Source organism: Rhodoferax sp. (genome assembly GCF_010365055.1).
Taxonomy (GTDB): Bacteria; Pseudomonadota; Gammaproteobacteria; order Burkholderiales; family Burkholderiaceae_C; genus Rhodoferax.
In genome coordinates this window covers 1-57,671 of record NZ_JAAFHA010000001.1, presented here as the reverse complement: position 1 = coordinate 57,671, position 57,671 = coordinate 1, and the positions used below count along the sequence as shown (strand labels likewise).

Annotated in this window: 50 protein-coding genes, 1 tRNA gene and 1 pseudogene (1 of these 52 running past the window's edge); 35 read left to right on the top strand and 17 right to left on the bottom strand. The window is 58.9% G+C overall.

What is annotated here, in order from left to right:
- From grpE to GZ093_RS00250, 3 genes are all read right to left on the bottom strand, one after another.
- Positions 1–71 carry the start of a nucleotide exchange factor GrpE gene (gene grpE, locus GZ093_RS00260; RefSeq protein WP_296480404.1) on the bottom strand. It extends 493 nt beyond the left edge of the window, so only the first 71 of its 564 coding nucleotides appear in the window; its start codon is at positions 69–71; its stop codon lies off the left edge, out of view.
- A gap of 166 nt (positions 72–237) precedes the next feature.
- Positions 238–591, bottom strand: coding sequence for an FKBP-type peptidyl-prolyl cis-trans isomerase (locus GZ093_RS00255; RefSeq protein WP_296480401.1), 354 nt, complete (start codon positions 589–591; stop codon positions 238–240).
- 99 nt (positions 592–690) lie between these two features.
- A complete protein-coding gene (locus tag GZ093_RS00250) occupies positions 691–1,002 on the bottom strand; it encodes a transcriptional regulator (protein WP_296480398.1) in 312 nt (103 codons plus the stop codon).
- Positions 1,003–1,274: 272 nt separating this feature from the next.
- On the opposite strand from GZ093_RS00250, the gene GZ093_RS00245 reads away from it, so the two are divergent.
- From GZ093_RS00245 to rimO, 3 genes are all read left to right on the top strand, one after another.
- Positions 1,275–1,562: a late competence development ComFB family protein gene (locus GZ093_RS00245; RefSeq protein ID WP_296480395.1), complete on the top strand. Its 288-nt coding sequence runs from the start codon at positions 1,275–1,277 to the stop codon at positions 1,560–1,562.
- A 277-nt stretch (positions 1,563–1,839) separates the two neighbouring features.
- Entirely contained in the window at positions 1,840–2,373 is a 534-nt protein-coding gene (phaR, locus tag GZ093_RS00240) for a polyhydroxyalkanoate synthesis repressor PhaR (protein WP_296480390.1), read from the top strand.
- A 34-nt stretch (positions 2,374–2,407) separates the two neighbouring features.
- The gene (gene rimO / locus GZ093_RS00235) at positions 2,408–3,802 is read left to right on the top strand and encodes a 30S ribosomal protein S12 methylthiotransferase RimO (protein WP_296480387.1); all 1,395 of its coding nucleotides are present in this window, start codon (positions 2,408–2,410) and stop codon (positions 3,800–3,802) included.
- A gap of 113 nt (positions 3,803–3,915) precedes the next feature.
- On the opposite strand, the gene GZ093_RS00230 is transcribed toward rimO, so the two are convergent.
- Positions 3,916–4,000, bottom strand: a tRNA-Leu gene (locus tag GZ093_RS00230).
- 50 nt (positions 4,001–4,050) lie between these two features.
- Here GZ093_RS00230 and rnr point away from each other — a divergent pair.
- Positions 4,051–6,303 (top strand): ribonuclease R, encoded by a 2,253-nt coding sequence (rnr, locus tag GZ093_RS00225; RefSeq protein ID WP_296480385.1) that lies wholly within the window; start codon positions 4,051–4,053, stop codon positions 6,301–6,303.
- Positions 6,304–6,339: 36 nt separating this feature from the next.
- Positions 6,340–7,095 (top strand): SDR family oxidoreductase, encoded by a 756-nt coding sequence (locus GZ093_RS00220; protein WP_296480382.1) that lies wholly within the window; start codon positions 6,340–6,342, stop codon positions 7,093–7,095.
- A 59-nt stretch (positions 7,096–7,154) separates the two neighbouring features.
- Here the strand turns inward: GZ093_RS00220 and GZ093_RS00215 are convergent, their stop codons facing one another.
- The 6 genes from GZ093_RS00215 to GZ093_RS00190 form a co-directional block, all read right to left on the bottom strand.
- The gene (locus tag GZ093_RS00215) at positions 7,155–8,816 is read right to left on the bottom strand and encodes an ATP-binding protein (protein ID WP_296480379.1); all 1,662 of its coding nucleotides are present in this window, start codon (positions 8,814–8,816) and stop codon (positions 7,155–7,157) included.
- A complete protein-coding gene (locus GZ093_RS00210; protein ID WP_296480376.1) occupies positions 8,813–10,114 on the bottom strand; it encodes an HD-GYP domain-containing protein in 1,302 nt (433 codons plus the stop codon). Before GZ093_RS00210 ends, GZ093_RS00215 begins: the two co-directional genes overlap by 4 nt.
- Positions 10,115–10,233: 119 nt before the next feature.
- The gene (locus GZ093_RS00205; protein WP_296480373.1) at positions 10,234–11,583 is read right to left on the bottom strand and encodes an HD domain-containing phosphohydrolase; all 1,350 of its coding nucleotides are present in this window, start codon (positions 11,581–11,583) and stop codon (positions 10,234–10,236) included.
- Positions 11,580–13,049 carry an ATP-binding protein gene (locus tag GZ093_RS00200; RefSeq protein WP_296480371.1) on the bottom strand — a complete coding sequence of 490 codons (1,470 nt, stop codon included), beginning with the start codon at positions 13,047–13,049 and terminating at the stop codon, positions 11,580–11,582. Before GZ093_RS00200 ends, GZ093_RS00205 begins: the two co-directional genes overlap by 4 nt.
- 12 nt (positions 13,050–13,061) lie before the next feature.
- Positions 13,062–13,904, bottom strand: a complete 843-nt coding sequence (locus GZ093_RS00195) for an HDOD domain-containing protein (RefSeq protein ID WP_296480369.1) — start codon at positions 13,902–13,904, stop codon at positions 13,062–13,064.
- Positions 13,905–14,016: 112 nt separating this feature from the next.
- Positions 14,017–17,553 carry an EAL domain-containing protein gene (locus GZ093_RS00190; RefSeq protein ID WP_296480367.1) on the bottom strand — a complete coding sequence of 1,179 codons (3,537 nt, stop codon included), beginning with the start codon at positions 17,551–17,553 and terminating at the stop codon, positions 14,017–14,019.
- A 256-nt stretch (positions 17,554–17,809) separates the two neighbouring features.
- Here GZ093_RS00190 and GZ093_RS00185 point away from each other — a divergent pair.
- Positions 17,810–18,013, top strand: a pseudogene (locus tag GZ093_RS00185) (DUF4372 domain-containing protein); the annotation flags it as partial.
- Between the two features lie 259 nt (positions 18,014–18,272).
- Here GZ093_RS00185 and GZ093_RS00180 read toward each other — a convergent pair.
- From GZ093_RS00180 to GZ093_RS00160, 5 genes are all read right to left on the bottom strand, one after another.
- Entirely contained in the window at positions 18,273–19,736 is a 1,464-nt protein-coding gene (locus GZ093_RS00180) for an NAD(P)H-hydrate dehydratase (RefSeq protein ID WP_296480364.1), read from the bottom strand.
- Positions 19,737–19,741: 5 nt separating this feature from the next.
- Positions 19,742–20,629, bottom strand: a complete 888-nt coding sequence (locus GZ093_RS00175) for an MBL fold metallo-hydrolase (RefSeq protein ID WP_296480362.1) — start codon at positions 20,627–20,629, stop codon at positions 19,742–19,744.
- Positions 20,630–20,638: 9 nt separating this feature from the next.
- Complete coding sequence (locus tag GZ093_RS00170; RefSeq protein ID WP_296480360.1) at positions 20,639–21,481, bottom strand: HDOD domain-containing protein; 843 nt, start codon at positions 21,479–21,481, stop codon at positions 20,639–20,641.
- A 60-nt stretch (positions 21,482–21,541) separates the two neighbouring features.
- Complete coding sequence (locus tag GZ093_RS00165) at positions 21,542–22,768, bottom strand: FAD-dependent oxidoreductase (RefSeq protein WP_296480358.1); 1,227 nt, start codon at positions 22,766–22,768, stop codon at positions 21,542–21,544.
- A 119-nt stretch (positions 22,769–22,887) separates the two neighbouring features.
- Positions 22,888–24,210 (bottom strand): amidase, encoded by a 1,323-nt coding sequence (locus GZ093_RS00160; RefSeq protein ID WP_296480355.1) that lies wholly within the window; start codon positions 24,208–24,210, stop codon positions 22,888–22,890.
- A 172-nt stretch (positions 24,211–24,382) separates the two neighbouring features.
- On the opposite strand from GZ093_RS00160, the gene rpsB reads away from it, so the two are divergent.
- From rpsB to GZ093_RS00060, 20 genes are all read left to right on the top strand, one after another.
- Positions 24,383–25,138: a 30S ribosomal protein S2 gene (gene rpsB / locus GZ093_RS00155; protein WP_296480353.1), complete on the top strand. Its 756-nt coding sequence runs from the start codon at positions 24,383–24,385 to the stop codon at positions 25,136–25,138.
- Between the two features lie 85 nt (positions 25,139–25,223).
- Positions 25,224–26,147: a translation elongation factor Ts gene (tsf, locus tag GZ093_RS00150; RefSeq protein WP_296480351.1), complete on the top strand. Its 924-nt coding sequence runs from the start codon at positions 25,224–25,226 to the stop codon at positions 26,145–26,147.
- Between the two features lie 112 nt (positions 26,148–26,259).
- Positions 26,260–26,982 carry a UMP kinase gene (pyrH, locus tag GZ093_RS00145; RefSeq protein WP_296480348.1) on the top strand — a complete coding sequence of 241 codons (723 nt, stop codon included), beginning with the start codon at positions 26,260–26,262 and terminating at the stop codon, positions 26,980–26,982.
- Positions 26,983–27,042: 60 nt separating this feature from the next.
- Positions 27,043–27,603 (top strand): ribosome recycling factor, encoded by a 561-nt coding sequence (frr, locus tag GZ093_RS00140; protein WP_296480346.1) that lies wholly within the window; start codon positions 27,043–27,045, stop codon positions 27,601–27,603.
- A gap of 109 nt (positions 27,604–27,712) precedes the next feature.
- Positions 27,713–28,567: a phosphatidate cytidylyltransferase gene (locus tag GZ093_RS00135; protein ID WP_296480343.1), complete on the top strand. Its 855-nt coding sequence runs from the start codon at positions 27,713–27,715 to the stop codon at positions 28,565–28,567.
- Positions 28,567–29,778 carry a 1-deoxy-D-xylulose-5-phosphate reductoisomerase gene (gene dxr, locus GZ093_RS00130; protein WP_296480340.1) on the top strand — a complete coding sequence of 404 codons (1,212 nt, stop codon included), beginning with the start codon at positions 28,567–28,569 and terminating at the stop codon, positions 29,776–29,778. The genes GZ093_RS00135 and dxr overlap by 1 nt, the downstream gene beginning before the upstream one ends.
- 21 nt (positions 29,779–29,799) lie before the next feature.
- A complete protein-coding gene (gene rseP, locus GZ093_RS00125) occupies positions 29,800–31,161 on the top strand; it encodes an RIP metalloprotease RseP (protein ID WP_296480338.1) in 1,362 nt (453 codons plus the stop codon).
- A 48-nt stretch (positions 31,162–31,209) separates the two neighbouring features.
- Positions 31,210–33,501 carry an outer membrane protein assembly factor BamA gene (gene bamA, locus GZ093_RS00120; protein ID WP_296480335.1) on the top strand — a complete coding sequence of 764 codons (2,292 nt, stop codon included), beginning with the start codon at positions 31,210–31,212 and terminating at the stop codon, positions 33,499–33,501.
- The gene (locus tag GZ093_RS00115; protein ID WP_296480332.1) at positions 33,501–34,025 is read left to right on the top strand and encodes an OmpH family outer membrane protein; all 525 of its coding nucleotides are present in this window, start codon (positions 33,501–33,503) and stop codon (positions 34,023–34,025) included. The genes bamA and GZ093_RS00115 overlap by 1 nt, the downstream gene beginning before the upstream one ends.
- A gap of 22 nt (positions 34,026–34,047) precedes the next feature.
- On the top strand, positions 34,048–35,070 hold the full coding sequence (gene lpxD, locus GZ093_RS00110; protein ID WP_296480329.1) for a UDP-3-O-(3-hydroxymyristoyl)glucosamine N-acyltransferase: 1,023 nt from the start codon (positions 34,048–34,050) through the stop codon (positions 35,068–35,070).
- A 4-nt stretch (positions 35,071–35,074) separates the two neighbouring features.
- Positions 35,075–35,515, top strand: coding sequence for a 3-hydroxyacyl-ACP dehydratase FabZ (fabZ, locus tag GZ093_RS00105; protein WP_296480326.1), 441 nt, complete (start codon positions 35,075–35,077; stop codon positions 35,513–35,515).
- 10 nt (positions 35,516–35,525) lie between these two features.
- Positions 35,526–36,320 carry an acyl-ACP--UDP-N-acetylglucosamine O-acyltransferase gene (gene lpxA, locus GZ093_RS00100; RefSeq protein ID WP_296480324.1) on the top strand — a complete coding sequence of 265 codons (795 nt, stop codon included), beginning with the start codon at positions 35,526–35,528 and terminating at the stop codon, positions 36,318–36,320.
- A 35-nt stretch (positions 36,321–36,355) separates the two neighbouring features.
- A complete protein-coding gene (gene lpxB / locus GZ093_RS00095) occupies positions 36,356–37,513 on the top strand; it encodes a lipid-A-disaccharide synthase (RefSeq protein WP_296480322.1) in 1,158 nt (385 codons plus the stop codon).
- Positions 37,485–38,144, top strand: coding sequence for a ribonuclease HII (gene rnhB, locus GZ093_RS00090; protein WP_296480320.1), 660 nt, complete (start codon positions 37,485–37,487; stop codon positions 38,142–38,144). The genes lpxB and rnhB overlap by 29 nt, the downstream gene beginning before the upstream one ends.
- A complete protein-coding gene (locus GZ093_RS00085) occupies positions 38,141–38,929 on the top strand; it encodes an RNA methyltransferase (RefSeq protein ID WP_296480317.1) in 789 nt (262 codons plus the stop codon). The genes rnhB and GZ093_RS00085 overlap by 4 nt, the downstream gene beginning before the upstream one ends.
- Before the next feature lie 156 nt (positions 38,930–39,085).
- Positions 39,086–40,273, top strand: coding sequence for a glutamine-hydrolyzing carbamoyl-phosphate synthase small subunit (gene carA / locus GZ093_RS00080; RefSeq protein WP_296480314.1), 1,188 nt, complete (start codon positions 39,086–39,088; stop codon positions 40,271–40,273).
- The gene (leuE, locus tag GZ093_RS00075) at positions 40,270–40,935 is read left to right on the top strand and encodes a leucine efflux protein LeuE (protein ID WP_296480310.1); all 666 of its coding nucleotides are present in this window, start codon (positions 40,270–40,272) and stop codon (positions 40,933–40,935) included. Before carA ends, leuE begins: the two co-directional genes overlap by 4 nt.
- 83 nt (positions 40,936–41,018) lie before the next feature.
- Positions 41,019–44,339: a carbamoyl-phosphate synthase large subunit gene (carB, locus tag GZ093_RS00070; protein ID WP_296480308.1), complete on the top strand. Its 3,321-nt coding sequence runs from the start codon at positions 41,019–41,021 to the stop codon at positions 44,337–44,339.
- Positions 44,340–44,408: 69 nt separating this feature from the next.
- A complete protein-coding gene (greA, locus tag GZ093_RS00065; protein ID WP_296480305.1) occupies positions 44,409–44,885 on the top strand; it encodes a transcription elongation factor GreA in 477 nt (158 codons plus the stop codon).
- Between the two features lies 1 nt (position 44,886).
- Positions 44,887–45,300, top strand: a complete 414-nt coding sequence (locus tag GZ093_RS00060; RefSeq protein ID WP_296480591.1) for a DUF4149 domain-containing protein — start codon at positions 44,887–44,889, stop codon at positions 45,298–45,300.
- A gap of 62 nt (positions 45,301–45,362) precedes the next feature.
- Here the strand turns inward: GZ093_RS00060 and GZ093_RS00055 are convergent, their stop codons facing one another.
- The gene (locus GZ093_RS00055) at positions 45,363–45,836 is read right to left on the bottom strand and encodes a YhbY family RNA-binding protein (protein WP_296480589.1); all 474 of its coding nucleotides are present in this window, start codon (positions 45,834–45,836) and stop codon (positions 45,363–45,365) included.
- Positions 45,837–45,864: 28 nt separating this feature from the next.
- On the opposite strand from GZ093_RS00055, the gene GZ093_RS00050 reads away from it, so the two are divergent.
- The 6 genes from GZ093_RS00050 (at position 45,865) to GZ093_RS00025 (ending at position 51,882) form a co-directional block, all read left to right on the top strand.
- Positions 45,865–46,539 (top strand): RlmE family RNA methyltransferase, encoded by a 675-nt coding sequence (locus tag GZ093_RS00050; protein ID WP_296480301.1) that lies wholly within the window; start codon positions 45,865–45,867, stop codon positions 46,537–46,539.
- Positions 46,540–46,657: 118 nt separating this feature from the next.
- Entirely contained in the window at positions 46,658–48,580 is a 1,923-nt protein-coding gene (gene ftsH / locus GZ093_RS00045) for an ATP-dependent zinc metalloprotease FtsH (RefSeq protein WP_296480297.1), read from the top strand.
- A gap of 110 nt (positions 48,581–48,690) precedes the next feature.
- Positions 48,691–49,569 (top strand): dihydropteroate synthase, encoded by an 879-nt coding sequence (gene folP / locus GZ093_RS00040; RefSeq protein WP_296480586.1) that lies wholly within the window; start codon positions 48,691–48,693, stop codon positions 49,567–49,569.
- Positions 49,570–49,616: 47 nt separating this feature from the next.
- Positions 49,617–50,948: a phosphoglucosamine mutase gene (gene glmM / locus GZ093_RS00035; protein WP_296480295.1), complete on the top strand. Its 1,332-nt coding sequence runs from the start codon at positions 49,617–49,619 to the stop codon at positions 50,946–50,948.
- A gap of 2 nt (positions 50,949–50,950) precedes the next feature.
- Complete coding sequence (locus GZ093_RS00030) at positions 50,951–51,466, top strand: N-acetyltransferase (protein WP_296480294.1); 516 nt, start codon at positions 50,951–50,953, stop codon at positions 51,464–51,466.
- 83 nt (positions 51,467–51,549) lie between these two features.
- On the top strand, positions 51,550–51,882 hold the full coding sequence (locus tag GZ093_RS00025; protein ID WP_296480291.1) for a hypothetical protein: 333 nt from the start codon (positions 51,550–51,552) through the stop codon (positions 51,880–51,882).
- A gap of 1 nt (position 51,883) precedes the next feature.
- Here GZ093_RS00025 and GZ093_RS00020 read toward each other — a convergent pair whose 3' ends face one another.
- On the bottom strand, positions 51,884–54,508 hold the full coding sequence (locus GZ093_RS00020; protein WP_296480288.1) for an EAL domain-containing protein: 2,625 nt from the start codon (positions 54,506–54,508) through the stop codon (positions 51,884–51,886).
- Positions 54,509–54,711: 203 nt separating this feature from the next.
- On the opposite strand from GZ093_RS00020, the gene ppk1 reads away from it, so the two are divergent.
- The 3 genes from ppk1 to GZ093_RS00005 all read left to right on the top strand — a co-directional run bounded on the left by ppk1 (position 54,712) and on the right by GZ093_RS00005 (position 57,633).
- Positions 54,712–56,784: a polyphosphate kinase 1 gene (ppk1, locus tag GZ093_RS00015; RefSeq protein ID WP_296480286.1), complete on the top strand. Its 2,073-nt coding sequence runs from the start codon at positions 54,712–54,714 to the stop codon at positions 56,782–56,784.
- A 1-nt stretch (position 56,785) separates the two neighbouring features.
- Complete coding sequence (locus GZ093_RS00010; protein ID WP_296480284.1) at positions 56,786–57,247, top strand: histidine phosphatase family protein; 462 nt, start codon at positions 56,786–56,788, stop codon at positions 57,245–57,247.
- Between the two features lie 71 nt (positions 57,248–57,318).
- Positions 57,319–57,633 (top strand): hypothetical protein, encoded by a 315-nt coding sequence (locus GZ093_RS00005; RefSeq protein ID WP_296480281.1) that lies wholly within the window; start codon positions 57,319–57,321, stop codon positions 57,631–57,633.
- Positions 57,634–57,671: the final 38 nt, after the last annotated feature.

The window sequence follows — 57,671 nt, the reverse complement described above, 5'->3', positions numbered from 1 at the left end:
GCGACCATTTCTTCAGTGCTCCGGTAATCGGAAGCGGGTGGGGTGTTTGGGTTTGGATTGGTTTCAGACATACGGATAAGGCAAATGTGAAATGCTAAACCCCTGACGTGGGGCCGAACACGAACAATTCAAGAGCGCATTAGTGCACGACGCGCCGACGGCAAGCTCGCTCGGGCGTAGATCCGGCAACTGGCGGCCGGTTCGGGCCGCGGGGTCAGCGCTTGGTGGCGCAGCAGGTCAGCCCGACAGGCCGAGCAGTTCGACGTCGAACTTCAAGGTGGCGTTGGGCGGAATGACACCACCGGCACCGCGTGCGCCGTAGCCCAGCGCCGCCGGGATGATCAGGGTGCGTGCGCCGCCCACCTGCATGCCGGCCACGCCTTCGTCCCAACCGCGAATGACCATACCGGCGCCGAGCGAAAACACAAACGGGTCGTTGCGGTCTTTGCTGGAGTCGAACTTGGCACCTTGGACGCCGTCGTTATAAAGCCAACCCGTGTAGTGAACGGTGACGCTTTGGCCCTTGGTTGCCTGCGCGCCAGAGCCGATCACAGTGTCTTCGTATTGAAGCCCGGAGGAGGTTGTTGTCATGATGGAGTCCTTGTTAGATGCAAAAAAGATAGCTGTATGCGCCCGTGCGACGGGGGCTACAGCCATTAATCTCTAAATAAATTTAGCAGATCAGAATATTCAAATGTCTTTCTTGGCTTGGGTGGCCGCCCATTTGGTGGCAAAGGCCGGCAGGTCGGCCAGGCGCTTGAGTAGATCGGCTCCCAGGGCTGTGACGACGTAGCCGTCATTGCCATGATCGAGCAGCCCGGCCGCGCGCATATTCTTGATACGGGTGTTCAGTGTGTTGGGGGTAATGGTGCCGACGCTGTCTTGCAGCAATCGAAAAGTCTGCGCATGACCATCCCGCAAGGCCCACAGAACCCGAATGGCATAACGCGACTCGAGAAGTTCAAGCAGTTGACCGATTGCGGCATTTTCTTTGGTACTCATGAGACAGCTCTCCTGTTGGCATTAATTAATTGACGGGCGTCTTAAACTGGCGAAAGTCATCGTCATTTGATGGCCTTGGTTACCCGGCGCGAGTCGAAACTATAGCGCAGATTGAAGTCTGCTACATGTTTCATAGCTGTCATCCGCTTTGGTGCCCCGGTCACAGCGCGTTTCCTCCTCATTTTCCCGTGGCTTTTTCTTGTCAGGGGCAAGGGGAACTGCTAAGGTGATTCTGTTGAACGGTTGATGTCTGGCATTTTTTGGGAGGATTTATGGTTATCAATTTTGAACAGGTGCACAACTATTACGAACGGCTGGTGTTTGAGGCAGTCGCCCAGCAGGCCGAGGCGCACCCGGATTTCACGTCCGACATGCTGGCTGATGTGGCCTGTGTCGCATTGAACCGTTTGCCCGCGCGTTATGTCAGGCACGATGTGGACATGATGTTCTATCTGACTGAGCATGAACGCCATGCCATCGAACAATCCATGGCCGAAGGGCTGAATTTTGCTTTTGGATTTGTGGGCGATCGGGTTGCCAAGCGCCAGGCGTTGGGTTGACCCTTCTGTTGCTTGACGTGTGACGGGCTCAAGGTTGTAGGTCTGGATTCTTTGACGCTTTCCGGGTATGGGGCGCCTGTTGGACCGTGTTGTTTCCGGAGAGGGTAAAATCCGCGCTATTGTTTTGATTGCTTCCGGCCCCATTGCGCCAGGTAAACGCCCTTGACTGCACTTGGCCTCAGGGGAAACCGCGGGGTTTGGGTGTTGGCCTGATCCCTGAAATGTGCTGCAGCGCAATAAAGCTATTTCAGCTTAGATCTGAGCCAAAGGGAACCACATGCCATCCAAAAAAGCCGCTGAGACCAATGTCGCCCAGCGCATTATTAAGAAATACCCGAACCGGCGCCTCTACGACACCGACACGTCAAGTTACATCACCCTGGCCCAAGTCAAACGCCTGGTGATGGAGAGTGAGCCCTTTGTCGTGATCGATGTGAAAACCGGCGAAGACCTGACGCGCAGCATTCTGCTGCAAATCATTCTGGAAGAGGAGTCCAATGACTCTCCCATGTTCACCGCGCCGGTGCTGGCCAGTGTGATCCGTTTTTATGGCCATGCGATGCAGGGTTTTATGGGCGGCTACCTGGAAAAAAACATGCAGCAGCTGATGGACGTCCAGGCCAAATTTGCAGAGCAAAGCAAAGGGTTGTCACCAGAAATGTGGACACAATTCATGGCCTTGCAGTCGCCGGTGCTGCAGGGCATGTTGGGCGGAAAACTGGAGCAATCCAAGAACCTGTTCGAACAAATGCAGGAACAGATGCAAAAGCAGACCGGCCAGATGCTGGGCGCTTTTGGTATAAAACGCTGAGCTACCTGCGATTGTTGGGACTAACTATTTATTTATGAGCGAAGTTATTACAAAAAGCAATACGGCACCCAAAGTCGGTTTCGTCAGCCTGGGTTGCGCCAAGGCGCTGACCGATTCCGAACTGATCCTCACGCAGTTGAGTGCCGAGGGTTATCAAACCTCCAAGACATTTCAGGGGGCCGATCTGGTGATCGTCAACACCTGTGGTTTCATCGACGATGCGGTCAAGGAGAGCCTGGACACCATTGGTGAGGCACTCGCCGCAAACGGCCGGGTGATTGTCACCGGTTGCCTGGGCGCCAAATCCACTGAGGGCGGTGGCAACCTGGTGCGCCAAATGCACCCCAGCGTGCTGGCCGTGACCGGCCCCCAGGCCACGCAGGAGGTGATGGACGCCGTGCACGCCAACCTGCCCAAGCCGCACGACCCGTTTGTTGACCTGGTGCCCAATGCGTTTGGGGTGGCGGGCATCAAGCTCACACCGCGCCATTACGCCTACATCAAGATCAGTGAAGGCTGCAACCACCGCTGCACGTTTTGCATCATTCCGTCCATGCGTGGTGATCTGGTGTCGCGCCCGATTGGTGACGTGCTGAAAGAAGCACGCGCCCTGTTTGAAGGCGGTGTGAAAGAGTTGCTGGTGATCAGTCAGGACACGTCGGCGTATGGCGTGGATGTCAAATACCGTACCGGCTTCTGGGACGGCAAACCGATCAAGACCCGTCTGCTGGAACTCGCTACCGCGCTGGGCGAGATGGCGCAGCCGTATGGTGCCTGGGTACGTTTGCACTATGTCTACCCGTACCCGAGCGTCGATGATCTGTTGCCCTTGATGGCCACAGGCAAAGTGTTGCCCTACCTGGATGTGCCGCTGCAACACAGCCATCCGGATGTGCTCAAGCGCATGAAACGCCCGGCCAGCGGTGAGAAAAATCTGGAACGCATCCAGCGCTGGCGTGAACTCTGTCCCGACATTGTGGTTCGCAGTACCTTCATCGTGGGCTTTCCCGGTGAAACGGAAGAAGAATTCTCGCATCTGCTCGATTTCATGCGTGAGGCGCAAATTGACCGGGCCGGTTGTTTCGCCTACAGCCCGGTGCAGGGCGCTGTTGCCAATGAGCTTGGCGGTATGTTGCCGATTGAACTGCGTGAAGAGCGGCGCGCACGCTTCATGGCAGTGGCGGAGGCGGTGTCAAGCGCCAAACTGCGGCAGCGCATTGGCAGCACGATGCAGATTCTCATCGATTCGGCGCCGGGTTTGGGCAAAAAAGGCGGCGTGGGTCGCTCCTATGCCGATGCGCCTGAGATTGATGGTGTGGTGAAACTGCTGCCACCGGAGAAAATCAGCAAGACTTTGCGAGTTGGTGAATTTACCAAAGCGCGCATTGTCGGCGCCCAGGGGCACGATCTCGTGGCCCAGCCGTTTTAAGATTCAACGCTTGGAACATTTCAGGACAAACCAGGCGCCACTGCCCACGTGGCGGCTTTTGGTCAAAAAAAAACCAGAAACCTTGTTAAAAGATTTCTGGATTTCATTAATATTGGTGCCCGGAAGAGGACTCGAACCTCCACACCTTTCGGCACACGGACCTGAACCGTGCGCGTCTACCAATTCCGCCATCCGGGCATTTCAGGAAAGAGAGTTATTGTATCAAGAATATTAGCCAACCCAGCGGCTTGCTGGACGAAATTGAAGGAACTGTGCTGGGTCACCGTGACGGTCATGGGTTTGTGACCCGTGCTGACGGCCAACCCGACATCTATCTGCCCCCCAACGAGATGCGTGCCGTGTTGCACAAGGACCGGGTCAAGGTGCGCATTGTGCGCAGTGACCGCAAGGGTCGCCCCGAAGGTCGCGTGCTTGAGATCATCGAGAGAACCAGTAAGACGATCATCGGGCGCTTGCTGCAGGAAAGCGGCATCTGGATTGTGGTGCCGGAAGACAAATGCTACGGGCAGGATGTCTTGATTCCAAAAGCGGCGACTGGCCTGGCCAAGACCGGCCAAGTGGTGGTGGTTGAGTTGACTGAGCCACCGTCCTTGTACGGCCAGCCGGTCGGACGCATCAAGGAGGTGCTCGGTGAGGTCGATGACCCTGGCATGGAGATAGAAATTGCGGTGCGCAAATACAGTGTGCCGCATGAATTCTCCGACGCCTGTATTGCGTTGGCGCGCACCCTGCCGGACCAGGTGCGTCCGCAGGACAAGAAGCACCGGGTGGATCTGACCGACGTGCCCTTGGTCACGATCGACGGCGAAGATGCGCGTGATTTTGACGATGCGGTCTACTGCGAGCCGGTGAAAATCGGCAAAGGCAAAACAGCTGTAGAGGGCTGGCGTTTGCTCGTCGCCATTGCGGACGTGAGTCATTACGTGGAGAACGGCTCGGCCATTGATATTGACGCCTATGAACGCGCCACCAGCGTGTATTTCCCGCGTCGTGTGATCCCGATGCTGCCGGAGAAATTGTCCAACGGACTGTGTTCGCTCAACCCGGAGGTCGAACGCCTGTGCATGGTGTGTGACATGATGGTCAGCGCGGACGGCGAGGTCACGGCTTACCAGTTTTACCCGGCGGTGATGTGGAGCCACGCCCGCTTTACCTACACCGAGGTGGCCGCGATCCTGGCCAACACGCGCGGGCCCGAGGCCCTCAAGCGCCAGGAGCGGGTGCCCGATCTGATCAATCTGCACGACGTTTATCGGGCTTTGCTGCAGGCGCGCGCACGCCGCGGCGCGGTCGATTTTGAAACGGTTGAGACGCAGATCGTGTGCGACGAGAGCGGACGCATTGAGAAAATCATCCCGCGCACACGCAACGATGCCCACAAGATTGTCGAAGAAGCGATGCTGGCCGCTAACGTTTGCAGCGCTGATTTCATAGCGCAGAGCAAGCATGCAGGCTTGTTTCGGGTGCATGAAGGCCCGACCCCCGAGAAAAAAGAAATTCTGCGCAACTACCTCAAAGTCACGGGCGTGGGTTTGTCCATCAGTGACAATCCCTCGCCGGGCGAGTTCCAGGCCATTGCCAACGCCACCAAAGACCGGCCCGACGCCCAGCAGATTCACTCCATGTTGCTGCGCTCGATGCAGCAGGCGATTTACACGCCGGTCAACGAGGGGCATTTCGGCTTGGCCTTTGATGCCTACACCCATTTCACCAGCCCGATCCGACGTTACCCTGATTTGCTGGTGCACCGGGTCATCAAGGCGATCTTGGCCAAGACCAAATACCAGTTGCCGGTGCTGCCGCTGCCGGGTGAGGCGCACGCCAAGCTGTCACGGCGGCTCGAAAAAGGCCTCGCCGCCCGCGTGGCCGAGCCGGGGCAAAAGCCGAAAAAATTGAGTATTGATACCCAGGCTTGGCAAGCCGCTGGCCTGCATTGCAGCGCCAACGAGCGCCGCGCCGACGAGGCCAGCCGCGACGTCGAAGCCTGGCTCAAGTGCAAGTACATGCGCGAGCACCTGGGCGAGGAATACTGGGGGGTGGTCAGTTCCGTGACCAGTTTCGGTATTTTTGTCACACTGGACGCCATGTATGTCGAAGGACTGGTGCACATCACCGAACTCGGGGGCGACTACTTCAAGTTCGATGAGATGCGCCAGGAGTTGCGCGGCGAGCGCACCGGTATGCGCTACGCCATTGGCACCCGGCTGCAGGTGCAGGTCAGCCGGGTCGACCTGGATGGGCGCCGCATTGATTTCCGGCTGATTCACGAGGGGGAAGGCACGGTTTCACGGGGCGGCAAAGACAAAGAGTTGTCGCGCGCCGCTGGCAGCCGTGACGCGACCGCTGGCGAGTCAGCAAGCGCAACAGGCAAGCGCTCCTCGCGGAAAATATCAGAGCCCGATGCGCGCTCGCCAAAAACCGCCAGCAAAAGCAAGAGCACGAGCAAGGACCCAGGCCGCAAGCCACGTCGACGCTCCTGATCTGCGTTCACTTTTTTTTTCACACAAGCAACCGATATGACTTCAAATTCAAAAATAGCCATCGTCACCGGCGCAGGCAGCGGCATTGGCAAAGCAGTGGTGCTGGCGCTTCTCAAGGACGGACACCGTGTGGTGCTGGCAGGACGGCGCCCCGAGCCACTGGCCGACGTGATTGCATTGGGTGCGGCGCCACAGCGCTCGCTGGCGGTTCCGACCGATGTCTCGGACGCTGATTCTGTGAAGGCGCTGTTTGACGCCGCAGTGAGCGCATTCGGGCGGGTCGATGTGCTGTTCAACAATGCCGGCGTCAATGCACCCGGTATTGCCCTGGAAGACCTGACACTGGCGCAGTGGAAAAATGTGGTCGATATCAACCTCACCGGCATGTTTTTGTGCATTCAGCAGGCGTTTCGCGTGATGAAAGCACAGACGCCACGCGGCGGGCGCATCATCAACAACGGGTCGATTTCTGCCACGACGCCGCGCCCCAATTCAATTGCCTACACCGCGACCAAGCACGCCGTCACCGGCCTGACCAAGGCGGCGTCACTCGATGGCCGGAAATACGACATTGCCGTCGGTCAGATTGACATTGGCAACGCCGCCACCGAGATGGCGCAGCGCATGGCGACCGGCATTGTGCAGGCCAATGGTGAGATGGCGATTGAACCCTTGATGGATGTGGCCATCGTCGGCCAGTCGGTGCTGTACATGGCCAATTTGCCGCTGGAAGCCAATGTGATGTTCCACACCGTGATGGCGACCAAAATGCCGTTTGCCGGGCGCGGCTAGGTTTTATATAGGAAATCGGTCTCTAGCCCGCATGTGGACTGTGTCAGTAGCTACTGTTTTTATAGTATTCTAGTTTTCTTTGGCAGGATCACCCGGAACACCGTCCCCAGTCCCAATTCGCTCTTGACTTCAATGCGTCCGTCGTGTTTTTTGACAATACCGTAAGCCAGTGAAAGCCCCAGCCCGGTGCCTTGGCCGACCGGTTTGGTCGTGAAAAACGGCTCAAAAATCCGGGACAGATGCTCCGGCTTGATGCCGCGGCCGCTGTCTTGCACTTCCACCCACACACAGGCGTCGTCGTGCCCGGTGCGGACGGCAATGGTGCCACGCCCTTCAATGGCGTGCGAGGCGTTGATCAACAGGTTCATGAACACCTGGTTAAGCTGAAAAGCAAAGCATTCGACTTGCGGAATACCTGCAAACTCCTTGATCACCTCGGCCTTGTACTTGAGCTCATTCCAGACCACGCGCAAGGTGCTCTCCAGCCCGGCCTCCAGGTCGGCCCACTGGCGCTCCGATTCATCCACATGAGAAAAATCTTTCAAGTCCTGCACGATGCGCGTGACGCGCTTGAGCCCGTCCAGCGATTCGACGAGCAAGTTGGCCACGTCTTCGCGCAGGAACTCGGCATCAATGTCCGCTTTTACCTGGCTTATCTCTTGCATTGCTGCCCCAGGGAGGGCTCCCTCGGCCTTCTCGTAGACCGACAGCAGCCTGAGCATGTCGGTGACATAGCGCTGTAAGGAGCCCAGATTGGAGTTGACAAAGCCCACCGGATTGTTGATTTCATGCGCTACCCCGGCCGCCAGTTGACCGATAGACGCCATGCGCTCCGATTGCAGCAGCTGGTTTTGCGCCTCTTCCAGTCGCTTGATCAAAATGGCCTGGCGCTCCTTTTCTTGCTGCAGCGTCTCATTGACGGTATTCAAGTCGGCTGTTCGGGATTGCACTCTTTGTTCCAGCAGGTCGCGCGATTCACGCAAGGCGGCTTCGGCCAGCGTGCGCTGGGTGATGTCCTGAAAACCAAACACGCGCCCTATGATCTGCTCACCCAGGTACTGTGGACGCGAGCTGACCTCGAACACGCGACCGTCCTGGTGGTGCAGCAGGTCTTCGGTCTCACGCTGGTCCACGATTGCACTCAATCGGGTGTGAAGCAACTCGGACTCGATCACACGCCCGGCCACAAAACCGAGAATGCGCGCATCGTCATGCGAGTCGAGCAGATCGTCAGAAACCTCCCACATCCTGCCAAACAGCCGGTTCATGCTCTCGATCTGTCCCTGCCAGCCAATGACCAGGATGCCATTGCCGGTGGACTCCAGCGTGGCACGCAACTGCGACAAGGTGTGCGCCAGCGCGTCCTGCGCCTTGCGCTCATCTCTTGTCTGCACGGCCTGCACCAGCAACAGGGGTGCCCCCTGATAGTTGAGCAGCCGAATTGACTTGCTGACCGGAAGCAGCTCGCCATCCGCGCGGCGATACAGCCCCTCCTGACTCTGTACTTCAAGATACTGGCCAGCTCGAACATCTTCCCAATAAAACACATCCTGTAGCGCACTCTCGACCTCGGTGATCGCCAAGCCCTGCAACTGTGCCAGCGAGTAGTTCAGTGTCTTGACCACCGACGCGTTGGCCATCATGATCTGCAGTGTGACCGGGTTGACCAAAAGCGCCATCTCGGGGCTGTTGTCAAGCATCAGTCTGGCCAGCGAATTCATGGCGTGCCCGCCTGTGGCCGTGTGGACGATGCATCAAAGTAGTAGCTGACCCGTTTGCGCGGGCTCAAGTAGTTGTACACCTCTTGCGGCACTTGGGCCGGCCGGATGGCTTTCGCAATGTTGACCTCGGTCTCACGCTCCATGTCAAGCAAAATCGCGTCATCCTTGGCTACCTCGGCGTCATACACCATCAGCGTGGGCTTCATGGGGCGTGCCGTGTTCACGGTTACCACCATGCCAATGGCGCCGTTGGACAGCTGCACGATCGTACCTGGCGGATACACACCCAGACAGCGAATGAAAACCTGCAGCAGCTTGGGGTCGAACTTGCTGCGTAATTTGGCAAACATGAGGGACAGTGCTTCATGCGGCGTCAGCGCGTCGGCGATGGCCGACGGGTTGCACAACTCATCGTAGTAATTGGCAATGACCACAATGCGCGACAGCAAGCTGGTCGATTCGCCTTTGAGTTTGGCCGGATAGCCGGCGCCGTCAAACAACTCGTGATGCTCCCGGATGGTCGCCAGCGCCGCCGGTGCCAGACCCATGCGCTGACCCATCTCCACGCCAAACTGGCAGTGCATTTCATAGAAACTACGCTCGGCTTGCGTCAGCGCTTCGGTTTTTCGCAGAATCTTGTCAGGCACTTCTTTGCGCCCAATATCATGCAGCAGCGCCCCGACGCCGAGCACGCCCACGACCGCCACCGGCAGTTTGATATCGCGCGCCATCATGATCGACAGCATGGTGACGTTGAGCGAATGCAGGTACAGCTCGTCGCCCCCCAACTTGTCGCCCATGACCTGAATCGCGAGTTCAGGAGCACTGAGGATCGAATCGGTCATCTGACCGATGAGCAAGGTGGCCTGCTGCGCGGCCTCAAGCGGTCGGCTGTACAGGTTCTTCTCGATGTCGCGAATGGTCCTGGCCGTGTCGATGAAAGCTTTTTCTATGCGCTCGGTGTCCTGCCTTCGCAGCCGCATCTGCGCCATCATGGCCCGCTTGGCCAGCATGATCGGGGATAGCTCTGGCGCAGTGCTGGCGGGGGTTAGCGCAGGGGCGTTGAGGTCGGGCGCGAGCGGCTCGACCATCTGGGCAGGGGCACTGCCCTCGCTCAGCTCCGAGCTAAAGCGCACCGTTTTCAGACCCAGGCTGCGGATCAGCGTGATTTGTTCTTCGGACTTGATCTTGAAATGGCTAAACGCGAACGGATGCTCAAACCACTTCAAGTCGAGATGGACGTACAGCCCCACGCGAAGCTGGTCCACGGAGATATTGCGGTTGGCCGTGGCGTTCAAACCAGGCTCCTGATCGCTTTGTCACAACCCAAGCCACGGGTAAAAACCAGGCATTGACGGGCTGGTCCAAAAATCTGACGCTTGTTTGTGTACCGGATGTTCATTCAGAAAATTCCTGCTCAGGATGCTCTGTCCACGCGAATGTAGGCGGTCAGTTCCATGCCGCCTGACTTTTCAAAAGTGATGATCTTGCCGATCATGCGTTGATCGAACACATGCTCTGCCGACAACATCAACAAGCCGCTCGGTGCGATGAGATCGCGTGCCAGCACCATGCCTGCTTTCAGGTTACACGCTTTGACCATCATTTCAGCAAAGTTTTCCTTGCCAGCGGCTTGCCGTGACACGCCACTGAGCACTTCCAGGAAGGCGCTCACCACCTCCGGGTCATAGCGCTGCCCGCTGCTACGGACAATCAGAATTTTGGCTTCTTCCGGTTTCAGACGGCTGTGCGTCAGCGTGCCGATTTGCATGTTGTCGTAGTCACTGGCCAGCGACAAAATCCGGGTTCCAATGGGTATGTTTGGCCCGACGAGCCGGGTCGGGAAGCCGGTGCCATCAAAGCGTTCAAACTGTGCTGTGATGATGTCGGAGGCAGCGCGCAATTCGGTCAGCGGCAGCAGCAACTGCTCGGCTTGCACCGTGTGCTTGCGGTAGGCGTCCAACTGTTCTGGTTTCATCATTGCCACCGGCGTGTTGAGCAGTTCGTCGGCAAACCCCACTTTTCCAATTTCGTGCAGCAAGCCAGCGACAAAAATGTCTTGCACCAGCTTGCCATCGAGTTGGAGTTTGGTGGCCATGCGCCGCGCCAGATCAGCCACCCGACGCGAGTGCCCGGCCAGGTTACCGCCACGCATTTCCATCAAGGTGGAGAACACTTTGATCGACGTGACGAAACTGCTTTTCAGTCTTTCATTGGCGCTTTGCAGTGACTCGTTGGCGACCCTGAGTTCAGTGGTGCGCGCTTCAACCTTGGCTTCCAGGCTCGCGTTGATGGTCTTGAGTTCTTCGTTCTGGCGGGTGGTCAGCGCTTCCAGGCGCTTCTTCTCGTGCTCCAGTGCTTGACGTTCCAGCGCCTGGCGCACGATCAGTACGATGTCGTTGTCGTCCCACGGTTTGGTGATGTAGCGGTAAATCTCACCCCGATTGATGGCCTCGATGATGGCGTCGATGTCGGAATGACCAGTCAGCAGCAGGCGTACCGTGTCGGGCCAGCGTACGCGCACCCGTGCCAAAAATTGGGCACCATCCATCTCTGGCATGCGCATGTCAGAGATGACCAGGTCAACGGTCTGCGTCTCCAGCAGCGCCAGGGCGGCCTGGCCCCCTTCGGCGGACAATACCTGCCATCCTTTGCCACGAAACAGCCGTTTGAGCGCCGACAGAATGTTGGGCTCATCGTCGACGCACAAAATTGTGGGCAGCAGCGCTGCACGGGCGCCGGGTGCCGTGGTGCTGTTGTCCGTCATGTTGCGTTGGCTCCATTGGCTGCTGGCGTGGCGGGCTGCTTGAGTGGTAGCGTGACGCGAATGGTGCTGCCTTTGCCCATTTCAGTTTGAACTTCGATGCTGCCATGATGTTTTTGCACAACGCCATATGACAACGATAACCCCAGGCCGGTGCCTTTGCCGACCGGTTTGGTGGTGTAGAACGGGTCAAAGATGCGCGGCAAAACATCCTTCTGGATGCCACTGCCGTCATCAATCACCTCCAGCCAGACCTTGTCATCGGCCACACCGGTGCGCACTGTGATCTTGCCGCGCTCAGTGCCCATGGCTTGCGCCGCATTAAGCACCAGATTCATTACCACCTGGTTGATCTGCGAGGGCATGCATTGCACCTCGGGCAGGTCGGCATAGTCTTTGACCAAATCGGCCTTGTACTTGATCTCGTTATTGATCACATTGAGCGTTGAGTCAATACCCTGGTTCATGTCGGAAAATTGCCAATCGGGGTTGCTGTCCACGTGCGAAAAATCTTTCAGGTCCTGCACGATTTTTCGCACCCGCACGATGCCTTCTTTGGACTCCTGCATTAATACCGGAATATCTTCTTTCAGAAACGCCAGTTCAATTTCTTCGCGCTTGGCCTGAAGCTCTTGCAGGGTTTGTGGTGTGTGGCATGAAGCTTCTGCTTTTTCATAAGCGTCCAGCATGGCGAACAGTTGTGTCAGGTAGTTCTCCAGCGTGCCAAAGTTGGAAAAAATGTAGCCAATCGGGTTATTGATTTCACGCGCAATACCAGCGGCCAGTTGGCCAATGGAGGCCAGCTTTTCAGATTGAATCAGATGTTCCTTGACGGCTGACAACTTGACATTGAGGGCGTTGAGTTCGTCATTGCGGTCCAGCAGTCCGCGTTCTGCAGTTTCGCGACGTTTGACATCATCGCGCAGGGTGCGATTAACCTGCGCCAACTGCGCGGTGCGCTGCTCGACCATCTGTTCGACTTCGAGCTGCGCCTTCATCAACGCGGCTTCCGCCACTTTTCGCTCGGTAATGTCTTGCAAGGTTTCAATTGCGCCCACCAGTTCGCCCTGCTGGTTTCGAATCGGCGCCGCGGTGAAGAACAACCATCGCCCGGTGCTGCTCAAGCTGGAAAAAAAGGCCTCGGCCTCGTAGGCATCGACGACTGCCAGTGAACCGCGATAGGTACTCTGGTACAGATCGTCGACGGCCTTTTGCATGACGCCATCGACGATCAGGTCGGCCATCATGGGCCGGTCATGCCCATGAAAAACACGACCAATGCCTTTGCGTCCTACCACTTGGTCCGCGGTGACCCCCAGGGTCATGGCGCAGGCGTGATTGAAATGGGTGACTACATGGTTCGAGTCGATCACGAAGGTCGGGACCGGACTGGCATTAAAAAAAATGGCTTGATCGACGTCGGCAAGGCCTTTTGCTGCCGTCGCATTTGCTGGGATTGGACTATTCATCAGCTTGAGTCCTCAGCCGTTTAAAAGCAGACTGGTGGCGTTGAATTGTTGCTCGACGCTTGCAAACACCTGCAGCAGGGTCGCTTCATCCAGACCCAATTGTTCCCACAGACCCAGCGGCACAGGTGCAACCAGATCGTCGGCGTCCATCGACAAGTCCAGCGCATGGGCAATGGCGTCAGCGGCCATCACCACCAGCGAGAGGGCTTGCATGCCAAGGCTGCTGGGCGCATGGTGCTCGGCCAGCGCTTGTTGCATGGTCAGCGGGAATTTCCAGTGTTGCGTCAGCGCGTGGCCCACCTGCGCGTGGTCAAGGCCCAGTACGGCGTGTTCGGCATCCAGCAGATGGCAATCATGCTCAGCCCGGTACCTCATGGTGGCCTGGTACTGCGGTTGAAACTGCGTTACCAACACCAAGCGTCCAATGTCGTGCAGCAGGCCTGCGGTGTAGGCCTGGTCCGGGTTGAGATTGAGATGGGGAGCCAGTTCCCGGGCGCACACGGCAACCGCAATGGCGTGACGCCAGAACGGGGCGAAATTGAAGCTGTTGCCCGGGTTGGCGGAGAAGTTGCCAATCAGGGCGGAGGTGGTGGCCAGGCTGCGTACCGTTCTGAAACCCAGCATGGCAATGGCCTCCTGGATGGTGGTGACCTGGCGCGTCATGCCATAAAAGGATGAATTCGCAAGGCGCAATATTTTGGCAGTCAACGCCTGATCCATTGCGATCTTTTCCGCCAGCGCCTCAATGTTGGCGTCGTCCTGGCCCATGCTCGCCAACAACTCCATCACCACCACCGGCAGCGATGGCAGGTTGTGGATTCTTCCCAGCACGTCGTCCATCACGATGTGGTTCATGGCAAGGCAACCCCCCGGTAGCGCGCCATGAGCGCAAGCAGGTAGCGCCCCTCTGCGTTGTTGCCAGCCAGCCGAAATAATCGTTTCAACCGGTCTTGTCGCTGCAAATCGCTCATGCAACAGGCCCGGTATGAATCAAGGTGACTATTTTGCCCCTGGAGCGCGAGCGGAGGCCCATGGGGTTCCACTTGACCAGGTAGCGGGTGTCGTCAATCAGCAGCTCGCAGGGCATGCCTTCAGCGGTAGCGGCGATGGCTGCATCAACGGTGGGTAGTGCTTGCGCAAGTTCAACGCCGAGCAACGCGCCAGCGTCTGCGAACCGGTGCTCGGCGGCAACATTTACAAATGCAATCAAGCCTTCGTCGTCCACCCCAATCACTGGCAGCGGCATGTGCTGCAAGGCCTCACGCGCAATCGCCAGGCTGGTTTCGTCGCGTTCAATCTGGTGGCGCTTGTTTTGCAGGATGTCGCCGAGTTGCCGATTGGCAGCAATCAACTCCTGGTTGGTGGTGCGAATCTTGATGTCGAGCTGGCGGTTTTCCTCCAGCAACTCCTTGTATTCAAAGGCCTTGTTGATGTGCTCGCGCAGCGGCTCATCCTCCCACGGCTTGGTCAAAAAGCGGTAGACGGCGCCTTCATTGATGGCATCCGTCACCGACTGCAACTCGGTGTAGCCTGACAGCACGATGCGAATCGTGTCAGGGTACAGCGCTTTGGCGGCGCGCAAGAACTCCACCCCGGTCATGCCCGGCATGCGCTGGTCCGAGATGATCAGATCAACCTTTTGTTTGGACAACAACTCCAGCCCCTGCGCGCCACTGTTGGCGGTCAGAATGACATGGCCATCGCGCCTGAACAGGCGCTTGAGCGAGGCCAGGATGTTGGGCTCGTCGTCCACCAGCAGCAGTGTGCGTTGCGGCTTTTGCAGGCGCAGCAGATGGGGCGGTAATTGTCGGCCTTCAGCGAAAAGCTCTTCGATAGCCTGGGTGGAAATCGGCTTGGAGAAGAAATAACCCTGAATTTCGTCACAGACATGGGTGCGCAGCATCTCGCACTGGGCTTCGGTTTCCACGCCCTCGGCAATGACCTTCAAGCCCAGACCATGGGCCATGGAGATGATCACCTTCGCGATCACTGCGTCGCTTTGGTTGGTGGTGATGTCGCGCACAAAAGACTGGTCGATCTTGACCTTGTCAAAGGGGAAGCGCTTGAGGTAGCTCAGTGATGAGTAACCCGTGCCAAAATCGTCCAGCGAGAGTTTCACGCCCAAGCTCTTGAATTCCCTGAGCGTGGCCTCGCTGCGAGGAACATCATCCATCAGCGCACCCTCGGTCACTTCGAGGTAAATAAGCAGGGGATCGACCTGCGACTCGGACATGGCACTTTTCACCTGGGCAATCAAATCGGGATCACGAAACTGCAGGGGCGAGACGTTGACCGCTACGGGCGGGACCTTGATGCCCTTGTCCAGCCAAGCGCGAATGTCGCTACAGGCGCGCCGTAAAACCCACTCGCCAATGCCCTTGATCAAGCCCGATTCCTCGGCCAGTGGAATGAACTGGACAGGCGAGACCGAACCCAACTCGGGGTGGTGCCAGCGCAGCAGCGCCTCCAGGCCGCTGATCTGTCCGGTCTGCAGGTCTACCAGTGGCTGATAGAGCAGTTGCAGTTGGTCGAGCGCGGCGGCATGGCGCAAGGCCTTGGTCATGTGATCGCGGGCGAGCAGCTGCTGGTACATGTCGTCGCTGTAGAACTCAAAGGTGTCGCGCCCATTGGCTTGGGCGCGGTGCAGGGCAAGTTCCACGGCCTTGAGCAGCGCGTCGAAGTCGCTTCCGTTGTCGGGGTACCTGGCGATGCCGATGGAGGCGGTCAGGGTTAGCTCGTGGCCTCCCAGTTGGTAGGGCTGGGCCATTGTCCACAGCAGTTCGGTGGCTAGGTGTGCGGCGCCTGCCGCTGGCGTGTCCGGTAGCACCAGAACAAACTCATTTCCACCCAAGCGGGCCACGGTGTCCTGGGCGCGTACCGAGTTACCGAGCCGTTTGGCTACTTCCACCAGCAGCTCGTCGCCGATGTGGTGTCCCAGGGTGTCGGTGACTCTCTTGAAGTGGTCAATACCCACCAACATCATGGTCAGGGGCGCGCTGGCGCGCTGCACCACATTGATGGAGTGCGTGGTACGGTCCTTCAGCAGAACGCGGTTGGGCAGGCCGGTGAGGGCGTCGAAATAAGACAGCCACTGGATGCGGTTTTCTGCGACCTTGGCATCGCTCAGGTCACTGAAGCTGCCGAGGTAATGCGTGATCTGCCCTTGCTCGTCGCGCATGGTGGAGATCGCCAGCCACGCGGGGTATTCAGTGCCATCTTTGCGGCGATCCCATATTTCGCCGGCCCAGTAGTCTTTGGTGTTGATGCTATCCCACATGGCACGGTAGAACCCCGGGCTGTGCCGTGTGGAAGACAAGGTGCGCGAGTTCTTGCCGAGCAGCTCAGCCTCGGTGTAGCCGCTGATTGCGGCAAAGGACTTGTTTGCCAAGACGATATTGCCCCGCGCATCGGAAATCGTGATGCCTTCGCGGCCCTGCGCGAATACCTGAGCGGCGAGTTTGATCTGCGTTTGTTGCTCTTTGAGCAAGGCTTCGGTCTGCTTGCGCTCGGTGATGTCTTGAATCATGCAGAGATGGTGTGGGCGAGCCTTATCGCCGACTTTCAAGGCTGCAATCGTCATGTTGATCCAAACGACCGTGGCATCCGGGTGAAGATAGCGTTTTTCCATCTGGAATCGGTTTATCTTTCCGGCATTCAACAGAGCCATATTTTCCAGGTCTGCCTGCACATCATCGGGGTGTGTGATTTGTAACCAATCAATATCCGCCAACTCTTCCATTGACCTTCCGGCAATCTCAGCGAAGCGCGGATTGACTTCGTAGATATGTCCTGCAAGCGAATCGATCAAGGCAATGCCCAAAGGCGCCTGCACAAACATGGTTTTGAAGCGCTCTTCGCTTACTCTGAGCGTCTGCTCTGCCTGCTTGCGCGCGGTGATGTCGCGCCCGATGATTGCCAATCCCTTGCGCTGCCCCTCGTTGCCGAACAGCGGTACCTTGCGCATCTCTATGATCGCGCGTCGACCATCTTCCCCTGCCACGATTTCTTCGCCTACCAGCAGCTTGCCTGCCTGCCAGGCCTTCTCATCGCTCGCCAGGCATCCCTCGTGCACGGCGCGCAATGCCGGATGCAGATCCGCCAATTCCATGTCGCTTTTACCCTGCCAGGGAATGTCGTGCAAGTGGAAAAGCTGTTTGGCGGGTTCATTCGTTACCAGCCAGCGCCCTTCGCCATCCTTTAGGAAAACTGAATCAGGGATGGCTCCAATTAATGCAGTCAGTTGCTCATTGCGGCGCCACTCGACGAGTTGCCGTTCGAGTTCGACTTGCTGGTTGCGCATCGGCCTGAAGATCAGGATATAGAGGGCGGGGGAAACGAGCGCGGTGAGCAGGATGGGATCGACGAAATGCCATGCGTTCAGAGACGATCCCTCTGTGACGGCTGAGATCAGCAGCATGATCAAAAGTTCCACCACCAGTATGATCAAACCGACCGCGATGACCACCCTCGTAGGGGTCTTCAAAAACAGGGTCAAGCTTTTCATATTGAGCGCCCCAATTCAGGTCGTTCGCCGGCGACGAGGCAGGCATCCAAGCCATGTTCTGAATGCGGTCGAAGGGATGGCAAAAGGCCGCAGCAAGGCTCGTACACAGGGGGAATGTAGCTGTCAGCATGACTTGTTCCTACTGGCGGGTTGCAGTGGGTGCAGCCAGATGAAGTCATAGCCGCCTTACTCCGTCCAGCTAAAACCATCAGCCATCTACCAAGTCGAAACTAATTGACAATTTTTGGGATTGCTCATGAATCTTGGCAAGACGCTTTTTACCCAGTTGATGGCGTTTGTGCCCCGGACCAGTTTTGCACGCGTCATGGCCTATGCGCAACTCACTTGGCGCGAGTTCTTGCGCGACATCGAGGCCACACGGGGCGCCAACGCCACCAGACTCTGCAGTATGGGATTGCGTCAAGCCGTGCGTTGCTCCACGTTGGCCGATGCCAACGAGCGAGCGCGGTTGAAAGAGATTCAAGTTCATACAGGTTCGCTTGGCGATGGCTTTGTTCCATCGGGGTTGATGCGGCTTCAACGATTTCGGACAGCGCAAGAATAGCGCATTTGCCAAGTTCGACTGGGCGTGTTCGCACCAGATTCGGAGCGGCATTCGCACTGAGTCAACACCTTTGCTGAATATTGATCGAGATCATTCGGACTATTTGTTATATAAAATAGGCCTCTAGCCCTTGTGTTGCTTGCACTTGTAGCTACTATTTGAATAGTAACTGCGACAAAGCGCCAGCCGTCAGGGGCTGCGCGCCTGGCCACTGATCGGCTGCCAGACCATGCTGGTAGACCGCCTGGCAGGCGGCATCGAAAACATCCAGGCCAGCGGCCAGGCGCGCGCCAATCAGACCCGCCAATACATCGCCCGTGCCGGCGGTGGCCAGACGGGCGTTGCCGGTGGGGTTGATGACAGGCGTCTGACCGGGCGCGGCAATCACGGTGCCCGAGCCTTTGAGTACCACGGTGCAGGCAAAGCGCTCGGCCAGTTGCCCGCAAGCGGCGAGGCGATCAGCCTGTACCCGTGCGGCGCTGCTGCCCAGCAGGCGTGCGGCTTCCAGTGGGTGCGGCGTTAACACCGTGGCGGCGTTGCGCAGGCTGCGCTCGGCTAGCAAGGCCTGTAGCTGGGTGTCAATAGCTATTGTATTTAAAGCATCTGCATCGATAACGACGGGGGCTGTGCTCGATAAAACCTTGGGAAGTTGGGCGCGCACAGCGTCGCCGCCACCACAGCCGCAGACCACCGTCATTGCGCACAGGTCAAGTGCATCGACCGGTCGGAACATCAGCTCGGGTTGGCTGGTGTCCACGCTCAGCGTGCCGCCGTCGAGCAAGCCGACAAAAACCCGGCCGGCGCCCGCGTGCAGCGCGCTTGAGGCCGCCAGCAGGGCCGCACCTGTCATGCCCGCTGCGCCGCCAATCACAGCGACATCGCCGTAGCTTCCTTTGTGCGAGGCATGCAGGCGCATGGCTGTGGGTGGCGCGCCTGCCAGCCAGGCCGTGGGCGCAACCGGTTGTTGCGCCAGGGCGTTGAGTTGGTTCACGTCGAGGTCGGCCAGCCAGACGCTGCCAGCGGCGTCGCGCCCATGCGCGGTGAACAGGCCAGGTTTGAGCGTGAGCAGGCTCAAGGTGTGGGTGGCTTGGACGCTCAGCTTCGTCACGGCGCCGGTGTCGGCGTGCAGGCCGGTGGGCACGTCCACCGCCAGCACCGCTTGCTGGCTGGCGTTGATCATTTGGATCCATGCGGCCATGCGGCCATCAGGTTCCCGCAGCTGGCTGCCGATGCTCAGCAAGGCATCGATGCACAGATCAAACTCGCTGGGCGGCGTCTGCGAGAACGTGACGCCGGCCGCCACCGCGCGCTGGTAAGACGCCGCAGCGTCCGGTGGCGCCTGCTCGGGGCTGCCGAGCCAGGTGAGCACCGGCTGCTTGCCCCAGCGCTGCAAGTGCAGGGCCGCTTCCAGCCCGTCGCCGCCGTTGTTGCCGGGGCCGCAAGCGATCCAGATGCGCTGGGCGTTCGGCGCAATGGCGAGCGCCAGTTGCGCCACGGCCAGCCCGGCGCGCTGCATCAGGGTGTGAGCGGGCAGGGCGGCCTGAGCCGTCTGCTCAATTCGGCGGGTGGCATCCAGGCCGAACAAGGCGTGGCGGGTTCGGAAGTCTATTTTTTGCATCGGTTCTAAAACTCGTAGGTTTCGCCCTCGCGCGCGAGTCGAACCTCGGGGCCACCGGCTGGCGACGGGTTGTCAAGCAGCACTTGGCGGAAAGCGGCTTCGAGAGCATCGTCGCTGCGGGTCGGTTCATGGTGCGTGCAAAACAGCATCTTGGCGCCAGCCGCCTTGGCGTACGCCATGCTGGAGTTGAAGGTGCCGTGGCCCCAGCCTTTTTTGGCCGGATATTCCGCTTCAGTGTAGGAGCTGTCGGCAATCAAGACATCGACGCCCTGCATGGCGCGCAGGATGCTGTCGTTTTTTTCATCAACAAACCCTTGATAGTCGGCGTAGCTCTCGTCGCCTGGTTCGTAGATGTTGAGCGGCGGCTCGTGGTCCCCGGTAAAAAACACCGACTTGCCGTTGGCCTCAATGCGGTAACCGAAGTCAATCACGGGGTGGTTCATGAGAAAAGGTGTAACCGTGGCGGAGCCAATCTGGATACTCTGCTCGGGCGTGAGCGTGATGTATTCCATGCGAGCCTTCATCTCGGCCTCGCGCACCGGGAAATAGCTGTACTGCAGTTGCACCGCCATCACCTGTTCCACGCCCTTGCCCGACACCGGGTCAAAGGCGCCATGCAGGCGCAAGGTGTTGCCAGGAATGAAGTTGGGGATGAAAAACGGCAGGCCCTGAATGTGGTCCCAGTGCGAGTGGCTGATGAACACGTTGGCCGTGACCGGCAACTCGGCCAGCAGGGTCTGCGAGAGTGGAAAAATGCCGGTGCCGGCGTCCAGGATGATCAACTCGTTGTCGTCGGTGCGAATCTCGATGCAGGTGGTGTTGCCGCCATAGCGCACCGTGCTCGGGCCGGGTGAAGCAATGGAGCCGCGCACCCCCCAAAATCTGACTTTCATGCAGTGACCTCAAACTTTTGAAAATATTTTGGCTTCTTCCAGCAGGGGTGCCAAATCGCCCAAGGAGACAATCAGTTCATCCAAGGTGCCACCCAGCCTTTGCGCAACAGCGGGTGGCAATTGTTCGACGCAGCGGTTGCCGGCAAAGCCAAATTCGAGCCTCTTGCTGATCTGGTTGGCGGCAAAGACACAAGCAATCATCGGTGTGTCTTTGACCTCGGGGCCAAACTGACAGCGGATGGTTTCCACCAGCTCAGCCGGGAAACGCCACTTTTCGACCAGCATGGCGCCGACGACCGCGTGATCAGCACCGATCACGTCCCGCAGCGCCAGGTGCAGTGAGCTCTCGTTCCATTGGCTGGTTTCGAGCGCCTGGCGAAATTCGCTCGGCATGAACTGCGCGAACACCACCTTGCCAAAATCGTGCAGCAGGCCGGCAATGAAGCAGTCCATCGGGTCGGCGTCATCCAGACGCAAGGCCAGTTGCTTGGCAATCGCTGCCGTGGACAGCGAGTGAATCAGGTACTGCGCGCCGTCGAAACCGGCCGCATTGCTGGCGGGCAACATGCCGATGGCCGCGATGCTCAAGGCCAGGTTTTTGATGGTGTTAAAGCCCAGGTAAACCACCGCATGGTTGATCGAGGTGATCTGCTTGGGCAGGCTGTAGTAAGCCGAGTTGACCACGCGCAGCACTTTGACCGTGACCACCGGGTCTTTGTCAATGACTTGCACCAGATCCTTGGGTGAGCAGTTGACGTCGCGCGTGAGCTCCAGGATTTTCTGCACGCTTTTGGGAAACGCGGGCATGCCGTCGACAGCAGCGGCCAGTTTTAAAGAGAGTTCAGGGCTCATGCGGGAATTTTCCGTGACCGGGTAGGGTGTCAATGTAGCAGGCCCGATGACTGTCCTGTTTTAGCGACCCAGGCGCTCGATGCCGAGTCCGTTGAGGTCGAACTCAGGCGCCTTGCCTGCCATCAGGTCGGCCAAGGCTCGGGCGCAACCGCAACTCATGGCCCAACCGCTGGCACCCTGGCCCAGGTTCAGCCACAGGCCCGGTATACCGCTGGCACCCAACATCGGCGCGCCGTCGGGCAGCGTCGGGCGTGCGCCCTTCCATTCCTGCACGCCGCCTGACAGCTTGGCGGCGCCAGGGAACCAGTCGTGCAAGGCCTGGTACAGCGTTTGCAGCGCGTCGGCGCGCTTGTGCCCAGGCACCCCGCCGAGTTCGGCCAGGCCTGACACGCGCACCCGGTTGCCCAGGCGTGAAATAGCCACCTGGTGGCGTTGATCGACCACAGCACTGCGTGGTGCATTGAGCGGCTCGCGAATCGGGGCGCTGATCGAATAGCCATGCAGGGCGGCCAGCGCCAGCTTGATGCCCAGGCGCACAAGCAGGCGCGCCGAATTCGCCCCAGCGCAAATCACGGCGGCGTCAAAGGGGTAGGCGTTCGAGTCGCCGGCGACCGTGAGTGTGACACCGCTGGCGCTTTCGATGTGCGTCACCTCGGTGTTGAATGCGAATTCAACGCCACGGCGCTGGGACTCGTTCTTGAGCAGCAAGGCAAACTGGCGGCAGTTGGCGACTTCGGCATTGACGAGCGCAATGGCACCAAAAAATGGCGTGTCAGGACTCAAGGCGGGCTCGCTCTTGCGGGCCTCGAGTGCGCTCAGTTCCTTGAATTCCCGGCCCGTCTCACGCAGCCGTTGCAGGCCCGCTTGCATCATCTTGCTGTCCTGCTCGGTGCGCAGCAACAGCAGCAGGCCGTCACTGCGTTCATAGTCCAGTTTTAAATCCGCCGTGATCTGGTGCAAGCGCTCCTGGCTATAGCTGGCCAGGGTCTGCATCTGGGCTCGATTGACCTGAGCGCGGTCACTGCGGCGCGCGCGATGCCAGTTCCAGAACCAGGCCAGTTCGTGCGGGGCAATGGGCCAGCCCAGGCGGATGGGGGCAGGGCGGCTGAAAAAATGGCTGCGATCCCGGGTCGGCATACCGGGCGCCACGATGCCGGCATTGGCAAAGCTGGCTTCTTCGGCCGCGGCACCGCAACGCTCCAGCACGGTCACTTCGTGCCCATCACAGCTAAGCTCATAGGCCGTGGTGATGCCGATGATGCCGGCGCCAATAACTGCAATTTTCATGAAGCCCTTATTTCTAATTAACCTTGCGGGACAGACCGCAGCGACGCGGCGCTCTGTCCTCAACTGCCTATGTAATTGGCCTCTAGCCCCCGTGTAATAAACGCGAGTAGCTACTATTTTTATAGTATTTGTTCGATCTGGATCGCCAGGTTGAGCACGGTATCGTCGCGCAGCGCCCCGGCCCAGATCATGAGACCCACCGGTAACTCGTCGGGACCCTGGCATGGGAGCGACAGCGCGCAGCCATCGAACATGTTGACCACGCTGGGGTTGCGCAGCAGCAGGGCGTTGACGCGCAAAAAAGCAGCGTCGCGCTGCGTGCCTGGTGCCAGCTCTGCGATCGGCGGTGCCACGATGGGCACGGTGGGCGACAACACCGCGTCAAAGCCTTGCAGGGCGGCGGTCATCCGGCTGATCCAGCGTTGCCGCTCGCGCAGCAGCGTGAGGTAATCGTAGGCGCTCATGCTGGCGCCGCGCCGGATGCGGCTTGCCACGCGCGGGTCGTAGGCATCGCCTTTTTGTTCGAGCAAGGAGCGATGCCAAGCGTAACTCTCCGCCGCCGCGAAGCTGCCGGTGGCCTGCATGGACTGCAGTTGGCTGATCTCGGTCAGGTTGACTTCTTCAATCCGGGCCCCGGCCCGACGCAGGGTGGCCAGGGTGCGCTGCCAGGCGGTTGCTACGGTGGCGTCAAGGTCGTCCTGCATCAGGGTGCTGGCGACGGCCAGACGGTAGGCGCCTAAGGGTGCGGCGCTGCGCGTAACTTGGCGCTGGGCCAGCAGTTCGTGCGCCAGGATCGCGTCACGCACGCTGCGGGTCATGGCGCAGACTGTGTCAAGCGTGGTTGACAGCGGCAGGGCGCCGTCGGTTGGCACCAGGCGGGCGGTGCTTTTGAAGCCAACAATGCCGTTCAGAGCCGCCGGGATGCGGATCGAGCCGCCGGTGTCGCTTCCCAAACCAATAAAGGCTGCGCCGCTGGCCACTGACACGGCAGCGCCCGAGGATGAACCGCCGGGAATGAGCGGCAGGTCGATGCTGTGCGGGTTTGCCGGTGTGGCGAAGTGCGGGTTGGTGCCGACGCCCGAGAAGGCAAACTCCACCATGTGGGTGCGCCCCATGAGGGCAGCACCGGAGCGGCGCAAGCGCGCGACGGCGGGGCTGTCTCGCAAGGCGGGCGGGGAATCTCTCAGGACCACCGAGCCAGCGCAGGTGCGCTGTCCGGCCACATCAAACAGGTCCTTGATGGAAACGGCCAGGCCCGCCAGCGGCAAGTGCTCAATGTCAGGGGCGTTGGCGGTGGTGCGAGCCGCGTCAAAGGTGGTTTGCACGAAAGCATGTTGGCAGCGGGTCGATTGCGCGGCATCGATGGCGCGCTCAATTTCGCTGCTGGCCTGGGTTTGGCCGCAGCGCAAGCGCTGGCGTGTTGTGTGGAGGTCGGAAAGCATGGAATCGCAGGCTATAATCATCGGGCTTTGCTGGGTGGCCTAAGTGGCTATTTGGTGAGCAAATCAGCAAACCAGTTTCATCAAGGTGTTGCAATTCTGGCTGACGCATCAGAAGCGTCTTCAAGAGTGGCAAAAACGAACTGGATTTTAGACCTAACCTTTGGAATTAATTATGGCAATTACCATGCGCGAAATGCTGGAAGCCGGTGTCCATTTTGGCCATCAAACTCGCTTCTGGAACCCCAAAATGGCCCCGTTCATCTTCGGCCATCGCAACAAGATTCACATTATCAACCTGGAAAAATCGCTGCCGATGTTCCAGGAGGCTGCCAAGTTTGCCAGCCAGGTTTCCGCCCGCCGCGGCACCGTGCTGATGGTCGGCACCAAGCGCCAGGCCCGTGAGACCGTCGCCCTGGAAGCCCAGCGCGCCGGCGTGCCTTACGTCGACCAGCGTTGGCTCGGCGGCATGTTGACCAACTTCAAGACGGTCAAGACCTCGATCAAGCGCCTCAAAGACATGAAGATCCAGCAAGAAGCGGGTCTGGACAGCTTGAGCAAGAAAGAGCAACTCATGTTCGCGCGCGAACTGGCCAAGCTGGAACGCGACATTGGCGGCATTCAGGATATGACGACCTTGCCGGACGCGATTTTTGTGATTGACGTCGGTTTTCACAAAATTGCGATTGCCGAAGCCAAGAAGCTTGGCATTCCGCTGATTGCCGTGGTCGATACCAATCACTCACCCGAAGGCATTGATTACATCATTCCGGGTAACGATGACTCCTCCAAGGCGGTCATTTTGTATGCGCGCGGCATTGCCGATGCCATCATTGAAGGCCGCTCCAACGCGGTGGACGATGTGGTCAAGGCCGTCGCCGCCGCCGAGAGCGCTGATGAGTTTGTTGAAGTGAACGAAGCAGCTGCCTGAGCTGTCTGTCGCCCTTAAAAAGGGGGCTTGTCGGCCCCTTTTTTGAGTCCCCCTTTAAATAGTTGAACTGATGACGGAGAAAAAAATGGTTGCAATTACCGCGAGCATGGTGGCTGAACTGCGTGGCAAAACGGACGCGCCCATGATGGAGTGCAAACGTGCCTTGACCGAGGCGCAAGGCGACATGGCCAAGGCCGAAGAATTGCTGCGCGTCAAATTGGGCAGCAAAGCCGGCAAGGCCGCTGGTCGTATCACTGCCGAAGGCGTGATCACCAGTTACATGGACGGTGATGTGGGCGCGTTGCTTGAAGTTAACTGCGAAACCGATTTTGTCACCAAGAACGATAGCTTCTTGGCCCTGGCCAATGCGGCGGCGAAGCTGATCGCGCAGAACAATCCTGCTGACTTGGCGGCGCTGGCTGCCTTGCCGTATAGCCAGGATGGCTTTGGGCCAACACTGGAAGACGTGCGCAAGGGCCTGATCGGCAAGATCGGCGAGAACATGAGCTTTCGCCGCTTCAAGTGCTTTGCCTCAGGCGCCAAGCTGGCCACTTATTTGCACGGTACCCGCATTGGTGTCGTGGTTGAGTTTGAAGGTGACGCCACTGCTGCCAAGGACGTGGCCATGCACATCGCCGCGATGAAACCAGTGGCTTTGTCCGCTGCCGATGTCCCCGCTGATCTGGTCGCCAGGGAGCGTTCCGTGGCAGCTGCCAAAGCGGCTGAAGATGCGTCAGTGGCAACAGCGGCTGGCAAGCCGGTTCAATCAAGCGAGATCGTCGCCAAGCGGATCGAAGGCGGTGTGCAGAAATACCTCAAGGAAGTGTCTCTGTTTAACCAGTCGTTTGTGAAAAATGACAAACAGACGGTCGAGCAGATGCTCAAGGCCACTGGCACGACCGTGAAGGCGTTCACGCTGTATGTCGTGGGCGAAGGCATTGAGAAAAAGGTCGAGGATTTTGCCGCTGAAGTGGCCGCCCAACTGGCCGCTGTCAAACAGGCCGGCTGATTGCCATTCAACCCGCCGCAAAACGGGCTTTCTCAATAGACAAATTCAGCGCACGATCATCGGTCTGAATTTGGACTTACCCGCTCAAACGTCATCACATCAGGAGTTCATCATGTCCGTCGCCAAACCAGCCCACAAGCGTATTTTGCTCAAGCTGTCAGGCGAAGCCCTGATGGGCGATGACCCATTTGGTATTAACCGTGACACGATCGTGCGCATGGTCGACGAGATCGCCGAGGTGACCCGTCTGGGTGTGCAGTTGGCGGTGGTCATTGGCGGGGGCAATATCTTTCGGGGTGTGGCGGGCGGCTCGGTCGGGATGGACCGGGCCACGGCCGATTACATGGGCATGTTGGCTACCGTCATGAATGCCCTGGCCCTGGGTGACACCATGAACAAGGCGGGGTTGACGGCGCGCGTCATGTCGGCGATTGCGATTGAGCAGGTGGTGGAGCCCTATGTTCGCCCCAAGGCACTGCAATACCTGGAAGAAGGAAAAGTGGTGATTTTTGCCGCTGGCACCGGCAACCCGTTTTTCACCACCGATACCGCCGCGGCCTTGCGCGGCGCTGAAATCGGTGCCGAGGTGGTGCTCAAGGCGACCAAGGTCGATGGCGTTTACACCGCCGACCCAAAGTTAGACCCGAAGGCCACCCGCTACAGCAAAATCTCCTTCGATGACGCGATGGCGCAAAACCTGGGCATCATGGACGCTACCGCCTTTGCTCTGTGCCGTGATCAAAAGCTGCCGATCAAGGTGTTTTCTATCTTGAAACACGGCGCGCTCAAGCGTGTGGTGATGGGCGAAGACGAGGGCACGCTGGTTTATGCCTGACCGTGTCAAAATCGCATCCTTTTGAACAGTGCCCTTTGAATAGTCGAGTGAGGAAAAACCATGACGATTGCCGATATAAAAAACACGGTTGAAGGCAAGATGGACCAATCCATCGAAGCGTTTAAACACAACCTGACCAAGATTCGGACCGGCCGCGCCAACCCAGCGTTGCTGGACTCTGTGCACGTTGACTATTACGGCGCCATGCTGCCGATCAGCCAGGTGGCCAATGTGTCCTTGCTGGATGCTCGCACCATCAGTGTGCAACCCTGGGAAAAGGGCATGGGCGCCAAGATTGAAAAGGCCATTCGTGACAGCGACCTGGGACTCAATCCATCGTCCATGGGCGACTTGATCCGGGTCCCGATGCCCGCCATGTCGGAGGAGCGGCGCAAGGAACTGACCAAAGTGGTCCGCAATGAGGGCGAGGGCGCCAAGATTGCGGTCCGCAATTTGCGCCGTGATGCCAATGAGGCGATCAAAAAAGCCGTCAAGGACAAACTGGCCTCGGAAGATGAGCAAAAACGCTGCGAGACCGACATTCAGAAAGTGACGGACCGGCACATCATCGTGATCGACCAACTGGTGGCTGCCAAAGAGCAAGAGATCATGGCGGTTTGATTGGCAGCAACCTTGCCTCTCGCCTTATGTGCCCAGCACTTGGCAGGCCAGCGTGTCGTGGCGAGCGTAGTGTCGACCTTGGTGCCTGGCTTTGCCTGAGAGCGACTAAATGTTGAAGCAACGCGTTATCACTGCCCTGGTCCTGCTGCTTATCTTGCTGCCGGCCATGTTCTACCGTTCGCCCGAGCCGTTTTGCGCCATCGCCCTGTTGCTGATTGCTGCCGGTGCATGGGAGTGGGCTCGCCTGAACGGCTATGGCCAATCGGTTTCGCTGGCTGTGGGCGCGGTTTGTGGACTGCTTTGCGCCGTGGCTTGGTGGTCAGGCTTGCTGGAGCGATCGTTGTCCGGGCTCTGGCTGGCCGCGGGCGCTGTCTGGGTGCTGGCTGGCGCCTGGGTGTTGCACCGCGGTGTGTCCGCCTGGGCGGTTCATCCGCGCGCGCTGCGGCTGCTCGCAGGCCTGCTGGCTCTGTGCCTGGCCTGGCTGGCGGTGGCGCAGGCCCGGGTGATTGGCATCAATTTTTTATTGTCTATCCTCGTGCTGGTGTGGGTGGCAGACATTGGTGCCTATTTTGCGGGCCGCACCTTCGGCGGGCGTTTCAGCCGCAGCAAACTTGCACCCAGCATCAGCCCCGGCAAAAGCTGGGAAGGTGTGTGGGGCGGCATGGCAGGCGTCATCGCGCTGGCCTTTACCTGGCGCTGGTTGGATTCCGCCTGGACCAGCACCGTACCCAGTTTTTTTACCCACCTGGGCCGACACGGCGGCTGGTTGCTGCTGATTGTTGCCCTATTTTTGGCGGCGATGAGTGTGGTGGGTGACTTGTTTGAGTCACTGGTGAAGCGCAGTGCGGGTGTCAAGGACAGCAGTGGCTTGCTGCCAGGTCATGGCGGCGTGCTCGACCGGGTGGACGCCTTGTTGCCCACCTTGCCACTGGCGATGATGCTTTACTCGGTGGCACAGCTTTGATGAAGGGTGTGACGAGCATGGTTAAACAGCGGGTCGCTATTCTGGGCTCAACCGGTTCCATTGGGGTCAGCACGCTTGACGTGATTGCGCGCCATCCCGACCGGTTCGAGGTGTTCGCCCTGAGCGCGTCGACGCAGAACGAATTATTACTGCAGCAGTGTGTGCAGTTCAAACCCGTGTTTGCCGTCATGGTCAGCGAGCCGCACGGTCGTGTGCTGGAGCGTCAATGCCGCGACCTTGGTCTGACGACTCGGGTTCTTTGGGGTGCGTCGGCCTTGGCCATGATTGCCTCGCACGAAGAGGCGGATGCGGTGATGGCGGCGATTGTGGGTGCCGCCGGCCTGGCCTCCTGTCTGGCTGCGGCCCACGCCGGCAAACGTCTGTTGCTGGCGAACAAGGAAGCCTTGGTGGTGGGGGGCGCTTATTTCATGCAGGCGGTCACCACAGGGGGCGCCAAGCTGCTGCCGATTGACAGCGAGCATTCGGCCATTTTTCAGTCACTGCCCGATGATGCTGCGGTCTGGTCGAGCCAGATTGACAAAATTATTCTCACGGCGTCGGGTGGACCCTTTCGGCAGCGCGCGCCCCATACGCTGCGGGACGTAACACCTGCGCAGGCCTGTGCCCACCCCAATTGGGTCATGGGGCGGAAGATTTCAGTCGATTCCGCCACCATGATGAACAAAGCCCTGGAAGTCATTGAGGCGCGCTTCCTGTTTGGTGTCACGCCAGAACAGATCGAGGTCGTGATTCACCCGCAGAGCGTCATTCATTCCATGGTGCAGTACAAAGACAATTCCGTGCTGGCCCAACTCGGCACGCCCGACATGAAAGTGCCGATTGCCTATGGCCTGGCCTGGCCCGACCGGATGGCCTCGGGTGCTGGCGCGCTGGATTTTCGGGTGATGGCAGATATGACCTTCGAGTCGCTGGACTCGAACGGCCACGAACAACGTTTTCCGGGTTTGAAGCTGGCGTGGCAAGTTCTGAATGCGCCTTCCGGTTCAACCGCCGTGTTGAACGCCGCCAATGAAGTGGCGGTTGCTGCGTTTCTTGACGGCCAAATACGCTTTGACCAGATTCATGGCGTCAATCTGGAAACGCTCGAGTCGGTGGTGCCGGCCAGTCCGCAATCGCTGGACGATCTGCTGGCATTGGATGCCGCGTCGCGTGCTGCCGCGCAGCAAGCGGTACGCCGTGTCGCTCGCTGATCAAGCCCGTTTTAAAGAACCATGCTGACCCTTGCGTCCTTTGTATTGGCACTCGGCCTGTTGATAGCGATCCATGAGTATGGACATTACCGCGTGGCCGTGGCTTGTGGTGTCAAAGTGCTGCGATTTTCCATTGGTTTTGGTAAAACGCTGTATCGCTGGCAGCCCAAGGGTTCATCGACCGAATTTGCGCTGTGCGCTTTTCCGGTGGGCGGCTACGTCAAGATGCTCGACGAGCGCGAATCGCCGGTACCCGAGGGTGAGCGGCATCTCGCCTTCAACAACCAACCCTTGCGATCGCGCGTGCTGATCGTGGCGGCGGGCCCGGTGGCCAATTTGCTGCTGGCGGCGCTGTTATATGCGGCAGTGAACTGGAGCGGCGTGGAGTATCCGGCAGCCATTCTGGCCAGCCCCGAGGCGGGCTCGGTGGCGCAACAAGCCGGCGTGGTCGGCGGCGAGCGGGTGCAGCGCGCCGGCTTTGCCGACGAAGAACTGCAAAGCGTGGCCTCGTTTGAAGACCTGCGCTGGCTCTTGACCCGGGGCGCGCTGGAAGGGCAGGACGTGCGTCTGGAGCTGACGACGCCGGGCCGCACCGACACCAGCGAAGTGCTGCTCAAGCTGGCCGGCATGGATGCCAGCGAGGCCAATGCTGATTTGTTCCACAAGATTGGGGTCGTAGGCCCGCACACCCGGCCGGTCATTGGCGAGGTCATGGCGGGCTCTGCGGCCGACAAGGCCGGCTTGCGTGACGGCGATCTGGTGCGCCAGGTCGGATCAAGGCCGGTTCTGGACGGCCAACAGTTGCGCCAGCTGATTCGCGCGTCGGTGGTGAATGGGAAGGCCGTGCCGGCTGCCTGGAAGATTGACCGGGCCGGAACGGAGCTTGAAATCATCGTCACTCCTGAGGTTCGGCAAGAGGGCGAGTTGGCGGTGGGACGAATCGGCGCCTACGTGGGCGCCATACCAGAGCTGGTGACGGTGCGCTACGGCGCAATCGACGGATTGTGGCGCGGTGTGACGCGCACCTGGGATGTCTCGCTCTTGACGCTCAAAATGATGGGCAAGATGCTGATTGGCGAGGCGTCGGTCAAAAACCTCAGCGGTCCTTTGACGATTGCGGATTTCGCCGGCAAGTCTGCCGCAATGGGACTGACGCAGTACTTGCTGTTTCTCGCTCTGATCAGTGTCAGCCTGGGCGTTTTGAATTTGCTGCCATTGCCGGTTCTGGATGGTGGTCACCTGATGTATTATCTTTGGGAGGGTGTGACGGGCAAACCGGTCTCGGATGCCTGGATGGAAACTCTGCAACGCGGTGGCGTTGCGATCCTGTTCCTTTTGATGTCGATTGCCCTCTTTAACGATATCACCCGCTTATTTGGCTAAATGTCTGGCGTTGACATTCAACACCGGCTTGACTTTTTAATATTCAAAATGCAATTTAATCGCTTTGCTCTGCGCACCGTTTCCGCCGTCGCTTCTCTGGTCTTTGTGGCCGGCACGGCCTGGGCGGTCAGCCCGTTTACGGTGCGCGATATTCGTATTGAGGGCTTGCAGCGCGTGGAACCGGGCACGGTTTTCGTGTCGCTGCCGGTTCGGGTCGGCGACGTCTACAACGATGAAGTGGGCACTTCGGCCATTCGCACGCTGTTTGCGCTGGGTTTGTTCAAGGACGTGCGCATTGAGGTCAATGGCGATGTGCTGGTGATTGTGGTTGAGGAGCGCCCGACGATTGCCGAGGTTGAGTTTGTCGGCACCAAGGAGTTTGACAAGGACGTTCTCAAGAAAGCCTTGCGTGATGTCGGTCTGACCGATGGCCGCCCGTTTGACAAAGCCCAACTTGATCGCGCCGAGCAGGAGCTCAAGCGGCAGTACATCAATCGCAGCCTGTATGCCGCCGAAGTGGTCACAACAGTGACGCCGATTGAACGCAACCGGGTCAATCTGACGTTTACAGTGACCGAGGGTGAGACGGCAAAAATTAGCGAAATACGGATCGTGGGCAACAAAGTCTTCGGCGAGTCGACCTTGCGTGGCCTGTTTGACCTGGACACGGGGGGCTGGTTGAGCTGGTACACCAAGGCGGATCGCTATTCACGCGCCAAGCTCAATGCCGACATTGAAACTTTGCGTTCGTATTACCTCACGCGGGGGTATCTGGAGTTCAAGGTCGACTCCACGCAAGTGGCGATCTTGCCCAACAAGACGGATATTTCCATCACCATCAACATTTCTGAAGGTGAGCGCTTCATTGTCAGCGGCGTCAAGCTTGAAGGAAATTTCCTGGGCAAGGACGATGAGTTCAAGTCGCTGGTGACCATCCGTCCCGGCGAGGCCTATAACGCCGATGAAGTGGCCAAGACCACCAAGGCGTTCACCGACTATTTCGGTAATTTTGGTTACGCGTTTGCACGGGTGCAGGCGCGCCCTGACATTGATCGCGCCAACAACCGTGTCGCCTTGGTGCTGCAGGCAGAGCCATCCCGGCGGGCCTATGTGCGCAAAATCAACGTCACCGGCAACAGCCGCACGCGTGATGTGGTGGTGCGCCGGGAGTTTCGCCAGTTTGAAGCTTCCTGGTATGACGCTGACAAGATCAAGTTGTCTCGCGACCGCGTCGATCGGCTCGGGTACTTCAAGGAGGTCGGTATCGAGACCCAAGAAGTGCCCGGTTCACCCGATCAGGTCGATCTGAGCATCAACGTGGTTGAAAAGCCCACCGGTAGTCTGAGTCTGGGTGCCGGCTACTCCAGTGGCGACGGGCTTGGACTCTCATTTGGTCTGAAACAGGAAAATGCCTTTGGTTCGGGCAACTCTTTGGGTGTGCAGGTCAACACCAGCAAATACAACCGGATGGTTGTTTTCAACACCACCGATCCTTACTTCACGCCCGACGGCGTTTCCAGAACCATTGACGTGTACTACCGGACCAGCAGCCCCTACCAGGACGACAGCTATTACAAGCTCAAGACCTCGGGTGGCAGTCTGCGTTTTGGCGTGCCGTTCACCGAGACGGACACGGTCTATTTTGGGGCGGGTGTCGAGAATACGACCATTGTCCCCGGTGATCTGTTGCCAACAACTTACGACGCCCACATTAAGGAATATGGACTTTCCAGTCTGGCCATTCCGTTGACGGTGGGGTGGTCGCGCGATCGTCGCGACAGTGCACTGGCGCCGAACTCGGGCCGCTATCAGCGCGCCAACGCGGAATGGTCGCCCGCGGGCGACGTGCGTTACGTGCGGGCCACTTACCAGTTCCAGGAATTTATCCCGCTCAGCAAGCAATTCACGGCGGCATTTAACGCTGAGGTGGGCGTGGGCGCATCCGCCGGCGATAAATCCTACCCCGTGTTCAAGAATTTTTACGGTGGTGGTTTGGGATCGGTACGCGGGTTTGAGCAGGGCAGCCTGGGGCCACGTGATAGCCAAGAGGCCGTCTTGGGGGGCACCCGAAAATTGAATTTGAACGCCGAAATACTGTCTCCCTTCCCGGGCGCCGGCAATGACCGGACCTTGCGGATGTATGCTTTTGCTGATGCCGGCAGTGTCGGCGGCTCCGGTGGCGTCAATGCCAACGCGGGCAGTCTGCGCGCATCGGTCGGGGTGGGCATCAGCTGGATTTCGCCAGTCGGACCCTTGCGTCTGGCCTTCGCCAAGCCGATCAAGAAATATGACGGCGATAAAATACAGACCATGCAATTTCAAATTGGAACGAGTTTCTGATGAATTATTTACTACGTCACAGTCTTGCCAGCATCGCGCTGGGCGGTTTACTGGTGTCAGCACACATGCAGGCCCAGGCCCAGGAGTCCCGGATCGGGTTTGTCAGTACCGACCGGATTTTCAAGGAGGCAAGTACGGCCAAGTCGGCGCAGCTCAAGCTTGAGCAGGAATTTTCCAAGCGCGAAAAAGAAATCATGGATTCGAGGGCTGCGCTGAAGACGCTGGCTGACAACTTTGAGCGCGAAGCACCCACTCTGTCAGCAACACAGCGCACGACGCGGCAGAAGCAGTTGCTGGAGCAGGATCGTGACGTACAGCGCAAGAGTCGTGAGTTTCAGGAAGACCTGAACGCACGCAAAAATGAAGAGTTGCAGCAGGTGATTGAGCGCGCCAACAAAGTCGTCAAGCAAGTGGCTGAGGCTGAAAAGTATGACCTGATTCTGCAGGATGCGGTGTATGTCAATCCAAGACTCGATATCACCGACAAAGTCCTAAAGGTTCTGAATTCGAACGGCGCCAAATGACGATGCCTCCGGCAAGTGACGTGTGACGCTGCTTTTAGGTTTGATTGTTGAGTCGCTGGGCGGTGAGTTGCACGGTGACGCCAGCCTCAGCATCGAAGGCCTGGCGCCGCTTGAAAGCGCAACGCCCCAACAGCTGAGTTTTCTCAGCCACCCCAAGTACCAGAACCAACTGGCGGCCTCGCGTGCCGCGTGCGTCATCGTCAGTCCGAAGATGCGAGATGCCGCCATGGCACGTGGCGCCTGCATCGTGACCGAGCAGCCTTATCTGTACTTTGCCCGTGTCACTCAACTCTGGAAGAAGAGTTTGCCAAACGCCGTGCGGGCGCAAATTCACCCTAGTGCCGTCATTGACCCTGACGCTTTTGTGCACCCGCGCGCCAGCATTGGCGCCCTGTGTGTGATCGAGTGTGGCGCCAGCATCGGCGCCGACACCGTGCTCAAGTCGCGCGTTACGGTGGGTGAGAACTGCGTCATCGGCGAGCGCTGTCTGCTGCATTCGGGCGTTGTCATCGGTGCCGATGGATTCGGTTTTGCGCCCAATGGCGGCGCTTGGGAAAAAATTGAGCAACTGGGTGCGGTTCGTATCGGCAACGATGTTGAAATTGGCGCCAACACCTGCATTGACCGTGGCGCCCTGCAAGACACGGTGATTGAGGACGGCGTCAAGCTCGACAACCTGATACAGATCGGTCACAACGTGAAGGTTGGCCAACATACTGCCATGGCCGGCTGCGTCGGTGTGGCGGGCAGTGCCACCATTGGCGCGCACTGCACCCTGGGCGGGGGTGCGATTGTGTTGGGCCATCTGGCGCTGGCCGATGAGGTCAACATCTCAGCCGCTAGCGTGGTCACCCGCTCGCTGCGCAAGCCCGGTCACTACACTGGAATATTCCCGATTGACGACAACGCCGCCTGGGAAAAAAATGCCGCATCACTGAAGCAACTGCACAGCTTGCGTGATCGCATTCGGGTGCTGGAGGAAAAAATAGGTGAATTCGAAAAATCAAACCTCGCGGCCCAAGCCGTAGCGACACGAAGTGAGTGAAAAGATGATGGATATTTATAAGATTCTCAAGCAATTGCCGCACCGTTACCCATTCCTGTTGGTGGATCGGGTGCTGGCGCTTGACAAGGGTAAGAGTATCCGGGCACTGAAAAATGTCACCATCAATGAGCCATTTTTTCAAGGCCACTTTCCCCATCGGCCGGTGATGCCGGGCGTGTTGATGCTGGAGGCGCTGGCGCAGGCCGCCGCGTTGCTGGCGTTTGACGCGATCGATACGACGCCCAACGAAGACTCTGTTTACTATTTTGCCGGCATGGACGGCGTGCGCTTCAAGCGTCCGGTGGAACCAGGCGATCAACTGATTCTTGAGGTTGAGTTGGTGCGCATGAAGGCCGGTGTTTTCAAGTTCAAGGCGCGTGCCCTGGTCGATGATGAACTTGCTGTGGAAGCCGAATTAACCTGCGCGGTGCGCAAGATTGCTTGAAGGTGCTCATTTGACAGCCATCCATGCCACGGCGATTGTCGATTCCCAGGCCGAGCTTGACGGCTCGGTGACAGTGGGTGCCTACACCCTGATTGGTCCTCATGTGAAAGTGGGCGCCGGAACGACGATTGGTCCGCATTGCGTGATCGAAGGCCACACCACGATCGGACGAGACAACCGCATCTTCCAATTCAACTCCTTGGGTGCCATTCCGCAGGATAAGAAGTACGCGGGAGAACCCTGCGAACTCATTATTGGCGACCGCAACACCATTCGTGAGTTTTGCACCTTCAACATTGGCTCTCCCGGGGATGCGGGTGTCACCCGCGTCGGCGATGACAACTGGCTGATGGCCTATGTGCACCTGGCGCACGATTGCGTCGTCGGCAATAAGACCATATTTGCCAACAATTCCCAGTTGGCGGGCCACGTCCATGTGGGCGACTGGGCGATTCTCGGCGGCTTTACCGTGGTGCATCAGTTTGTGAAGATAGGTGCGCACAGCATGACGGCCCTGTGCACGGTGTTGGTTGCCGACGTGCCGCCTTTCGTCATGTGCCAGGGCCAGCCAGCGCAGGCCCGCTCCATGAACTATGAAGGACTGCGCCGTCGCGGTTTTTCGCCAGATCGGATTGCTGCTGTCAAAGCCATGCACAAGGCGCTGTACCGCGAGGGTCTGACGCTGCAGGCGGCGCGTGAGCGCATTGCAGATTTGGCAACAAATAGTCCTGAGTCCACACCAGACGTGCAGATGATGCTCTCATTTTTGGATCAGACATCGCCCCAGCGCGGCATCGTGCGCTGAACATAAAGCGCACTGCAGCCGAGATGGCAGATGACATGAGCCATGAACTCAGGGTGGCGCTGGTGGCCGGCGAGGCCTCGGGCGATCTGCTCGCGGGTTTGCTGCTCGATGGTTTGCGCGAGCAATGGCCTCTCATGAGCGCCGTCGGCATCGGGGGCCCCCAGATGGCGCGCCGCGGCTTTGTCGCCTGGTGGCGGCACGACAAACTCTCGGTGCATGGCTTTGGTTGGGAGGTGCTGCGCCGTTACCGCGAGATTGTGGGTATTCGCCAGCAACTCAAAGCGCGCCTGCTGCAGGGTCGCCCCGATATCTTCATTGGCGTGGATGCGCCCGACTTCAACCTGGATCTGGAACGAGATCTGAAAGCGCAGGGCATCAAGACCGTGCATTTTGTGTCGCCGTCCATCTGGGCCTGGCGCCCTGAGCGGGTGGAGAAAATCCGTCGCAGTGTCGACCATGTGCTGTGCATTTTCCCGTTCGAGCCCGCTCTGCTGGCCCAGCACGGCATCGCCGCGACCTATGTGGGGCACCCGCTGGCCAACGTGATCCCGATGGAGGCGGACCGGCCGGCAGCGCGCGCGGCCTTGGGACTGCTTGATACCGATCAAGTCGTCGCCATCTTGCCTGGCAGCCGTCAATCTGAGGTCAATCATTTGGCCTTGAGGTTCTTTCAGGCTGCAGCCCTTATCAATAAAGCGCATCCAGCTATCAAGTTCATAGTACCTGCGATTCCCGCCTTGCGCGCCAGCATCGAGCAGGCGGCCCGGGCCAGCGGCCTGCAGGCCCAGTTGCAGATTATGGAGGGGCAGTCGCACACGGCGCTGGCGGCCTGCGATGTGACGCTGATCGCCAGTGGCACCGCCACGTTGGAAGCGGCCCTGTTCAAGCGCCCGATGGTGATCGCGTACCGTATGGGCTGGTTGTCGTGGCAGATCATGCGGCGCAAGCAACTGCAGCCTTGGGTCGGCTTGCCCAACATCCTGTGCGGCGAATTTGTCGTGCCCGAACTGCTGCAAGACGCAGCCACACCCCAGGCGCTGGCGCGTGAAGTGCTGCAATGGTTGGAGGCCCGCACATCGCATCCTGCGAAAATACCCTCCCTGCAACAGAAATTTGCCGCATTGCACACGCAGTTGCAGCGCGACACCCCCCGATTGGCCGCCCATGCGATCCAGCAAGTTCTCCAAGGCTGAAAAAGAAATTCTGCACAGGCGGGCCGTCAAACAGGCTTCGCTCTTGTGGGATGTTGCGGGCCTGGTCGCCGGCGTGGACGAGGCCGGGCGCGGCCCGCTGGCTGGCCCGGTCGTGGCCGCCGCCGTGATTCTGGACGACCTGCAGCCGATCAAGGGGCTGGCGGACTCCAAAATGCTCAGCGCGCGCCGACGCGAACAGTTGTTTGACGAGATTCGCGCCAAAGCGCTGTGCTGCTGCATTGCCCAGGCCAGCGTCGAAGAGATTGAGCGACTCAACATTTTGCAGGCCACGTTGCTCGCGATGCGCCGGGCGGTCGAGGGCTTGCGTCTCAAACCGGCGCTGGTGCTGGTCGATGGCAACCGACTGCCGGTGTTGACCGTGCGGGCTGAGGCCATTGTCAAGGGCGACGCGCTGGTCGCCGCCATTTCGGCTGCCTCTATTCTGGCCAAGGTGCACCGCGACCGCTGGTGCGTCGACATCGATCTGCAGTACCCGCAGTACGGTTTTGCCCAGCACAAAGGCTATGGCACGGCACAACATCTGGCGGCCTTGACCGCGCATGGCGCCTGTCCGCAGCACCGCAAAACCTTTCGACCCGTGGCCGAGGTGTTGATTGAGGTGGCGCGATGACCGATTTGCAGGTTCAGCACATCAGCTCGCGTGACAATGCTTTGCTCAAAGACCTGCGCCGTCTCGCGCAAGACAACACCGGCTATCGCAAGCAGGGCCGCTTCTGGGCCGAAGGTGAGCACTTGGGGTCCGCGGCACTGGCCCGGCATGTGACACCCACGCTCGGCGTATTTTCAGAGTCTTATTGGCCTCTAGCCCGCGTGGAATATGCTGTAGCAGCTATTAAAAATATAGTCATTCCAGATGCATTATTCGCCACGATCAGTGGCCTGGAATCGCCGTCCCAGATGGGTTTTGTGTTCGACTTGCCGCTGCTGGCCGCTTTGCAGCCGCAGCTGGCGTCGGTCATTCTGGACCGGGTGCAGGATGCCGGCAATGTCGGTTCGATCCTGCGCAGTGCCTCGGCCTTCGGTTTCAAACAGATCATCGCCCTCAAAGGCACGGCCGCGCTGTGGAGCCCTAAGGTGCTGCGCGCCGGCATGGGGGCGCACTGGGGCCTGCAATTGATTGAGGGCGTGGCGCTGGCTGATTTGGCACTGCTGGCCGTGCCGATCGTGGTGACCAGTTCGCACCGGGGCGCCAATTTGCACGAGGCGATCAAAAATCAGGCGCTGCCGCTGCCCTGCGCCTGGGCGCTGGGGCACGAAGGGCAGGGCGTCAGCGCGGAGCTGGAAGCATTGGCCCGCCTGCACGTGCGCATTGCCCAGCCCGGCGGTGAAGAGTCGCTCAACGTGGCCGCCGCCGCCGCCATTTGCCTGCACGCCAGCGCGGCAGCAGGCCTGTAGCGACTCGGTTCAGGGCTTACCCTAGGGTATACTCGGGCGCCTCATCGCACCCTGTACGCCTAGCGCCCTCCCAAGCCAATTCCCTTCAAGCAGCAAGCCAAGAGTTTCATCTTGAGCGGGCGTGGGCGTACCCGAAAACCCTTTCCGGAGAACCCAGTGCTTTTGTCCTTACAGGGAAATGCCCCCCCCGCCATCCTGGCGCTCGCAGACGGCACCGTCTATGTTGGTCATTCCATTGGCGCCACGGGTTCCACCGTCGGCGAGCTGGTGTTCAACACCGCCATGACCGGCTACCAGGAAATCCTCACCGATCCGAGCTACTGCCAGCAAATCGTCACCCTCACGTATCCGCACATTGGCAACTATGGTGTCAATGACGAAGATGTGGAGGCGGACAAGGTGCACGTGGCCGGTCTGGTCATCAAGGATTTGCCGCTGCTGGCGTCCAATTTCCGTCAAACCATGTCCTTGGGCGACTATCTGGTACGCGAGGGCACGGTGGCGATTGCCAATATTGATACCCGCCGGTTGACACGCCAGTTGCGCAGTCAGGGCGCGCAAAACGGCTGCATCATGGCCCTGGCGCCGGGCGAGGCGGTGACCCAACTGCTGATTGACCAGGCCATTGCGCTGGCCCAGGCGGCGTCTCCCATGGCGGGACTGGATCTGGCCCAGGTCGTTACGGTTCAAGCGCCCTATGCCTGGACCCAGACCGAATGGCGCTTGTCCCAGCCGCCCCTGGGCGGCAAGCCCGGTTACGGTGAACTGACCGCGCCAAGATTTCATGTCGTCGCCTACGACTTTGGCGTCAAGAAGAACATTTTGCGCATGTTGGCCGAACGCGGTTGCCGGGTGACCGTGGTGCCGGCACAGACCTCTGCGTTTGATGCGCTCAAGTACCAGCCCGATGGCATCTTCTTGAGCAACGGGCCCGGCGACCCGCAGCCGTGCGACTACGCCATTGCCGCCGCTGCTGAGTTGATCGAATCCGGCATTCCAACCTTTGGCATTTGCCTGGGGCATCAGATCATGGCGCTGGCCAGTGGTGCCAGCACCTTCAAGATGAAGTTTGGCCACCATGGTGCCAACCACCCGGTCAAAGACCTGAACACCGGCCGTGTCTCGATCACCAGTCAAAACCACGGTTTTGCGGTGGATGAAAACATGCTGCCGACTAATTTGCGTGCAACCCACATCAGCCTGTTCGACGGCACCCTGCAGGGGCTCGAGCGCACCGACCAACCGGCGTTCTGTTTTCAAGGCCATCCCGAGGCTTCGCCCGGTCCCCATGACATTGGCTGCCTTTTTGACCGGTTCCTGCGGGCAATGGAGCAGCGGGCATGAGTTTTTACGGCGTCACCGACCTGTGGACGTATGTGATTGGCGCTTTCGGCATCATTTTGCTGCCCGGGCCCAACTCGCTGTATGTCCTGTCGGTGGCGACCGCGCGAGGTGTGCGGGCGGGTTTCCAGGGGGCTTATGGCGTGTTTGTGGGTGACACGATCTTGCTGGTCTGCACCGCGTTGGGTGCCGCCGGCATCTTGCGCACTTACCCGGCGATGTTCATGGTGGTCAAGTATGCGGGGGCCGGTTACCTGACCTGGGTAGGCTTCAACCTGCTGCGCGCGGCGCTGATGAGTTTGCGCACCGCGCCTCAGGCGCCGGCCGCTGTGGCGACTGCCTCCATCACGGCGGCCCATCTGCAGCGCCCGTTTCGCCGCGCTTTGGTCATCAGCCTGCTCAATCCGAAGGCGATTTTGTTCTTGCTGTCGTTCTTTGTGCAGTTCATTGACCCCGCCTACGCCCAACCCGAAGTGCCGTTCTTGATTCTGAGCGCTATCCTGATGACCTTCAGCGCCCTCTATCTGTCCGTGCTGATCGTCGCGGGGGCCAGGCTGGCGCAAGGATTTGCCCAGCGCAAAAGGCTGTCAGCCGGACTGTCGAGCATGGTCGGTGGCCTTTTTTTGTGGTTCGGCGCCAAGTTGGCCACCGCCAATCTGACTTGAATTCGTCGTTCATCGTCTGAAATTCGTTATTTGAAATTGCAGCCCCTCGGTTGCGCGTGACTACAAGAGAGCAGTTCTTCAACATGCCAAAACGTACCGACATCAAAAGCATCCTCATCATTGGCGCGGGCCCGATCATCATCGGCCAGGCCTGCGAGTTTGACTACTCTGGCGTGCAAGCCTGCAAGGCGTTGCGCGAGGAGGGCTTCAAAGTCATTCTGATCAACAGCAACCCGGCCACCATCATGACCGACCCGGCCACGGCGGATGTGACTTACATCGAGCCGATCACCTGGCAGACGGTCGAGAAGATCATCGCCAAGGAGCGCCCCGATGCGATCCTGCCGACCATGGGCGGCCAGACTGCGCTGAACTGTGCGCTCGACCTGTGGCACCACGGCGTGCTCGAAAAGTACAACGTTGAGTTGATTGGCGCCAAGCCCGAGGCGATAGACAAGGCCGAAGACCGGCTGAAGTTCAAGGATGCGATGACCAAGATTGGCCTGGGCTCGGCGCGCTCGGGCATTGCCCACAGCATGGAGGAGGCCTGGGGCGTGCAAAAGACGGTGGGTTTCCCGACCGTGATCCGGCCCAGTTTCACGCTTGGGGGCACCGGCGGCGGCATTGCCTACAACCCGGAAGAGTTCGAAGTCATCTGCAAGCGCGGTCTGGAAGCGTCACCGACCAATGAATTGCTGATTGAAGAGTCGCTGCTGGGTTGGAAAGAGTACGAGATGGAGGTGGTGCGCGACCAAGCGGACAACTGCATCATTGTTTGTTCCATCGAGAATTTGGACCCGATGGGCGTGCACACCGGCGACTCGATCACAGTCGCGCCGGCGCAGACGCTCTCCGACAAGGAATATCAGATTTTGCGCAACGCCAGTCTGGCCGTTCTCCGCGAAATTGGCGTCGATACCGGTGGCTCCAACGTGCAGTTTTCGATCAACCCCGATGACGGACGCATGGTGGTGATCGAGATGAATCCGCGCGTTTCGCGTTCCTCGGCATTGGCCTCCAAGGCCACGGGCTTCCCGATTGCCAAGATCGCCGCCAAACTCGCGGTGGGTTACACGCTGGACGAATTGCGCAACGACATCACGGGCGGCGCCACACCGGCCAGCTTTGAGCCGAGCATTGACTATGTGGTGACGAAGATCCCGCGTTTCGCGTTCGAGAAGTTCCCGGCGGCCGATTGCCGCTTGACGACGCAGATGAAATCGGTCGGCGAGGTGATGGCGATGGGGCGTACTTTTCAGGAGTCGTTCCAGAAAGCCCTGCGCGGCCTGGAAGTGGGCGTCGACGGCATGAACGAGAAGACCCAGGACCGTGAAATCCTCGAAAAGGAGCTGGGCGAGCCTGGCCCCGATCGGATTTGGTACGTCGGCGACGCCTTTGCCGCTGGCTGGAGCGTGGACGAGGTGTTTGCGCTGACCAAAATTGACCGCTGGTTTCTGGTGCAGATTGAGCAGATCGTCAAGATTGAGCTGGAGATTGAGCGCTTGCCCGCGCCGGAACGGGGCTCCACGCTGGATGCGATGGACGGCGCGACCTTGCGCGCCTTGAAGCAAAAAGGATTTTCCGATCGGCGCCTGGCCAAACAGTTCAAGACCACCGACACGGCGGTGCGTGAGAAACGACACGCCCTGGGTGTGCGCCCGGTCTACAAGCGCGTTGACACCTGCGCAGCCGAGTTCGCCACCAACACAGCCTATCTCTATTCGACCTATGAGTCCTCCAGTCCCTTCGATACCGGCAGCGAATGCGAGGCCGAGCCCACGGATCGGAAAAAAATCATGGTGCTCGGCGGCGGACCGAACCGCATTGGCCAGGGTATTGAGTTTGACTACTGTTGCGTGCATGCTGCGCTCGCCATGCGCGAAGATGGCTACGAGACCATCATGGTCAACTGCAATCCCGAGACCGTGTCGACCGACTATGACACCTCGGATCGTCTCTATTTCGAGCCGGTCACGCTGGAAGACGTGCTGGAGATTGTGGACAAGGAAAAGCCCTATGGCGTGATCGTGCAGTACGGCGGCCAGACACCCCTCAAGCTGGCGCTGGCGCTGGAAGCCAACGGCGTGCCCATCATTGGCACCTCGCCCGACATGATCGACGCCGCCGAAGACCGTGAGCGCTTTCAGAAGTTGCTGCATGAACTTGGGCTGCGCCAACCCGCCAACGCGACTGCCCGCACCGAGCCCGAGGCGCTTGAAAAGGCGGCCGCACTGGGCTACCCGCTGGTGGTGCGACCGAGCTATGTGCTGGGTGGCCGCGCCATGGAAATCGTGCATGAGCAGCGCGATCTGGAGCGCTACATGCGCGAGGCGGTCAAGGTCAGCCACGATTCGCCGGTGCTGCTGGACCGCTTTTTGAATGACGCCATTGAGTGCGATGTGGACTGCGTACGCGATGCGCAGGGCCAAACCTTCATCGGCGGCGTCATGGAGCACATTGAACAAGCCGGTGTGCACAGCGGTGACTCGGCTTGCTCGCTGCCGCCCTACAGTTTGAGTGCGGAAACCGTGACCGAGATCAAGCGCCAGACCGCCGCCATGGCCGAGGCCTTGCATGTCGTCGGCTTGATGAACGTGCAGTTCGCCATCCAGAGCCTGGACGGTGCTGATGTGATTTTTGTGCTGGAAGTCAATCCACGGGCATCCCGCACCGTGCCCTTTGTGTCCAAAGCCACCGGCGTTCAGTTGGCAAAAGTGGCGGCGCGCTGCATGGTGGGGCAGTCGCTCGCCTCGCAGGGCATCGGGACGGAAGTCACGCCACCCTATTTCAGCGTGAAAGAAGCGGTGTTTCCGTTCGTCAAATTCCCCGGTGTGGACACGATACTGGGCCCCGAGATGAAGTCGACCGGCGAGGTGATGGGCGTGGGCAAAACTTTTGGCGAGGCCTTTGTGAAGTCTCAAATTGGCGCCGGAACCAAATTGCCCAGACCGCGCACTCCCTCTGGCGAGCCCGCCGGCAAGGTGTTCATCTCGGTCAAAAACAACGACAAGCCCCGTGTCATTGAGGTCGCCCGTGATTTAGTGGAGTTGGGGTTCACCGTGCTGGCCACCAAGGGAACGGCCTTGGCAATCAACGCGGCCGGGGTGAGTTGTGCCACGGTCAACAAGGTGACCGAAGGGCGCCCCAACATTGTGGACATGATCAAGAACCAGGAAATTGCGCTGGTCATCAACACGGTGGAAGAGCGGCGCAATGCGATTGCGGACTCGCGGCATATCCGCACCTCGGCTTTGTTCGGGCGGGTCACCACCTTCACGACCATTGCCGGCGCCGAGGCGGCCGTGCAGGGGATGCGTTATATGGACGATCTGAGTGTCATCTCGATCCAGGAAATGCATGCCCAGTTGGCGCTCGCCAGAGGTGCGCTGACAATCACGGCATAATCGAACCTGATTTTTGTCAATGCCGCCGAACGGGCGGTTTTGTTTTTATATCCCACATCGGAGCAGCACGTGGCTACCCTTCCTATTACCAAACGCGGCGCTGAAAAGCTCAAGGCCGAGTTGCACAAACTGAAAACGGTTGAGCGCCCCTGGGTCATCAATGCCATTGCCGAGGCACGTGCCCAGGGTGACCTGAGCGAAAACGCCGAGTACGAAGTCGCCAAGGACAAACAGGGCTTTATCGAAGGGCGCATTCAGGAGATTGAAGGCAAGCTCTCCGTGTGCCAGGTGATTGATCCGGCTGACCTGCATGCGGATGGCCGGGTCGTGTTTGGCGCCACGGTTCAGCTGGAAGACGAAGCGTCGGGTGCGTCAGTCACCTATCAAATTGTGGGTGAAGATGAGGCTGATATCAAGCTGGGGTTGATCAACATTGGCAGCCCGATCGCCCGCGCGCTGATCGGAAAAGAAAAAGGCGACACCGCCGAAGTGCAAGCGCCGGGTGGCGTCAAGCACTACGAAGTGGTGGCGGTGAGTTACGTCTAAGCTGCTGTCACGGTTGCCGTTTTGGGCGGCTGCGCTGTGGTGGGGCAGCCTGAGCACGATCGGTTTTCTGGTCGTGCCCTTATTGTTTGCGACGCTGCCAAGCCCAACGCTGGCAGGCCAGATGGCGGCGCGCTTGTTCAGCGCTCAGACTTGGGTGTCTTGTGTCTGTGCCTTGCTGCTGCTGATGAGTTCAAGACAAAATCAGGCTCTAACCCCCGTCCCTGCTGCGCATGCAGCTATTATTTATATAGTTTCAGGGATGTTGCTGGCGGCGCTGGCTGAATTTGCCGTGGCGCCTCGCATTGTGGCGCGCGAGAACTTGCGCCTGTGGCACAGCGTAGGCAGCGCCATGTATCTACTGCAATGGCTGTGCGCCGGCGTGACCTTCTGGAAGTTGACGCCGCAGCGTTCTTGAAATGTTCGGGACAGGGCTTGTAGCAGCGCATATGGCGGTCTGTCCCGCAAGAGCTCAGAATTTCAAGTTTGGCTGCGCTTCTTGATGCTGATTTGCTTGGGTTTGGCACGTTTGACCTGACCCCCTGGGGTGAGGCGCTGGTTGCCCAGCACGCGCAGGGTCTTGACTTCGGGACGCTGGCCGCCGCGTTTGCTGTATTTGAGAACCTTGAAGTCACGCGGGCCGGGCATGCGATCTTCATCGACCGTTTTTTCCTTCTCCGGTATCGGTCGCCAGAGCACCAGCAGCTTGCCGATATGCTGAATTGGTGCGGCGTTCAGTTCGTCGGACAGGGTTTGAAACATGGCTTCGCGGGCGGCCCGATCATCCGAGAAGACACGAATCTTGATGAGTCCGTGCGCGTTCAACGCGGCATCGGCTTCTTTTTTTACCGCGGCGGTGAGCCCGTCACCACCAATCATGACCACAGGGTCAAGGTGATGCGCTTCTGCGCGGTGCTCTTTGCGTTGGGCGGGGGTCAGTTGAATTTGAGACATATCTATATTATCGGCGAGGAAGGCAAAAATGAAATCCCAAACTAAAAGCAGCAAGGTCAATCGGGCCTGGTTAAACGACCATGTCAATGACACCTACGTCAAATTGGCAAAACTTGAAGGTTACCGCGCGCGGGCCGCGTACAAGCTCAAGGAAATTGATGAAACACTGGGTTTGATCAAGCCGGGTCAACTGGTGGTGGACCTGGGCTCAACCCCCGGCGCGTGGAGCCAGTACGTGCGCCGCAAAATGTCACCCAAGACCGCCACGGGTGGCGGAGCGGCGGTCGGGGCACTCAACGGCACCATCATTGCGCTCGATATCCTGCCGATGGAGCCGGTCGAAGGCGTCGTCTTCTTGCAGGGGGATTTTCGCGAGTCCGATATCTTGCTGCAGTTGGAGGCTGAAATGCAGGGGCGCCAAGCTGATGTGGTGGTTTCCGATATGGCGCCCAACTTGTCGGGCATTGACTCGGCCGACGCTGCCCGCATTGAGAATCTGGTTGAGTTGGCGCTTGAATTCGTCCAGAATCACATGAAGCCGCAGGGCGCGCTGGTGGCCAAAGTGTTTCATGGCGCTTCCTACGAGCCACTGGTCAAACGATTCAAGGAGACCTTTGTGCTGGTCAAGCGGATCAAACCCAAGGCATCCCGGGACAAGTCCTCGGAAACCTTCCTGGTCGGGCTGGGATTGAAAGCCCCTTGAATCCCATGCTTTGTCTGAGGCTGAACGGCATAAAACCATGCCGGGCGCATCTTGAAACGCCTAAAATGCCACCCAAGTTATCTCTGTCTTCTTATTTGCTCACCCTTTGGAGCCTCGCTTGAATAATCAGTGGTTTTCAAAAATTGCCGTCTGGCTTGTTATAGCCCTTGTGCTGTTCACCGTATTCAAACAGTTTGATGCGCGGGGACCTGCGAGCGCCGGGTATCTGGGCTACTCTGACTTCCTGGAGGAAGTTCGCAACAATCGCATCAAGAGTGCCGTGATTCAGGAGGGGCAGGGCGGTACTGAAATTGTGGCTGTCACGACCGACGACCGCAGGGTCCGCACAACCGCCACTTACTTGGACCGTGGTCTGGTAGGTGACCTGATCGCCAATGATGTCAAATTTGATGTCAAACCCCGCGAAGAAGGCTCGTTGCTCATGACGCTGCTGGTCAGCTGGGGACCGATGCTCTTGTTGATCGGTGTGTGGGTTTACTTTATGCGTCAGATGCAGGGCGGCGGCAAGGGCGGTGCTTTCAGTTTTGGCAAATCCAAGGCGCGCTTGCTTGACGAAAACACGAACACGGTCACGTTTGCGGATGTGGCTGGTTGTGACGAGGCCAAGGAAGAAGTCAAGGAAGTGGTGGACTTCCTGAAAGATCCTGCCAAATTCCAAAAACTGGGGGGGCGTATTCCGCGCGGCCTGTTGTTGGTCGGCCCACCCGGCACCGGCAAGACGCTGCTGGCCAAGGGCATTGCCGGTGAGGCCAAGGTGCCGTTCTTTTCAATCTCGGGCTCTGACTTCGTTGAGATGTTCGTCGGTGTCGGCGCGTCCCGCGTGCGCGACATGTTCGAGAACGCCAAGAAGAATGCGCCTTGCATTATTTTTATCGATGAAATTGATGCAGTCGGTCGGCAACGGGGCGCCGGCTTGGGCGGTGGCAATGATGAGCGTGAGCAGACCCTGAACCAGATGCTGGTGGAGATGGATGGTTTTGAGACCAATGTTGGCGTGATCGTGGTGGCCGCTACCAACCGCCCCGACATTCTGGATTCCGCGTTGTTGCGTCCGGGTCGTTTTGACCGGCAGGTGTATGTCACGCTGCCCGACATACGGGGCCGTGAGCAAATCCTCAATGTGCACATGCGCAAGGTTCCCTTGGGTCAGGACGTCAATGCCGGCGTAATCGCGCGCGGTACGCCGGGCATGTCGGGTGCGGACCTCGCCAACCTGTGCAATGAAGCGGCCCTGATGGCGGCACGACGCAATGCCCGCACGGTCGAGATGGTGGACTTTGAAAAAGCCAAGGACAAAATCCTCATGGGTCCTGAGCGCAAGAGCATGGTCATGCCCGAGAGCGAGCGCAAGAACACGGCGTATCACGAGTCGGGCCACGCGCTGATTGGCAAGTTGTTGTCCAAGTGCGATCCGGTGCACAAGGTCACCATCATTCCACGCGGTCGTGCCCTGGGGGTCACCATGAGTTTGCCCGCGCAAGACCGCTACAGCTACGACAGCGAATACATGCTGCACCAGATCAGCATGCTGTTTGGTGGCCGGATTGCTGAAGAAGTGTTCATGAACCAAATGACCACCGGCGCCAGCAACGACTTTGAGCGTGCGACCCACATTGCGCGCGACATGGTGACGCGTTATGGCATGACCGATGCCCTGGGCCCGATGGTCTACGCTGAAAACGAGGGTGAGGTGTTTTTGGGTCGTTCAGTCACCAAGACCACGACCATGAGTGAAGAGACCATGCAGAAGGTGGACGCCGAGGTGCGTCGCATCATTGACCAGCAGTACGGCCTGGCGCGAAAACTCATTGAAGACAACCGGGACAAGATGCATGCGATGGCTAAAGCCTTGCTGGAATGGGAAACCATCGATAGCGAACAGCTTGACGACATCATGGCCGGTAAAGAGCCCCGTCCGCCGAAAGACTGGACGCCACGCATCCCGCCCGCCGGTAGTGACAGCAGTAGCAGTGGTGGTACGCCCGCAGTGAAGCCGGATGTGGCGCCTACGGCTGCCTGAAAACGGTATGTATTAAAAGAAACGGGGCGACAAGCCCCGTTTCTGTTTCCCCCTGCCTGAGCCGACAGTTAGCACTGGTTCATTTCAAATATTTGGCGCGCTTTATGACCATGCAATGGAACACGGCCCGATTCCTGATTGACCTCAATCGCCCCAAGGTGATGGGCATTGTCAACATCACACCCGACTCGTTCTCGGATGGCGGTCAGCATGCCACCACGGCAGCGGCTCTGCGACACTGTGAGACGCTGCTCAAAGAGGGGGCTGATATCTTGGACATCGGAGGTGAGTCGACCCGTCCCGGTGCTTTGCCCTTGCCGCTGGACGAAGAGCTGGCGCGGGTGCTGCCCGTGGTGCGTGAAGCTGTGCGCCTGGGGGTGCCGGTGTCGGTCGATACCTACAAGCCACAAGTCATGCAAGCCGTGCTGGACGTCGGCGCTGACATCATCAACGACATCTGGGCTTTGCGTTGGACTGAGCCCGGCGTCAGTACTGCGCCCGCTGCCTTGAACGCCAGGCAAGTCGTGGCACAGCACCCCCGTTGTGGCGTCTGCCTGATGCACATGCACCGTGAACCCCTGACGATGCAAGTGGCACCGATGGAGGGCGACGTGGTGCCGCAGGTGCTATTGTTTTTGAAGCATGCAGCGCAGGCGTTGCATGGGCTAGGGGTGGAAAAGAATCGCATCGTGATTGACCCTGGCATTGGTTTTGGCAAGACCGTGGCGCAGAATTTTGCGCTGTTGGCCCGGCAGGAAGCACTGCTCGGTGCCGGCTATCCACTGCTGGTTGGCTGGTCGCGAAAATCATCGTTGGCAGCGGTCAAATCCAGCTCACCGGGTTCTGTGACAGCGCTGGATGTTCATGAGCGCCTGGTGCCTAGCGTGGCCGCTGCGTTATTGGCGGTGGAGCGTGGCGCAGCCATTGTCCGTGTGCATGACGTGCGGGAAACCGTGCAGGCTCTCGACGTGCTCGGCGCTATAAGATAGAGATAGCTGGCTTCAAGTCCATTTGATAAACAGACAAGGGTAGATCAATGAGTAGAAAATATTTTGGCACGGATGGTATTCGCGGCACGGTAGGGCAAGCGCCCATCACCCCTGATTTTGTGTTGCGTCTGGCCCATGCGGTGGGTCGTGTGCTGAAAAGAACAGAGGCGCGCCCCACGGTGCTGATTGGCAAAGACACCCGAATTTCGGGGTATATGCTGGAGAGCGCGCTAGAGAGCGGTTTCAATTCTGCCGGTGTCGATGTCGTGCTGCTGGGCCCCTTGCCGACGCCAGGCGTGGCCTACCTCACGCGCGCTCAGCGTGCTTCGCTGGGCGTGGTCATTAGCGCCAGCCACAACAACTTTGCCGACAATGGCATCAAGTTTTTCAGTGCTCAAGGCAGCAAACTGCCAGACGCTTGGGAGCGTGATGTGGAGGCTGCGCTGGAACAATCACCGGTATGGGCTGATTCCGCCAACCTGGGCAAGACGCGGCGACTCGATGATGCCGCAGGCCGTTACATTGAATTCTGCAAGAGCACCTTTGCCAGCGATCTCACGCTCAAGAGCGTCAAGATTGTGGTCGATGCTGCACATGGTGCGGCCTACCAGGTGGCGCCCAAGGTGTTTCACGAACTAGGCGCAGAAGTCGTTGCCATTGGTTGTTCGCCCGACGGTTTAAACATCAATCACGAGGTGGGTGCCACGCATCCGCAGGCACTGATTGAAGCCGTCAAGGCGCACCAGGCTGATTTTGGCGTGGCGCTTGACGGTGACGCCGATCGTCTGCAACTGGTGGACCAGGCCGGGCGGCTGTACAACGGCGACGAGCTGTTGTATCTGTTGGCGGACGAGCGACTGGGGCGCGATGAACCGGTACCGGGCGTCGTGGGCACTTTGATGACCAACATGGCCGTGGAGGTGGCGCTTCTAGCCCGTGGGGTGCAGTTTGTGCGCGCCAAGGTCGGCGACCGTTATGTGTTGGAGGAACTTGAAAAGCACAAGTGGCTGCTCGGTGGTGAAGGCTCAGGCCACTTGCTGGCGCTGGACAAACATACCACCGGCGACGGGCTAATCTCGGCGCTGCAGGTGTTGCAGGCCTGCGTACGCAGCGGCAAAAAGTTGGCTGAACTGCTCGCCGGCGTGACGCTATTTCCGCAGACGCTGATCAATGTTCGCCTGCAACCCGGCCAGGACTGGCAGGTTAGCGCCAACTTGGCCAGTGAATCGCAGGCGGTGGAGACTGAACTGGGAGCCGCTGGCCGCTTGTTGATTCGGGCCAGTGGCACTGAGCCCTTGGTGCGCGTCATGGTCGAGGCGCGTGACGCCCACCAGGCTAAGGCGTGCGCCGAGCGGATTGCCAACACCCTGGTAGCCTGACCATGGCGCCCAACGATTCCCTGCGCGTTTGTCGCGCTGACTACGCCAACCCTGTGCATGCGGATGCACTTGTGAGCTTGTTGAATGCCTATGCGCAAGACCCGATGGGCGGCGGCGAGCCCTTGAGTGAATTTACCAAAGTCAACCTCATCGCGGCACTCGTCGCGCGTCCGCAGGCCTTCAGTGTGCTGGCGTTTGACGACGTGGATGGGGTCGGCGGCGGGCTTGCTGTTGGCTTTGTGAATTGCATTGAAGGCTTTTCAACCTTTGCCTGTCAGCCTTTGGTCAATGTGCATGATGTGGCTGTTTTGCCTGCCTACCGCGGGCAGCGCGTCGCCCAGAAGATGCTGGCTCTGGCTGAGCAAATGGCACGTGAGCGGGGTGCCTGCAAACTGACGCTTGAAGTGCTGCAGGGGAATGCAGGTGCCATCAAACTCTATCACCGCGTCGGATTTGCCAACTACCAGCTTGACCCGGCGATGGGCCAGGCCCAATTTCTGCAAAAGTGGCTTCGCTAGCTACCAGCATCTGACCCTGGGGATGACGGCGCTGTGCGAACTGCAGGCAGCAAGATAGGCGCTACCCACTTAAAATCCGTCGCATGAACTGGCTTCAAAAATTACCTGGATTCCAGCGAACGCCCTACGGCCTGGAGTGGCGTTTGCTGCGCCTGATGCCGAGCGTGTGTCTGGCCGGTACGCTGCTGCCGGCATTGATGTCGCTTGCAGCGCGTTTTTTGATCGTTGACGGCAGCGCGGCAGAGCTGGCGCGACGCATTCAACTGTTTGATTTTGTGATGATCGGCTTGGTGATCTTTGTCTGGACGCTGGTGGTGACGATCACCATCGGCTGTGTCATTGTCTGGCTCATGAAAGGCCCCGCCTACGTGGCAGATGGCTTTGATGTGTCGCACAGCGACACGCCAGGTCGTTGATTCAGAGCCTTATATCGACATCGGACGCACCGGGAACAAACGCCAGGTTTGAAGGCGATCTTGTCTGCATAAACGCCTCAAACTGTTCAACCGGCAACGGCCGGCTGAAATAGTAGCCTTGTACTTCGGTACAACCCTTGGCCTTCAAGAATTCAAGCTGTCCCTCGGTTTCCACCCCTTCGGCAATGGTCTGCATGCCCAGACTCGTTGCCATGCTGATGATGGCGCCCACAATCGCCTTGTCGTCGGCGTCTTCGGTGATGTCTCGAACAAATGATTGATCGATCTTGACTTTGTAGATCCGAAACTTTTTCAGGTAGCTCAGCGATGAGTAACCCGTGCCGAAATCATCAATTGACATCCGCACGCCGCGCTCGTGCAAGTCGTTCATGACGGAGATGGCCCCCAACGGATCCGTCATGGCGACGCCCTCGGTCAGTTCAAGTTCCAGAAAATGGGCAGGCAACCGGGCTTCATCCAGAATGGTGCTCACCAGCTCCGGCAGATCGGCATGGCGGAACTGCACCGACGACAGGTTGACTGAGATGGTGATGGGTGCCATCCCGGCCTCCAGCCAGGTCTTGAATTGCTGGACGGCAGTGCGCAATACCCATTCTCCGATGGGCAAAATGAGGCCACAGCTCTCGGCCACGGGAATGAATTCAACGGGTGACACTGCACCCAGGTCCGGGTGATTCCATCGCAGCAGGGCTTCTGCGCCGATGATGTTGCCAGTTGCGAGAGACACCTGCGGCTGGTAGTGCAGCGACAACTGATTGCGCTCCAGCGCCCGGCGCAGTGCATTTTCAAGCGCCAATGTGCGTTCCGAGCGCGTCTGCATTTCGGTGGTGAAGAATCGATAGTTGTTGCGCCCATCCTGCTTGGCGCGGTACATGGCCGCATCGGCACAACGCGACAGCGTGTCAAAGTCTGAACCGTCGCTGGGGAATAAGGCAATTCCGATGCTGGGCGTCACAGTGAGTTCATGCGGCGCAATCTCAAACGCCACCAATGCAGATTCCAGTAGTTTTTCGGCGATGTGCGCCGCACCCACCGCATCCGTATCGGGGAGCACCAAAATAAACTCGTCACCACCCAGACGAGACACTGTGTCTTGCTCACGCACGGCGCCTTTGAGCCGCCCCGCCATCATAGTCAGCAACGCGTCGCCGACTTGGTGTCCGAGCGAGTCGTTGACGTGCTTGAAATGATCCAGATCCAGAAACATCAACGCCAGCGGTGTGTCGTTGCGCTGCGCGGCGTGCAGCGCCAGGCCACAGCGATCAGTCAATAACACCCGATTGGGCAGGCCCGTGAGTGAGTCAAAGTGTGCCAGCAGTCGGATTTTTCTCTCTGCCTGTTTGCTTTCGGTGATATCCCGGCATAGCACCAGAAAGCGGGGCTCTTCGCCAGGCAATGCTGACTTTCGCGCCACCGACAATTCAAACCAGTGCATGCCATTGTCAAGCGGAAGTTTGATTTGTTTGCCAATTGAGCAATCGCTGTCATTGGCCTCTTGCAAGGCCGCCAGGACGACTTGGCACGCCTCCGGTGGCAACACTTGCGTGACCGTCTGGCCGATCAGATCATCGACTGGCCATGCCAGCAATTGCGTCCGAGACGAGTGCGCGTCATAACAATGGCCGTTCAGTCCCAACTCAAAGAGTGGGTCCGGAATGGCACCCAGCGTGGCTTGGAGTTGCCGCTGGGTCGCCAGGATTTCAGCCGTGCGCTCATTCACCTGGACTTCCAGTCCTTGATCGCGCATCCTCATCTCATACAACAGCCAGGCGAGGTAGGCCATCAGCAGGCTGACCATCAATCCGGCGGCGATCGTGAGCCCACGACTGCCTGACTGGCCCCAGCCGCCGATCGGCGTGACACTCAATGTCCATTGGCCGTTGGGCAGTTCCAGGGTGCGCTCTACCGGCGATTCGAGCGCAGTGGTGCCAGAGGCTTCAATATTCTGTCGCTCGCCGGTGTCGGGGAGGGTTCGCCAAAGCTCGTAGGAATAGCCGCGCTGCGTCAACAGAGGCAGCCGGGCCGAGGCCAGTGCCTCAGGAAACCGCAAGGTCACGTTGGTAAAACCCCAAAACGTTTTCTGTCCTGCCTCATTGGTCAGAAAAACGGGCAGGCGACCCACGATACCCATTCCCCCTTGGGCCAGCTTGAGCGGGCCTGCCAGCGTGAGTCGGCCAGTATCACGGGCCTTGATCGCCTCTTTGTTCTGGGCGACGTCCTTTAACTGGTCAAAGCCGATGCTCTTTTCATTGCCGGCCAGGGGTACCACACTTCGAATCACCCCACCGGGTGACAGCCCCAATGCGGCAATGCCTGGGTAGAACGGCAACATTTCAGTGGCAACCGCCTCGAAATCCCGCACATCGCCCTGACCCTGGCGGACCAGAGCGGCAATGGCGTAGGTGGCAGACAAGGAGCGCTCGATATCGCGCTGCAAAGTCTGCGCGTGGTCTGAGGCCATATCCGCGGCATGGGCGCGGGCTTCGACAAGTGTTTGTTGCTCCCAGCGCCAGATCAAAAAGACTGCGGCCACCGCACTGAAAAAAAAGACGACCGTCGCCACGAGCCATTGGCGCGTACGGTTCTGGTGGGTGGCATGCATCATGTCGATCGGAGTCTATCAACAAAGCAGGTTGATGCAAGCATCCCTGATCGCCCGTGGAGCTCGGCTCTGTGCCAGCCTTCTGGTCCGGGTCTGGAGTAAGCTGCTGTCACACGATTGACACAGAAAAATTCAACAATCGGTCATCTTTCTGTAACAAACGAACCTTGGGCTTCATGTCTTCATACCTTCGTCAACCCAAATTGATGTCGAACACTGCAGCGGTGACGCTTCTTGATCGCGATCACAGCATTTTTGCGTTCAACGAGCGGGTGCTTGACTGGGCCCGGCGCAAAGACGTTCCGCCGCTGGAGCGGCTGCGCTATCTGTGCATCGTCTCATCCAACCTGGATGAGTTCTTTGAAGTTCGGGCGGAGCCTCATCTGGTGGCGCATCAGCGCCACGATGCCAAGGGGATCTATACGGCGGACTCGTTCGAGCGGCTTGCCAGGACGGCCCACACCCTGGTCGCGAGCCAGTATGCCTTGTACAACAATCACGTGATGCCGACACTGGAGGCGCAGGGCATCAAGGTTGTGTCTCATGGTGAGCGCAACGAGGCCCAGCGGCGCTGGGTCAAGCAGTTCTTTGAGCGTGAAGTGCGCCCCTTGTTGATTCCGGTCGGTCTGGACCCGTCTCATCCGTTTCCGCAGGTGGCCAACAAGTCGCTTAATTTCATCGTGCGCCTGGGTGGCCACGACGCGTTTGGCCGTGCCAATGAGATTGCCATTGTGAAGGTGCCGCGCGTGTTGCCGCGCATGATCCGCATGCCAGAGAAGATATCAGGTATGCCTTACCACTTTGTCTCGCTGTCGAGCGTCATTCGGGCGCATCTCACGGAGTTGTTCCCGGGGCGCGACGTCGGGCAATTTTCACAGTTCCGGGTGACGCGCCATTCTGATCTGGCGGTGGATGAAGACGATGTCAGGAATTTGCGAACGGCCTTGCGTCAGGGCCTGGAGTCGCGCCAGTTTGGCCAGGCAGTGCGACTGGAAGTGTCGGCAAGTTGCTCGGATTTCTTGTCGGCGTTTCTACTCGAGCAGTTTAATTTGCCGGAGCAGGCTCTATTCCGCGTGCCCGGGCCGGTCAATCTGGTTCGCCTCACGCAGTTGATCGATCTGGTTTCTTTGCCCAATTTGTGCTTTCCCGTCTATCAGTCCTGTTATCCAACGCAGTTGACACCGGGCGTCTCGTTTTTTGAGCAGCTCAAACTCGGCGACGTCCTGATTCATCAACCGTTTGAGAGCTTTGGCGGTGTTTTGGCCTTTTTGCGTGAAGCTGTGAATGACCCCCAGGTGCTGGCGATCAAGCAGACCATCTATCGCACCGGCTCTGACTCGGAGCTCATGGACCTGCTGCGCGAGGCGGTGCGCCGGGGCAAAGAAGTGACCGTGGTGGTTGAACTCAAGGCGCGGTTTGACGAAGAGGCCAACATCAACTGGTCCGAGATGCTCGAATCCATCGGGGCGCAGGTCTTGTACGGCGTGGTGGGCCTGAAGACCCACACCAAGATGATGCTGATCACCCGCCGTGAAGGCAAGCGTCTGGTGCGATACGCCCACTTGTCTACCGGCAACTACAACCCGCGCACGGCGCGTTTGTACACCGATTGGGGTCACATTACGGCGGACAACGCACTCACCATGGATGTCGAAAATGTGTTCGTCCATCTGGCCAGCCACAGCCGGCTGCCCAAACTCAACCGCGTGCTGCTGGCGCCGTTCTATCTGCAACGCAAGCTGCTTGAAAAGATCAAAAAGTTGGGCAGCGTGGCCGAATCGGGTGGCGTCGGTCGCATTGTGGCCAAGATGAATGCGTTGACCGATGAGGCCCTCATTCATGCGCTGATTCAGGCCGGGCAGAAGGGCGTCAAGATCGACCTGATCGTGCGCGGCGCCTGCATGCTACCGGCGCAGGTGCCGGGCGTCACCGACAATATCCGCGTCCGCTCCATCATTGGCCGGTTTCTGGAACACTCGCGGGTCTTCTACTTCCGCCAGGATGAGGTGCAAGAGTTGTACCTGTCGAGCGCAGACTGGATGAACCGCAACATGCTGCGCCGGGTCGAATTGGCTTGGCCTGTGACCGACCCGATCCAGCGCCAGCGCATTGTGGATGAAGAGTTGGTGGCCTATTTGCATGATGGCGTCGACGCGTGGGAGTTGTTGCCAGACGGCACCTATGCGCGCGTTAAGGGTGAGCCCCATCACCAGGCTCATGGCGCGCAAGCGGCCCTGATGGCGCGCTACGCCGGCCATGATGAAAGACGCGGTATCTGAGATGGACCTCGTTTTATGGCGTCACGCGGAGGCACAGGAATGGTTGGACGGCTGTGACGACATGGCCCGCCCACTCACCCCGCGTGGTGAAAAACAAGCCGTGCGCATGGCGAACTGGCTGGACCGTCAGTTGCCCGAAGGGACCCGCATTTTTGTGAGCCCGGCACGCCGTTGTGAGCAGACTGCGCAGGCACTGGGACGCAAATACAAGTTGCGAGAGGAACTGGCGCCGGGCGCCAGTGCTGTGGAGTTGCTGGAGCTGGTTCAATGGCCGCTTGCAAAAGGTACCGTGCTGGTGGTGGGCCATCAACCCACGTTGGGCCAAACCATTGCCCAGTTGCTCGGTTTGAGCGCGACAGAATGCACGGTCAAAAAGGGGGCCGTCTGGTGGCTGCGCAATCGTCAACGAGAAGCGCAGTCGCAAACCGTGGTCGTCACGGTGCAGTCGCCCGAGGTGCTTTAGCCAGACCAACCCCCCACAGCATGGGTTTGCGGTGTTTCACAGTACTGTCATCGAACCGCCGTCAACCTGTCATGATCGATTTCTATGCTGATGGCTTCTTAGCCCAAGGGGTCTTCATGTCATTAAATTTCTCATTCCCAAACACCGCATCCGGCAAGCCTGAACGCATTGCGCCAGGAGCAACTCACCTGCAACGCCGCCAAGTGCTCAAGGGCGCGCTCGGTGGCGTTGCCACGCTAGGACTGGGGAGTCTGGGTCTGAGTGCCAGCGGTGGCAGCGATGCCGCGACCACCGTTACAGCCACGGGATTGGAGTTCATCGGCATGCCCGCGATAAAGCAACTTCTTTTCTGTAAATTTCCGAAATTTAGTTTTGGGTGTTGGTGATTTGCAGCGCTCAGGGCTTCATGGTTAGATAGATTTTT

Coding starts and splice junctions, on each gene's coding strand:
- GZ093_RS00055 (WP_296480589.1), bottom strand. CDS start 45,836: ATGTCTCAAATTCAACTGACCCCCGCCCAACGCAAAGAGCACCGCGCA.
- frr (WP_296480346.1), top strand. CDS start 27,043: ATGACGATTGCCGATATAAAAAACACGGTTGAAGGCAAGATGGACCAA.
- dxr (WP_296480340.1), top strand. CDS start 28,567: ATGAAGGGTGTGACGAGCATGGTTAAACAGCGGGTCGCTATTCTGGGC.
- GZ093_RS00085 (WP_296480317.1), top strand. CDS start 38,141: ATGACCGATTTGCAGGTTCAGCACATCAGCTCGCGTGACAATGCTTTG.
- GZ093_RS00215 (WP_296480379.1), bottom strand. CDS start 8,816: ATGAATTCGCTGGCCAGACTGATGCTTGACAACAGCCCCGAGATGGCG.
- GZ093_RS00030 (WP_296480294.1), top strand. CDS start 50,951: ATGGCGCCCAACGATTCCCTGCGCGTTTGTCGCGCTGACTACGCCAAC.
- GZ093_RS00170 (WP_296480360.1), bottom strand. CDS start 21,481: ATGAGCCCTGAACTCTCTTTAAAACTGGCCGCTGCTGTCGACGGCATG.
- tsf (WP_296480351.1), top strand. CDS start 25,224: ATGGTTGCAATTACCGCGAGCATGGTGGCTGAACTGCGTGGCAAAACG.
- GZ093_RS00160 (WP_296480355.1), bottom strand. CDS start 24,210: ATGCTTTCCGACCTCCACACAACACGCCAGCGCTTGCGCTGCGGCCAA.
- carB (WP_296480308.1), top strand. CDS start 41,019: ATGCCAAAACGTACCGACATCAAAAGCATCCTCATCATTGGCGCGGGC.
- rseP (WP_296480338.1), top strand. CDS start 29,800: ATGCTGACCCTTGCGTCCTTTGTATTGGCACTCGGCCTGTTGATAGCG.
- GZ093_RS00190 (WP_296480367.1), bottom strand. CDS start 17,553: ATGAAAAGCTTGACCCTGTTTTTGAAGACCCCTACGAGGGTGGTCATC.
- GZ093_RS00245 (WP_296480395.1), top strand. CDS start 1,275: ATGGTTATCAATTTTGAACAGGTGCACAACTATTACGAACGGCTGGTG.
- GZ093_RS00220 (WP_296480382.1), top strand. CDS start 6,340: ATGACTTCAAATTCAAAAATAGCCATCGTCACCGGCGCAGGCAGCGGC.
- pyrH (WP_296480348.1), top strand. CDS start 26,260: ATGTCCGTCGCCAAACCAGCCCACAAGCGTATTTTGCTCAAGCTGTCA.
- GZ093_RS00205 (WP_296480373.1), bottom strand. CDS start 11,583: ATGACGGACAACAGCACCACGGCACCCGGCGCCCGTGCAGCGCTGCTG.
- rpsB (WP_296480353.1), top strand. CDS start 24,383: ATGGCAATTACCATGCGCGAAATGCTGGAAGCCGGTGTCCATTTTGGC.
- bamA (WP_296480335.1), top strand. CDS start 31,210: ATGCAATTTAATCGCTTTGCTCTGCGCACCGTTTCCGCCGTCGCTTCT.
- GZ093_RS00195 (WP_296480369.1), bottom strand. CDS start 13,904: ATGAACCACATCGTGATGGACGACGTGCTGGGAAGAATCCACAACCTG.
- GZ093_RS00255 (WP_296480401.1), bottom strand. CDS start 591: ATGACAACAACCTCCTCCGGGCTTCAATACGAAGACACTGTGATCGGC.
- GZ093_RS00010 (WP_296480284.1), top strand. CDS start 56,786: ATGGACCTCGTTTTATGGCGTCACGCGGAGGCACAGGAATGGTTGGAC.
- GZ093_RS00020 (WP_296480288.1), bottom strand. CDS start 54,508: ATGATGCATGCCACCCACCAGAACCGTACGCGCCAATGGCTCGTGGCG.
- GZ093_RS00165 (WP_296480358.1), bottom strand. CDS start 22,768: ATGAAAATTGCAGTTATTGGCGCCGGCATCATCGGCATCACCACGGCC.
- glmM (WP_296480295.1), top strand. CDS start 49,617: ATGAGTAGAAAATATTTTGGCACGGATGGTATTCGCGGCACGGTAGGG.
- phaR (WP_296480390.1), top strand. CDS start 1,840: ATGCCATCCAAAAAAGCCGCTGAGACCAATGTCGCCCAGCGCATTATT.
- GZ093_RS00050 (WP_296480301.1), top strand. CDS start 45,865: ATGAAATCCCAAACTAAAAGCAGCAAGGTCAATCGGGCCTGGTTAAAC.
- GZ093_RS00200 (WP_296480371.1), bottom strand. CDS start 13,049: ATGAATAGTCCAATCCCAGCAAATGCGACGGCAGCAAAAGGCCTTGCC.
- GZ093_RS00115 (WP_296480332.1), top strand. CDS start 33,501: ATGAATTATTTACTACGTCACAGTCTTGCCAGCATCGCGCTGGGCGGT.
- GZ093_RS00135 (WP_296480343.1), top strand. CDS start 27,713: ATGTTGAAGCAACGCGTTATCACTGCCCTGGTCCTGCTGCTTATCTTG.
- GZ093_RS00180 (WP_296480364.1), bottom strand. CDS start 19,736: ATGCAAAAAATAGACTTCCGAACCCGCCACGCCTTGTTCGGCCTGGAT.
- lpxB (WP_296480322.1), top strand. CDS start 36,356: ATGAGCCATGAACTCAGGGTGGCGCTGGTGGCCGGCGAGGCCTCGGGC.
- GZ093_RS00005 (WP_296480281.1), top strand. CDS start 57,319: ATGATCGATTTCTATGCTGATGGCTTCTTAGCCCAAGGGGTCTTCATG.
- GZ093_RS00250 (WP_296480398.1), bottom strand. CDS start 1,002: ATGAGTACCAAAGAAAATGCCGCAATCGGTCAACTGCTTGAACTTCTC.
- rimO (WP_296480387.1), top strand. CDS start 2,408: ATGAGCGAAGTTATTACAAAAAGCAATACGGCACCCAAAGTCGGTTTC.
- fabZ (WP_296480326.1), top strand. CDS start 35,075: ATGATGGATATTTATAAGATTCTCAAGCAATTGCCGCACCGTTACCCA.
- GZ093_RS00175 (WP_296480362.1), bottom strand. CDS start 20,629: ATGAAAGTCAGATTTTGGGGGGTGCGCGGCTCCATTGCTTCACCCGGC.
- rnhB (WP_296480320.1), top strand. CDS start 37,485: ATGCGATCCAGCAAGTTCTCCAAGGCTGAAAAAGAAATTCTGCACAGG.
- folP (WP_296480586.1), top strand. CDS start 48,691: ATGCAATGGAACACGGCCCGATTCCTGATTGACCTCAATCGCCCCAAG.
- ppk1 (WP_296480286.1), top strand. CDS start 54,712: ATGTCGAACACTGCAGCGGTGACGCTTCTTGATCGCGATCACAGCATT.
- GZ093_RS00025 (WP_296480291.1), top strand. CDS start 51,550: ATGAACTGGCTTCAAAAATTACCTGGATTCCAGCGAACGCCCTACGGC.
- leuE (WP_296480310.1), top strand. CDS start 40,270: ATGAGTTTTTACGGCGTCACCGACCTGTGGACGTATGTGATTGGCGCT.